Annotated in this window: 32 protein-coding genes (1 of these 32 running past the window's edge); 5 read left to right on the forward strand and 27 right to left on the reverse strand. The window is 37.7% G+C overall.

Features of this window, described 5'->3' with window-relative positions:
* Positions 1 to 37: 37 nt before the first annotated feature.
* The gene (locus LBD46_08700; protein ID MDR2427236.1) at positions 38 to 22,537 is read left to right on the forward strand and encodes a hypothetical protein; all 22,500 of its coding nucleotides are present in this window, start codon (positions 38 to 40) and stop codon (positions 22,535 to 22,537) included.
* A gap of 310 nt (positions 22,538 to 22,847) precedes the next feature.
* Here LBD46_08700 and LBD46_08705 read toward each other — a convergent pair whose 3' ends face one another.
* The 27 genes from LBD46_08705 to hydE all read right to left on the reverse strand — a co-directional run bounded on the left by LBD46_08705 (position 22,848) and on the right by hydE (position 53,189).
* A complete protein-coding gene (locus LBD46_08705; GenBank protein ID MDR2427237.1) occupies positions 22,848 to 24,035 on the reverse strand; it encodes a carbohydrate porin in 1,188 nt (395 codons plus the stop codon).
* A gap of 192 nt (positions 24,036 to 24,227) precedes the next feature.
* Positions 24,228 to 25,103, reverse strand: coding sequence for a nitrogenase iron protein (gene nifH / locus LBD46_08710; GenBank protein ID MDR2427238.1), 876 nt, complete (start codon positions 25,101 to 25,103; stop codon positions 24,228 to 24,230).
* 45 nt (positions 25,104 to 25,148) lie between these two features.
* Positions 25,149 to 25,502 (reverse strand): hypothetical protein, encoded by a 354-nt coding sequence (locus LBD46_08715; protein ID MDR2427239.1) that lies wholly within the window; start codon positions 25,500 to 25,502, stop codon positions 25,149 to 25,151.
* A 306-nt stretch (positions 25,503 to 25,808) separates the two neighbouring features.
* The gene (locus LBD46_08720; protein ID MDR2427240.1) at positions 25,809 to 26,255 is read right to left on the reverse strand and encodes a hypothetical protein; all 447 of its coding nucleotides are present in this window, start codon (positions 26,253 to 26,255) and stop codon (positions 25,809 to 25,811) included.
* A gap of 268 nt (positions 26,256 to 26,523) precedes the next feature.
* Positions 26,524 to 27,414 (reverse strand): radical SAM protein, encoded by an 891-nt coding sequence (locus LBD46_08725; GenBank protein ID MDR2427241.1) that lies wholly within the window; start codon positions 27,412 to 27,414, stop codon positions 26,524 to 26,526.
* 22 nt (positions 27,415 to 27,436) lie between these two features.
* Complete coding sequence (locus LBD46_08730) at positions 27,437 to 28,354, reverse strand: cysteine synthase family protein (GenBank protein ID MDR2427242.1); 918 nt, start codon at positions 28,352 to 28,354, stop codon at positions 27,437 to 27,439.
* A gap of 14 nt (positions 28,355 to 28,368) precedes the next feature.
* Positions 28,369 to 29,529, reverse strand: coding sequence for a PLP-dependent aspartate aminotransferase family protein (locus LBD46_08735; GenBank protein ID MDR2427243.1), 1,161 nt, complete (start codon positions 29,527 to 29,529; stop codon positions 28,369 to 28,371).
* On the reverse strand, positions 29,522 to 29,866 hold the full coding sequence (locus tag LBD46_08740; protein MDR2427244.1) for a hypothetical protein: 345 nt from the start codon (positions 29,864 to 29,866) through the stop codon (positions 29,522 to 29,524). Before LBD46_08740 ends, LBD46_08735 begins: the two co-directional genes overlap by 8 nt.
* Before the next feature lie 245 nt (positions 29,867 to 30,111).
* Complete coding sequence (locus LBD46_08745) at positions 30,112 to 31,302, reverse strand: PLP-dependent aspartate aminotransferase family protein (protein ID MDR2427245.1); 1,191 nt, start codon at positions 31,300 to 31,302, stop codon at positions 30,112 to 30,114.
* Between the two features lie 371 nt (positions 31,303 to 31,673).
* Positions 31,674 to 32,723: a hypothetical protein gene (locus LBD46_08750; GenBank protein ID MDR2427246.1), complete on the reverse strand. Its 1,050-nt coding sequence runs from the start codon at positions 32,721 to 32,723 to the stop codon at positions 31,674 to 31,676.
* Between the two features lie 1,160 nt (positions 32,724 to 33,883).
* Positions 33,884 to 35,218: a hypothetical protein gene (locus LBD46_08755; GenBank protein MDR2427247.1), complete on the reverse strand. Its 1,335-nt coding sequence runs from the start codon at positions 35,216 to 35,218 to the stop codon at positions 33,884 to 33,886.
* Positions 35,219 to 35,536: 318 nt separating this feature from the next.
* The gene (locus LBD46_08760; protein MDR2427248.1) at positions 35,537 to 37,012 is read right to left on the reverse strand and encodes a hypothetical protein; all 1,476 of its coding nucleotides are present in this window, start codon (positions 37,010 to 37,012) and stop codon (positions 35,537 to 35,539) included.
* A 66-nt stretch (positions 37,013 to 37,078) separates the two neighbouring features.
* Positions 37,079 to 38,125 carry an ABC transporter substrate-binding protein gene (locus tag LBD46_08765; GenBank protein MDR2427249.1) on the reverse strand — a complete coding sequence of 349 codons (1,047 nt, stop codon included), beginning with the start codon at positions 38,123 to 38,125 and terminating at the stop codon, positions 37,079 to 37,081.
* A gap of 142 nt (positions 38,126 to 38,267) precedes the next feature.
* Positions 38,268 to 39,758 carry a hypothetical protein gene (locus tag LBD46_08770; GenBank protein MDR2427250.1) on the reverse strand — a complete coding sequence of 497 codons (1,491 nt, stop codon included), beginning with the start codon at positions 39,756 to 39,758 and terminating at the stop codon, positions 38,268 to 38,270.
* A gap of 121 nt (positions 39,759 to 39,879) precedes the next feature.
* Complete coding sequence (locus LBD46_08775) at positions 39,880 to 40,797, reverse strand: alpha/beta hydrolase (GenBank protein MDR2427251.1); 918 nt, start codon at positions 40,795 to 40,797, stop codon at positions 39,880 to 39,882.
* A gap of 31 nt (positions 40,798 to 40,828) precedes the next feature.
* Positions 40,829 to 41,611 carry an ABC transporter ATP-binding protein gene (locus LBD46_08780; protein ID MDR2427252.1) on the reverse strand — a complete coding sequence of 261 codons (783 nt, stop codon included), beginning with the start codon at positions 41,609 to 41,611 and terminating at the stop codon, positions 40,829 to 40,831.
* On the reverse strand, positions 41,608 to 42,603 hold the full coding sequence (locus LBD46_08785) for an ABC transporter permease subunit (protein MDR2427253.1): 996 nt from the start codon (positions 42,601 to 42,603) through the stop codon (positions 41,608 to 41,610). The genes LBD46_08780 and LBD46_08785 overlap by 4 nt, the downstream gene beginning before the upstream one ends.
* Before the next feature lie 73 nt (positions 42,604 to 42,676).
* On the reverse strand, positions 42,677 to 43,711 hold the full coding sequence (locus tag LBD46_08790; GenBank protein ID MDR2427254.1) for an ABC transporter substrate-binding protein: 1,035 nt from the start codon (positions 43,709 to 43,711) through the stop codon (positions 42,677 to 42,679).
* A gap of 170 nt (positions 43,712 to 43,881) precedes the next feature.
* On the reverse strand, positions 43,882 to 44,703 hold the full coding sequence (locus LBD46_08795) for a cyclase family protein (protein ID MDR2427255.1): 822 nt from the start codon (positions 44,701 to 44,703) through the stop codon (positions 43,882 to 43,884).
* A gap of 154 nt (positions 44,704 to 44,857) precedes the next feature.
* Positions 44,858 to 46,165, reverse strand: coding sequence for an aminotransferase class I/II-fold pyridoxal phosphate-dependent enzyme (locus tag LBD46_08800; GenBank protein MDR2427256.1), 1,308 nt, complete (start codon positions 46,163 to 46,165; stop codon positions 44,858 to 44,860).
* A 44-nt stretch (positions 46,166 to 46,209) separates the two neighbouring features.
* A complete protein-coding gene (locus LBD46_08805; GenBank protein ID MDR2427257.1) occupies positions 46,210 to 46,389 on the reverse strand; it encodes a hypothetical protein in 180 nt (59 codons plus the stop codon).
* A gap of 528 nt (positions 46,390 to 46,917) precedes the next feature.
* On the reverse strand, positions 46,918 to 47,880 hold the full coding sequence (locus LBD46_08810; protein MDR2427258.1) for a glycosyltransferase: 963 nt from the start codon (positions 47,878 to 47,880) through the stop codon (positions 46,918 to 46,920).
* A gap of 10 nt (positions 47,881 to 47,890) precedes the next feature.
* The gene (locus LBD46_08815; GenBank protein MDR2427259.1) at positions 47,891 to 48,715 is read right to left on the reverse strand and encodes a glycosyltransferase family 2 protein; all 825 of its coding nucleotides are present in this window, start codon (positions 48,713 to 48,715) and stop codon (positions 47,891 to 47,893) included.
* A complete protein-coding gene (locus LBD46_08820) occupies positions 48,712 to 49,800 on the reverse strand; it encodes a glycosyltransferase family 9 protein (protein ID MDR2427260.1) in 1,089 nt (362 codons plus the stop codon). Before LBD46_08820 ends, LBD46_08815 begins: the two co-directional genes overlap by 4 nt.
* 189 nt (positions 49,801 to 49,989) lie before the next feature.
* On the reverse strand, positions 49,990 to 50,658 hold the full coding sequence (locus LBD46_08825; protein ID MDR2427261.1) for a class I SAM-dependent methyltransferase: 669 nt from the start codon (positions 50,656 to 50,658) through the stop codon (positions 49,990 to 49,992).
* Between the two features lie 321 nt (positions 50,659 to 50,979).
* Positions 50,980 to 52,080: a tRNA 2-thiouridine(34) synthase MnmA gene (mnmA, locus tag LBD46_08830; GenBank protein ID MDR2427262.1), complete on the reverse strand. Its 1,101-nt coding sequence runs from the start codon at positions 52,078 to 52,080 to the stop codon at positions 50,980 to 50,982.
* Positions 52,081 to 52,118: 38 nt separating this feature from the next.
* Positions 52,119 to 53,189 (reverse strand): [FeFe] hydrogenase H-cluster radical SAM maturase HydE, encoded by a 1,071-nt coding sequence (gene hydE / locus LBD46_08835; GenBank protein ID MDR2427263.1) that lies wholly within the window; start codon positions 53,187 to 53,189, stop codon positions 52,119 to 52,121.
* Positions 53,190 to 53,357: 168 nt separating this feature from the next.
* Here hydE and LBD46_08840 point away from each other — a divergent pair, with 168 nt between their 5' ends.
* From LBD46_08840 to LBD46_08855, 4 genes are all read left to right on the forward strand, one after another.
* A complete protein-coding gene (locus LBD46_08840) occupies positions 53,358 to 54,830 on the forward strand; it encodes a hypothetical protein (protein MDR2427264.1) in 1,473 nt (490 codons plus the stop codon).
* A gap of 442 nt (positions 54,831 to 55,272) precedes the next feature.
* Positions 55,273 to 56,112 carry a hypothetical protein gene (locus LBD46_08845; GenBank protein ID MDR2427265.1) on the forward strand — a complete coding sequence of 280 codons (840 nt, stop codon included), beginning with the start codon at positions 55,273 to 55,275 and terminating at the stop codon, positions 56,110 to 56,112.
* A gap of 138 nt (positions 56,113 to 56,250) precedes the next feature.
* Positions 56,251 to 56,955, forward strand: coding sequence for a hypothetical protein (locus LBD46_08850; protein ID MDR2427266.1), 705 nt, complete (start codon positions 56,251 to 56,253; stop codon positions 56,953 to 56,955).
* A gap of 422 nt (positions 56,956 to 57,377) precedes the next feature.
* Positions 57,378 to 57,671 carry part of the coding region annotated (locus LBD46_08855) for a hypothetical protein (protein MDR2427267.1) on the forward strand (this coding region is incomplete at its 3' end). 767 nt of the annotated region lie beyond the right edge of the window, so 294 of the 1,061 annotated nt are shown.

Genomic DNA, 57,671 nt, shown 5'->3' on the forward strand with positions numbered 1-57,671 from the left:
AAGGCAGGAAGAAACCGAAATCCTTCAGAAACAAAAAATGGAATCCAGCCAAAAAAAGACTTCATTTTTATCAAAATTTTTTGAGAACGCAAGTTTAACATTAAATAAGATAATTGCAAGCACCGCGTTTAGAATAGGAACAAAACATCTTGCTGCGGCTTCAGGATTGGCGGTTGTAATGACTGCCGCGGGCACAGTCACAACTGCTCAAGCAAACGACCTAACAGAAACAGAAGCTTCCTCAACAGCTTTCCAACTGCAATCGCTATTTGATACGGAGCAAGCAGTACAACTTGGCGAATACGAAAAAGCGTATCTGGAACTTGGAGACTATGAAGTGGATGAAGCAAATCTCATTTCCTCTCTTGAAGCCGCAATATTCCAATTTTCACAGATAAGAGACGCAATAGAGAGAAAAGAAGTCGCTGCAGATAAAGAAATAATACCTTCACTGCTTGAAATACGCCGCATTTTAGATGGTATAGAATGGTATATTGCAGGTTTAAATAATGACCAAAATGGCTTTGCAGATATAACATTTCAGCTCAATCTTTTGGATACAGATGATGAAAAAAATCGTTTTATAAGAGAAAGAATGGAAGTGGGAGCAAGCTTAGAGTATGCTCAGTCGGCTTTTGAAAAATATAGAAATGATCTAACCCGTAGAAAGGAAGATATTGAAGACCGCATAAGATTGGCAGAAAAAGTGAAGGATTTAATTCAGAAAAGGCTAGCCTTCTTGGAAGGCAAACTTAATGAAATGTCCCCTGTTGCTGTAGACACTGAAATTACAAGTGCCGACATTGCCGACAGTGAACCTGCATCCATTCTCAACTGTGCTGCGTTGTCGTTGGCCAGCATTTTAAGTACCCAGTCAAACCTTACTGAAAAGATACAGGACATAGCAGTCAGTTTAGTCAGAAAAATGATCGGCGAAGAAATTGACATTGTTGACGGACAGGTTATGTTTCCGATGAGCGTGCTTGCTCAGACCCTTTCCGAAGAAACTGGAGCCGACTGGAAAGGATATAATGTAACTGTAGAAGAACTGAAAGAAGCTTTATCAGATGAAAATGACAGCATTATTTTACATATATCCAGAGGGAACGGACATTATATATCAATAATAGCTAAAGGCGAAGGTCAGCTTGAAGTAAATGATAGCGGCTCTGTCACATCAGTAAGCGCAGATGAGCTTGGGAATTATTTAAGCGCAACTTATGGATGGACTTCAGGAGCAATTTTAACTCCAAAAGCCCTTCCATATGAAAGGGCTGATATTGAAAAGCTCAAAGGCGCACAAAGCGTGACAAGTGACAATTATTTCACTAAATATGCAGACGCTGTTTCCAGACTGCAGGAACGCATAAACAGAGATTATCCGCAGATTCAAAACGCAGCGGCAGTCGCAGAACTTTTAGTTCAGGTGTATGGACCGGAAAATGTGAATAATATACTTAATGGTACGGTGGCAATTGCACATAAAGTCAACACTGGCATCAGAATAGTAAGCGGAGTTGCAGTTGGATTGGAACAATTGGGAAACAGTGGTGCGCTTTCTGACGTCTCTCTGATATTTTCAGGACTAGCAATTGCCAATGATATTGTAGATTTAGGCAAAGCAAATGAAATGAGTAAGGCTATAACGGATTTCAATGCTTTGAAGGCAAACTACGGAATAAACCCCACAAGTCCGTTGTCAAAAGTTTTTCCGAAAAAAGGAGATATTATAAAGAATTTACTGATTAAGCATAATTATGACGCCGAGCAAGCTTTTGATAGTATAGTGTTTTCATTTATTTTTGAAGACAGCATTCTAGGACAGTATATACCGAGAAACTTTAAACTTTCGCCCGCTCTGCGCGCCGATATTCTTTCTCCCAGCAACCGCCTCTCGGGAGAAAGTTTAGATAACTGGAAGACCAGAATGATTACAAAATACAGCAAAGATATTATGCTTGATGCTCTTATACAATATAACAGCGGAAGACATAAAGCAACGTCTTATGATTATTGGGAAATGGCGGGAATAATTGTAGGTCTTCCGACTGAAATACTTCGCACTCGCACTGATGTGGGCATTACTTCTTCTGGAAGATTAGGAGGCTCATCAGATACTGACATTTATTATCCCGGAGATAACTTTACTGGAAAACAGGGAGTAATAAATCGGCTTACAGATAATATCAGTCGTATCAGCGGTTCATATTCCTCATCGGATCTGATGAAGATAGTCAGAGGTCTTAATGCTGATATGCTGCCGGCACAAAGTTTCAGCTTTTACGATGAAGGCAGGTGGAACTCTGAGAGAACTACGGTGCAAGGTCTTTTGCCTCAAGCTGCCATTGAAAATGCCGTTTTCAAATCATTCGGAACTTACAAGCTTTCCGGTGGACTGATGAAATACATAAACAAATACAGCGGCGAATTTGACAACGCAAGTCTTGCGTCATGGGCAAATAGTGTCGTGAATAAGTACAGAAATGATATATATTTGGATATTATAATACAAAGACTTGAAGTAGGAAAAAAGTTCTCAAATATAGGTTTTACGCAGAGTTTAAAAAATCTTGTCGAAAATTTTAACCCAAAGTCGAGAAACTTTCATTTTTATAAAGCAAATGACGCTACAAACGCTATCAAAGCTGCAGATAATTATATCGCTGACAGGGAAGGTCGGGTAAACGAGGATTCGTTAAGAGAACTGAAAGATTTGCTTAAGAAGAAAATCGGCGAAAATTATAAGAATTATGTAAGCGATGACGATATGAGAAACGAACTTTCGGCAAGCAAAAACGATGTTCAAAGGGCTTATTTGAGCATTATTCAGAAGAAGGTTTTTGTTGCTATTGCAATGTCGCCAGATGCGGCAATATCTGGCTGGGGTTACAATGCAAGAGTTGGCAGAGAAAAAACTGGAGATAGAGATATAGAATGGAAAGAGAAGCCTAGAGGCAGCAACTGGAGTCTCGACAGCTATGCAAAAATAAGAGATTTAGTGGTTTTTTCATACTCTTCAATCCCTTCAATTTTGCCTCAGGGATACAGTGTGTCTGATAGCGCTGATTATAAAATGCGCGCTTATTTGGTATCAGAAGAGTATAAGAACGCAGGAAATATTGATGCAAGGCTAGGAAAACTTGTTCAGAAATTTAAAGAGATTATCGTGCTGGACGCACAGATGTATTTAACCACCCAGCCGGGCGGAACTAAATCTCAGACGGCGCGTCAGCTTCAAATAGAATTCAATTCAATAAGTGGCAAAAGCAATACCGCTGCCAATTTGGAGCTTGTAAGACATATAAAATCATCCGTTTTTCCTGGCAGCACAGGGCAAAGCGATGCCTTATCGGTAGTTAACAGTGTTCGCGAATATATGATTATGCAGTTTGAACTTCCTGCTAATTATGATTTTTCAGACAAAATAAAAACCACGATGATGAATTACTATGATGAAAATAAAAGCAAGTATTCTGATTTTTCAAATATTCAATGGGTAACGAAGTTATTTGAAGTTGCAATAAGCGATATAGCATATGAGGATTTAAACAGATATAAGGAGTCTATAAGCTTGGGGGGATCGGATTATATTCCTATTATCTCCCATATTATTCTTTCAGGTGCTACTTTATATACGAGAGAGCTGCGTGATATGTCTCTTACAATTACTGCAGGTCCTAACTCTGCTCCCGGAATGATTGTTGATAAAATACGCGCCGCTGCCGCTGCACAATCTCAGCCGCATATAACGATTTTTGCTTTGCTACTAAACGCTTCTCCGGAAGAGAGTCTTGATGTTTATAGCCAGAGAGATAAGGATGATTTGTTTAAGTGGATAAAGGACACAGAAAAACCTGCGCTTGAAAAAGCTGTTCTTGCAAGAATTCCTGCAAAGTATGCGATTAAAACTTTGGATATTTTTATTTTGGAAAAAATGTTTACAGACTATCTAAACTCTTCTTTTGGAGAGGACAAAAGGCAGTGGGTTAATAAACATTGGGCTGAATATGAAACGGAAATAAACGAATATATTGTATCCACAAACAAGACTGCCGCAGATGAACTCATAGGTACCGCTGGTTCAAAAACCGATAGTGAAAAATATAGAACAAATATGCTTGCTGCCGCGGAAAGATTGTATGAGACGGCAATGGTTCAAAAACAGCCGCTTTTTACAGAACAGGCAGCTGATAAAAAAATGTACGAATTCATCATAGTCGTAATGGCCAGAAAGCAGCTTAATATATTCTTACCTGAAGAAGGTTATAAAATCAGCGATAAAGTTATAGAAAAAATGATTGAAGAGATTAAAGCAAGTTCTGGACTCGGACTTTCGGAAGCCGATATGGTAGAAAGAGTGCTTAACAAGTTCCAAAAAGATATTTTTCTTGACGTTCTAATACAATATAAGGACAATACTACCATGAAGTTCGGGGAAAAGATACTTCTTTTTTTCTGGACGTTTACAAACGATCTACCGTTTGGCATAGGAACCATAAGCAGAGCTATAAATGAATCAACGGCATTGGCGTCTGCAGATAATGAAACTGTTCTTGACCATCTTAAACAAAAGTATTCCAACCGCGGATATAACGCAGACAGCGCTCAAAAAAACGACTTGCTAAGAGGGCTGAGTGTTAAGAATACTCCGCTTGTTGTTTTCAGTTCGAGAGAAGAGGAAAAGATTATTGGTTGGGTAAACAAAAACGAAGGAAAAATCGCAGTGCAGTTCCTCATCAGCATATTGTTTGAACAATACGGAATCAAAATATCAAATAAATATATCAAAGCACTTGAAGGAAATTATAAACATATTGTTGACAGCAGCAGGCGCAACTGGATTCATGAGATGATGAAGGATCCAACTATTCGTGTGATATATGTATATATATTGGAAAAACTTGCAGACAAAGGAAGTACCGGCAAGAGAGACAGCGATTTTTTCACGAATGCAGATACCGCGAAAAAAGCTCTTGCAGAGAACAATCTTCTTGTAAACATCGATGAAGTTGTGGAGATAGTTGAATCTTTTGAGTCCAAACCAGAAGGCACGGATAATGCGCTGACCGAAGCGGATACAATCAGAAGTGCTATGCTTAACGAGAGAATTAAAGCATTGAGATTAATGGCTGAAAGTGCTCCGAACGACGAGGTCTTGAGGCAGGCTTTAATAAGCAACAGATATGATGTAATACAGGCTTTACAGTATCTGCGTTCTCCCGCCGCCAGTGCTGTAACTCCCATCAGCTCTGTAACAACGGCCGCAACCAGAAGAACAAGCCAGTCTGCAAAAGAGGAAATGACTTTTGAACAGTTTTGTGCAGGGCTTAATAAAGACCTTGTGGATTACAACAACATATCCGATGGCAATACGCAGGCTTTGATAAAAAAGTATTATGGTACCGACCAAACCGCTGATAAGAGTTTTGCAAAATCAATGGCCGAACTTACCATTGCCACATATATGCTTAACATGGAGTTTCGCAAAACAACTCCCGATGCAGTGGTTATAAGCGTTCTTCAGAAAGCAGTAGGCTCATCATTAAAATCGTTAAGTGTAAGCCCAGTATTTGACGATAATAATAAAGTCGTAATGCCCTCTGCCACTCCAATAGAGTCTCCTGCAATACCTAAGGAAAAAGTAAAAGCAAACATCAATATGATAACGAATAGTTTTTTTGATTCACTGCGCAGTAGAGGCCTTCTTGAGAAAAGTGGAATGTCTGAAGAAGAATTAAGGACTGATGTTTCGAAATACATTACAAATCTGTATGCAAGCAATATTTCAAATAAAGCTTTCACCGCGCTTGCGACTGCAGATGCAATACTCGGTGAAATGGCAGGACTCGGGTTGGCCAACTATGCTGCGATTACTTCATATGCGATTGAGCTTGAGTCTGCCATACGTGGCATTGAACGCGGTGCTCCAACACTCAAGCACACCGACCGCGCCAAAATCGCAAGATCACAGTTTGCCATAAACACTGCAAGCGAAGTGCTTATGCGTGATAAAAGAAGAATACTAAGGGACCTAGCCGATATACGTATAGTATTTTCACATGCAATGCAGGAACAGAATTATATGGACAGGCTCGGCGAAAATATCAGTGCATTAGGAAATCTTATACTTGCGGCAAATGCTATTGTTTCAGCTGAAAAAGCCCTTGCCAATGCCAATTCGGAACTCGAGAAGGTGCTTAAAAACTTCGGCATTGCCAAAACGGAAACGGGTTCATCTGTGATTGCCGAAGAATACCCTCAAATTGCGGCTTTTATGGACAGCTTTGAGAAGCCGATGCAGATTACATCTTTTGATTTGCTTGTTCAAGATGCCGTCAATTCATCACTAAGACCCACGACGTCAACTAAAACTTCGGATCCCACTGATTACGAAAAAACGGCTGCAGTAGACAGCATTATAACACAGCTCAAAAAAGACTTTTTTCCTGATAAAAAGTCTTTACCAGGAGAAAAGTCTTTGCCTGGTTATGTCCCCAGTCCTCATATAGTAAAGATGATTGTCGGCGATTACAGGGGTAATAGAAGCTCTGCAGTAATGCAGAAGTGGGCGACGGATGCCGTTAAGCGTTTGGAGTTAAAGATATTTACGGACGTCGTATGGCAGCAGATATTGAGAGTTAACAGTGGAGAGAAGTTCGACGCTATAGAAATGATTAGACCTTTAGGCGCGCTGCAGAGTATATATGATTCGCTCAGCGACAGCGAAAAGGCAGGCGCTTCAAAAACTGCCAATATAATCCTCTCCGCCGAAGCAAACCTCTCTTATTATGAAGGTTTTTCATGGGATGAGGTAGATAAGATTGAACGGGATCTTATGAACAATATAAAACCTTATAATAAATCGTTTACGCCTTCAAATGCCATAAGAGCATTTATATGCGCACAGTATTGGCAAGAATATAAATTACAATGGGACAGGAATAAAAATTTTGATAGAAAAACTTTTTATTCTTCGTGGACAAATAATGCAATGTCTTTTTACCGTGAGACTTTCAATATTGATGCAATTCAATCAGAGCTTGCCAAACCCAATCCAGATATGTCCATTTTAAAAGAAAGATACAATAATTTATTGGATTCCGGTGCGGTATCCCGATTTCATACAGAACAAGAAAGGGCTGCCGTGATGGCTAAAGCAGATTCTCTCATTTACGGACGACCTGTTGATCCGATGCTTGATACACAAATCCATCAAAATCTTACCGCACAGGACGCTGCTGACATGGTGTATGATATATTTGAACCGAAGTACGGAGAATCTCAGGCAGGGAAAGTAAGAAGCGCTCTTCTTGACGCTCTTCCATCTCTCAACATAGAGGTTAGATACAATAAAGGTGTAGGAGCTATATCGCTTATGACTACTATAGATAACCGCGGAGCCGTATACTATGATTTATCTCTTTCCGCAAATGTGGATGAGTTGATTAGTGGTATAAGAACCTCTGAAAGCTTAAGCAAGCTTGAAAAAGACATAGATGCTTTCAATTATCCTGGTCATACTCTTACAAAAGTTTTAAGTTCAAGGGGAGTTTACTATTATGTTGATGGTGATCCTGATGCAAGAATTTATCTTTACACAGTGGGGGGCAAACCTGTTATAAGAAATGCCGCCGGTATGATTCCTAAGATAGAAACGGCGGTAGCCCTGTCTAACCTCAAAAGGGAAGTTTCGAGATATTTTGCCGAAATCGGTATCGGCAGCAATTTGATATATGCCGTTACAAGTGGTGGCATCAAAATAATATCTTACAATGTTGGAGACACTTTAAAGTGGATTTTACCTGACGGAACAGTAATAAGTCCTGTGAAAGCAGATGGCAAGACTGTTATGAGTCTAAGAGAGGTCATGGACGCCGTTAATGCCAATTCAGCAGGGAGAGCGGCGCAAAGAAGCGGTGTAGTAGATACTCCTTTAAACCGCAACTTCACTTTTTACTATGACAGCAAAGGCAATTTTGTAGGAACCAGTCCGGGAGCAGGGTTAAAAGGCTATGTAGTAGAGCCTTTCAAAAGAGACAGCAGCCCGATGGATGACCACGAATTTGGAAGCGCCATTCAAACTAGAGGAAAGCTTGAGCTGCTAAGGGAAACGTATGAAAAAAGGCTTAACATAACGCTTATTGACAAATATACGACAATTAACGGCGTTGAAGTATTGTATTGGCAGGTAAACGGACGTCCAATATACCCTTTCAAAGAGACAAATGGGGTTCTTACCGTTATGACGCCAGCCGATTTTAGTGAAACTGTAAGTTTTTCACAGCAGCTTTTTGATTTGAAAGCGCTTACTAAAGAGACAAGGCTAGCAAGAGAACTTAAGGATAAAAAGGGAAATATATACTGGGAAGTTACCATCAACGGCGCAAAATATAATATCCATCCCATAATAGAAATAACAAAAGAAGATGGCACCAAAACCCGCAGGGTTCTTACAAAACAAGAACTGCTCAATACCATAGCAATTGCTCCTGTGTTGAGATCCCTTAAAGCCGGAAATAGCAATGTAAAGGATCTAAAAGACATGTATGATGAATACGGAAGTTTATACTGGCTTGTTAACGGCAATAAGATATATCCCATAAAGATAATTCCGGGAAAACAGGCTGCGGTTCTTAGTAATGTAGAGTTGAAAGAGGCTATAAGGCTTGCTCCAGCGCTTGGAAGGCTTAAGAGTGGGAATACCCTCACAAGAAATGCAAGAGTCGAATTTGATGAAGATGGGAATCTGGTGTGGAAAGTAAAAATCGGAGAAAAATTTTACAATATATATCCGATTAAAGTGGTAAGAGGGGTTAATACTGTGCTCACGGCACAGGAGCTTGAAGAGGCTATAAGGCTTGCTCCTGATCTCGCAAGACTGAGGGAATATGCTGCCAGCAAAGGATACGTTATAAAAGTTGCCAATGATGAAGATGGGAATCTGGTGTGGAAAGTAAAAATTGGAGAAAAATTTTACAATATATATCCTGTTAAAGTGGTAAGAGGCGAGAATAAGGTGCTCACGCTGCCTGAGTTTGAAGAGACAATAAGGCTTGCTCCGGAGCTTGGAAGTCTGAGAGCAAGTGTCATCCTCGAAATCAAAGTCAAACGTGATGCAAATGGGAATCCGATCCGTGATGCAAATGGGAATCTGATATTGGGAGTTGAAATAGATGGTAAATTTCATGAAGTAAAAGATATAGATGGTAAATTTTACGAAGTAAAAGATATTAAAGAACTCCATTCGCTCGGAAAACTAGTTGAAATAAATGGTAAATTTTACAAAGTAGAAGAGGGACTTGACCCAGATGGGAATCTGATATGGAGAGTAACAATAGACGGTAAAGTATATGAGATATATCCAGTTAAAGTGGTAAGAGGCATTAATACTGTGATCAGAGAAGAGCAGCTTAAAGCCGCCATAAGAAACGCACCGCTATTGTACGAACTGAAGACATCGTTAATAAAGGCTGGAATAAAATTTGTAACAAATAAAGACGGCGGTATAGATTTTATAGATGATGAAGGATATCTGTATTGGAAATATGAAGTAGACGGAAAATCTTACAAAATATATCCTGTTGACAGAAAGGGTAATGTTTTAACATTAGAACAAGTGCAAAGGATGATTAGAAACTTTCCCATATTGTCAAAGCTTCAGGATGATGCGCAAGCACTGGGAATAAAATTTGCAACAAATAAAGATGGGGGTATAGATTTTTATGATGATGTCGGCGGACTGTATTGGATGATAGAAGGGTATGAAAGACCTGAACTGAGAATTTATCCTGTAAACGAGTACGGCGAAGTAATGACTATTGAAGAAATAAAAATTGAGGCTCTTACAGATATTAAAATAAAACAAGCTGCACTCGACGCTGGAGAAAAAGGAGCTTACCTTATAGTTGAAGATCCTTTAATTATAACAACACAGAAAGAGAAAGATAGGTCTTTGTTAGATTTTATAATGAAAACTAAATTGGTTGACTACAGGACATGGTTGAGAAGACTTTGGGATAATATTTGCTCATTATTTGGTTATGAAACCGAGTCATATGAAAGATATGATACTGCGTTTAAGGAAACACTTATTGCTGATGATGTGAAAGACCTTAGCGAAATCCAGATAATGCAGGCTCTGAGTGCTTTGAAACCAACGGAAGAGACCTGGGAAATAAATGGCAAGGTTATAGGAAAAATAGTGGTTACCATTACAGATGTAAGGAAACTCGAAGATGGAACGTTTATCTATATTTATATGAAAGAATATATGGAGGAGGTTGAAGAAGACGGCAAAAAAATATACATATCCAAAGGTGAAGAGTATTTTGCTGAGTATAATGGAAAAGTTTATGTAGCGTGGTATACTCCAACCGAACAGGCACGACAGAAAGCAGAAGCAGCCGTGACATTTAAAGGGATATCAGCACAGGTGGAGGGCATATTAAGCCGCAATAGATATGAAAAGATGGGAGAACTTCTTGCGGCGGTTAATGCCGGTCGCACATATGAATTGGTGCTTAACAAGAAAGGGGATAGTAGAATCGTGTTCAGCAAGGATGTGCAATCGGATAAAATGTCTGGCCTTGCCATTGAAGGAGAAATACCATCGGAGGCAGTCCACATATTAAGCCGTAATAGGGAAGAACTTCTTGCGGCAGTTAATGACGGCAAAACATATGAATTGCTGTTCGGTGAGAATAGCAAAATCGCATTCCGTAAGGATGAATCGGGTAAGATGATTGCCGCCGTGCAGCAAAATGGGGATATGTATGGAGAATGGAAGCCTATCAGTATAGGAAACCCTATGGAATTTTCTTTCAGTGGAGGAAGAGGAGGATTTCAGACTTCACTGTTATATTTGAACCAACTCGATGGTGGTGAAGTAGGCGTTGAAGGAGGCAGCCAGAGAGTATATTATGCCAGAGCATATTCCGTTAATGATATAAATAATGCACCTAATGTTGTATCTGGAATTTCCCAATCCACAGATGGGTCCATACAAAGAGTAGAACACATATTGGCAACAGATGGAGGGAAACAACAGCTTCAGCTGTCGCAGTCTTATGGCGATGCTTACGCAATTGAAGCTGCCACAAGAAAAGCAGTTATTAATGGCACAACTGAAGACATAAAGGCAGGCAGGGACGTAAGAGAATTTACTATTAAACACTCGGAAGTTTATTTGGGAGGACAGATAAGGCTTATAGATGGTACGCTGGTATCAATTAGCGATAAACAGATAAGGCTTATAGACGCGCTGGTACCAACTACCGATGGGCAGAAGGAACAGGTAAGGCTTATAGACGGCACGCTGATACCAATTATCAACGGAAATATAACCTTTAAAGATGGCAGGTCAATTAGCAGAGAAAAGGCTGAAAATTTTCTAAGGGCCAAAGATTTTCTAAAGAAAGAGATGCATATACTTATAGGAGCAGATAGTAAATATTATGACAATGACATGATAACCTTGAGCCATATGGATGGAATAGTAAGCATAAGAGATTCCAAAAGTGGGGAAGGATACTCATTTCTTGGAGGAATCAAGGTCAGAGAGGACGGTTTGCGAGAGTATTATGCCAAAACACTTATAGGGCATTACAAAACATATGAGTTTGGAGAAATTACTGAAAATGGAATGAGTGCTGGAGACAGTAAGAACATAGAGAATTTGTTTACAAGAGTAAGAAATGAAAATATAGGGTTCCCCTATAAACCGTCCGATTTGAGATGGGCGAAATCTCAGGTATTAGATCCCAGCGACCCTACTGGACAAAAAGTTTTATATGAAACATGGGCTGCATATAATAATTTCAGTAGCCAGCCTGTGGTGAAAATAACTGAAGAAGGATTTATAGATTTTAGTGGTAAATATAACGGTATGCCTCTCGGCTTAAGGTATGACTTGAAGTCGTCGGACGAAAGCCAGATGCCCGTCAACCTTACTATTCCCGTAGAAGGCGTTGGAACTATGATAATAGACTATCACTCAGGCTCTGTGTTTATAGAAGAAAGAGAAGGAGAAGGACAACTGTTGAGCAAATATCATGTTACCATACTTAATTCTTCCAAGCTGTTTCCCAACGTAATAAACGAGAAGCTTCAGCCTCTTAGCAGCGGGTGGGATTGGAAAGACAGCATAAACCAAAACGACTGGAGACTCATAACCGGCAGTGAAAATATGCAGGCTATGGTGCAAAACGTAAATAATTTCGGACTTACTGCCCAAAATACCCAGCAGATTTTAAAAGTTACCAGAAAGGAAGAATATTCCTATCAAGATGTTGCGGCTGAAAACACGCTTACAGGAGAAGACTATACGGCAGTACAGCTTGCATTTTTAGGGATACCTTCGCATACGATTTCATATCACATAAACGATAATGGAGAGAAAGACATCTATATCAATGAGCGAGGAGAGGAAGTTGGTTTAAGCAAAAGCTCATTCCAAGGGATAGACTGGACTAACGGCAGAATATATGTTAAAGACAACGTAAACAGTATCGTGGAATCGGATCAACAACAATCCGCGGGTAACGCTATAAGGGCCAGAACTATAGTCAAGCAGATGGACCTTAGAGGCAATGTAAAGCAGCAGTTTGACATAGAAAATGGACAATATGTTTCTGGCATCATCGTTCCGGAGCATGACAGATATGGTACGGGACTGCGATCTTATACTCTTACCATAGAGAAGAATGGCAACGTCTATGTGACAAGCTCGTCAAAATTTAACTCTATCGTGGTGGCAAACGCTCTGGTGTACGAGCAGAACGTAAGAACCGTTTTGTTCGCCCATGAAAGGACTCAGATAGAAGACAGGACTCCTAAGGGCTTACCCGATAATATTAAAACAGATGATTTGACCATATTTTCGCTTCAAGGCGAACTATTAGACAAAGATGGCAACTTGCTGGAAACGAAAACTGAAAACGGCGATCAGGGAAGGCTTTTTACAGAAAAAGCATATCTATTAAATAATGCCGAAGGAAGAAATCTCATAACGCTTTCAAATTTTTTAGTTGATAAAAATGGAGAAATTGTCAAAGTTGAGAATGACAAGGGCACGAACAGTATAGAAACGCTGTTTGGAAATCCGGCGATAATTTCTTTTGGCGAATATGCGGCAGATGCAATTTCAGAAGAACAAAGACAGCTTATGCTCGGACATCCAAGAACCATAGTAAGCTATGGCTATGACGGCTCATTGGACTTTGACGTTTATGGCGCAAAAAATGCTGATGGGAGTTTAAAACCCATCAAAGAAGCCGTAAATGAAAGCGATTTTATCACAAAAATGAATGATCTTAAGGTAATAGACACCGACAAAGGCGTTTCCTTAATATATACTTCTTACGGCAATCCTAATTTCAACGTAAATAATTTTATAAAAGGTTATATTAACAGAGCGCAGCTGTACCGCAAATATTTCGGTAAATATTCTGACGACCATGCGGAGACAGTAGCTCAATATATTGTTCAAATGTCCGGATTAAAAGCCGTAGGTTTTAACAGCGACGGATTGAAGTTTTTTGAAGTTTATGATTATGATTTGCTCCATAACATAGCAGGAAACATCAATATCGGTACATATGAAATAAATGTTTTAAACAGAATGGGCAGAGCTGAATATGGCTATCTTATAGATAATAGAGATGACAACAAATGGCATGAGTTTATGCAGTCCCTGCGCTCGACTGATGCAGCTTCAAGCAGCAGCGAGGAGTTGGTTCAAAAATGCAAAACATTTCTGGAAAATTTATACAAAGTAGACACAGCCATTAAGAATATTCCACTAGGTGAAGGTGAAAATCTGTCCGATTTAGCCGAAGATCCTGAAAGAAGGGGTTTGATACCGTTTGAGGTAGAAGGCATAAGAATAAGCAGAATCTGGTCTGATATGGATGCCGGAGTTGAGAGAAAAAAATTATTTGGACTTATACCTATAGGGACTGCAAGTCGCGTAGTCTTCCATAATTATTATGAAGTAAATCATCTAAATACTGGCGAAGAACCAATAATGCAGAGATACCAGTATAAGTACAATGACAGAGGCGTTCTGGTAGCAAAATATCAAAGCGATATAGTCCATGACTGGCGTGGAGAATTTAAAAAAATATATGACGACTATAAAATGATGTTGAAAGAACATCCCGTTAAAGCCTTAGCTTTGACGGTAAGCATAGTCGGTCTCATAGTATATTTTGCCGCAAAAGTAATAAGGGCAAAAAGAGTGGATAATAAGAGGCGCAGGGAAATAATGGGCAGAACTATCGACGGCGGACAGCCGCTGCCTCCTTCGGGAACTTTAGAAGACAAGGCTTTGCGTCCGGCCGTCAGGGATTCTATGAATAACCCAATAACGAAAGGATTAAACGACAAGGTAATAAAAGTTATCAGAGAGCGCTATGCGGATTTAGGATTTAACAAAACTGAAAGCTACAGAGCCATAGAGCGTCAGTTTATTTCGGATTTTCTTAAATATAATCCGCAGTTAACCGAAAGATCAAGCGCAGCCGATATTTCCGCGTTTTTAGAAAAACAGGCAGCGGACCAGAAAATGTTTGACGATTACAAATGGTGGGTGCGCAATGTAATGGCGGAAGCTCAAGTGTTGAACGAATTTACCAACGAAGACCGCCTGCTGTTTGACTATATTTATATAGCTACAAACAATATGCGCCAAGACGATATGGCTTTCAGAAATATGCTGTTTTACAAAGCCAAGCAGCTTATAGCCGACGGCAAAGCCAAAATGGTCGGAATTATGATAGACACAGAAGCCAACAGAATGTTAAACGTGGTTGAAAACGGTTTGACGATAAAACAACAAGTCGAGCAAATGAAAGCTGTACTCGAACTCGATAGAGCAAGAGCAGCGGACGCAAGATTGCTGACGAAAAGGCAGATAAAAAAACTTAATAAAGCAATAGCATATTATGAAAAAAATGATGAAGAACTTGACGCTCTTGAAAAAACTTACAGAGCCTCCGGTGCGGACGCTCCTAATTTTGCAATGATAGAAGCCAAAATGGACGAGTTGTATGCCAAGTACGGATTCAGAGTATTATTTGGCGTCAAAGGAGCCAGCGGCAGAGGAAAAATGAGACCTGACGAAACTATAACGTATTATGATTTTGACGCTATGTTTAGAAAGCCCGGCTATGTCGCCAAATACAGTGCTATGGTGGATGATTTTGTAAGAGAAGGCTATACGACAAATATCAACAATACTCCTACGGGCAAATTGGGTTTTTCGCCTATAATGATGCCTTTTAGGGTGTATATACCTCATTCAGGAGTCGGCGGAAGCATACCTGCTAAAGTCGCTCATATATTGTTTAGCAGTCCTTTAGGTTTGCTGCAGGCTTTGACAAACCTTAAAGGAATAATAACGGTTTGGCTTGCAAATCTGGGCGTTACTTTGGGCATTATAGCGGGCATTAACGGAATTTTTACAGGATTTTTTGGCGCGGTGGGACTTACTATACTGGGGTTTCAAGTATTGCCGTTTCTTTTAGTTGCAGGCGTGGGGGTGGGAATTGCTTTAATTGTCAACCGACTGCTTAACTGGGCAGGCAACAAGCTGCAAAAATATAATACGGTTAATGAATATTGGGGAAAAACAATAGACAATTCCCAAGACAGAGGACTTGAAGACAAAAACAGGCAAGACATTAAAAGCGCTAAAAAAGCTATGACAAAAAGATGGGTTTTAGTTCTTATTTTCAAAACTGTGTGGGAATCTTTTCTGCTTAATACTGTGGTCAAATCGATAATAGCGACTATGGGAGGCTCGATAAGCTCTGCGTCGTTGGTTGGCAGCGGCTTAGTGTCTTTTGCAAATCCAATAATGACGGCAATAATAATAGCTCTTCTTGTATTATCTCTTTTTGTAATATATCACAAAGCGATAAAAAAATTCGTTGAAGCCAAAGCTACGGACATCAATACTGGGGAACAAAGAAACAATATATGGGATAAATGGAGATATTCTTTAACAAATGCCATAACTGTTTCAGTTTCTATATTAACTCTTGTGCTTGGCGCGTTGCTGTTATATGCCGTTCCGGGATATATGACGGTGGCTCTTTTAATTCTTCCTTTTCTATTATTTACATTCTTGGATTTCTTCGGGTTCTGGGAAATATTTAAAGGACTGCATATGTGGTCGCAAAAGAAAAAAGAAGGATATTTTGCCGGCAAGAGCTGGGATGTCTGGCAGAAAGCTTTCTACGGAAACGATTCATATGCGTCGGTTGAAGGGCGTATAACAAATGCTAAAGCACTGAGTCAGCTGAGTCATCCAAGTCAAGCTGATTTTGACGCTTTGCGCGACATGCGCGACAGTCAGTTTTTTAAAGAATGGGATATGACTTTTCTTTCTAAAAAGGTCTCAAGGAAACTTACGCCCAAACAAAAAACAACGGCTTTCGCTTTGTATTTCAATAAAATAATAATGTCTTATTACAGAACGGGAAAAATTTCCGCGCAGGAATATGAAAAATACAAATTTGAAATATCCGATTATGCGGGAGGGAATAATTTAGACAGAACAATAACAAAAATGCCTATATTAGATATTCCAAAAAGTTTGGGCGGCAGAGAAATGTTCTACAGGCTTTTTCAGGAGACAAACATAAGGGCGCGACAGGGTTTAAGAACTCCGGACGTAAAAGACATCAGCGTTTCTGCGGTTATTCCCACTTACGGGGAATCTGTTACGCATTTGTTAGATAATAATACCGGCGGCGCAACGGAAAAATTAAACAGCGATAAGCTAAATCCGGACGGGCACATTTTGCTTACGCATTTGATAGAAGCATACGATGGTGAATGGGCAAATATGCTTTCAAGGCTTGACGAAGGCGTTGATTTCCGCGGGCTCAAAAAAACTCTTAATGAAGACGATAAGGAAGTATTGGCGCATATGAAAGATATGCTTTATGAAAACGGGAAAGTAAAAAAAGGACAGGAATTAAGAAGAGCTGGCGGCCATGAACTTCCCGACTGTTGGATAAAGCAGGAAATAAGCAGATGGGCAGACGAAAAACTACAGCCTCTAAGTCCTACGCAGCTTGGCGTTTTAAATCTCAGAGAGGCGCTTGATTTTATAATAGAGATAGAATACGCCGACCAAAGAAACGGCCTTTCGGAAACGGACTGGCAGGAAAAAGTGCATTCTGCGGGCGCTCAGCATTTTGAGATAGTGTCGGGTTATCAGTCTTTCGGAGACGTTTATAAAGACGGGGCGGGAATAAACGACCCCAGATACATAGGGCTTGCTGAAAATTTGAAATTATACAGAGAAATGATAGTTCCCGTGATGCACAGAATGAAGCATAATAATTCGCAGTATAAACTTCTAAAAGAAAAGGAAATCGGGAAGTTGGCGTCGGATTATGAAAAAGAACTTATAAATCAAATAGAAAACGAATACGAAAGAAGAAAAGCAATAAAGAAAATGCAGGAAGAATATAATGAATTAATAAAGAAAGCGCCCGCCGGCAGAACGGAAAAAGACAGAGAACGCATAGAAGAAATTGAAAACGGCGATTTTCCCGATAGTTTAAAAGAATACTTTTTCTATCAAAGATTTCTTAGAGCTGTCGGCGCTCAATCAGACCGTTTCTATCAAAGATTTCTTAGAGCTGTCGGCGCTCGTGCTTTCGACGGTTATATGAGCAGTCGTATCTCCGAAATTGAAAAGATACGCAAAGAACATACCAGCTTAATGGCAAAACCCGAAGCGGACAGAACTGAAGAAGACAATAAACAAATAAAAGAACTTCAAGCAAAGGATATTATATTTCAATGGGAAAAATTCGACGTTTATCAGCCTGTCGAACTTACGTCGTTCAGGCATCTTAAAGCGCAGGACGTTTCTTTGGCGGCGTATAATAAACTGCTTGAAAAAAAGAATAACAATACGGCCCCTACCGAAGAACTTGCTTTGCTTGATGCCGTTGAAGCCGAAATTAAAAAAGAGAAAGCAAAATATGAAAGATGGAAAAAAGAAGGAAAGGAAACGTCTTTGGTAGAGAAGTATAACGACGACCAGATAAAAACTATATTTAACAACGCTGAAAATAAAAAAATTACGGTAGTTGTCTTTGACGATACAGGCACGACGGTTTCGCCTGTTCACGGGGTTATCGGCATGGGCAAGGTTGACCATCACACTCATTTGGAAGGCGATGTTTCAAAAGAGTTTATACTGCAGCTTGATATGAACCAGAATATTTTTGTGCAGTCTGCGCTTTCCCTGTTTGGAGCTTTGACACCGATGGTTGAAGACGAGGAAGTTTATAATGTCAGCCTGCAGGAACAAATACCTACAAAGAGGCTTACAAACGTCGGAGCAAAAGGCGCGTCGGCAGAAGAAGGCTTTAACGCTTCGCATGCCGATATGAACGAATTGTGGCAGCTGCATATGTACGGGCATCCCAATTTCTTAAGAACAAGATTTATAAAATCGATGTCGGGACAAAGCAAAGGCTTAGTCAGCGAAGACGCTACGGCGGGGCAGGCTGCTAAAACAAAAGGCGGAAAAACTGTCGCTTTAGGCGGTTATGTAGTTGAGAAAACAAGAGAAGCAAGAAATACGGAATTTACCGCAATGTTTATAAAGTTTGCAAGCGGCGCCGTAGAAATGACGCAGTCTTCTTATGTCTATGAATACAATAAAGCTCAAAGAAGAGCTTTCGGTCGTTTCGGAAGCATTTTTGGAGAAGCTACAAATTTTGTAGGCGGATACGGTTTTTATATTAAAGAATGGCTTACCACTTTGACCATAACAACTTTCCTGTTTGCAATTTTATTCTTGGGGATTAGCGGATTTTCAGGTTTTGGCTTTGCGTTTATACTTGCGTTAATAGGGCTTGTTATGTCTCAGTCGGGCGCGGTAATCGGCTTTGTAAAAGATATGTACGCTTTCAATGAAAGTTTAGGCGGAGCTTTTAAGAAACTTGTTATCAACTTTATATATTTTGTCGATAAAATCAGAACGCACAGCACCGGCGCCAGTTTTGGTTTGCTGGGGAAAGCCGCTCACGCAAACACTGGAAGAGGAAGCGGAACGGCTTTGATTTCTATTCTTGCCGAAAGGCATAATGGAGAAACTAGCGACGATGCTATTGCAAACGCTAAAAAAAGCGAAAACGCCGTTATGGCTACGATGAACAGCCATTTTATTCCGGAAGCTTCAAACATACTTATTATAGCCGCTTCATTTTTATTTTCAGCCAGCATGACTTTCTTCTTGTCAGTCGTGTATATAATTATACCTTTCGGAGTAATGCTGGGGCAAAGCGCTTTGCTTCCCGGATTTAATATTTTTCAATATCCCGCGAAAGAAGTTTTTAAAAATATCAAAAACGAGAGTAAAAAATGGATGGATATAGTTTTCGGCAAAGAAGTGAAAGAGATAAAAGACGCTGAAGGAAATATAACGGGATACTCCGCAAGACCAAGTATGCCCAGATTCCTTACTTTTCTCGTAGGAGGCATAATGCTGCTGACGCTTTCGGCCGCAAGCCTTCTTGGATTTGCAATTAAACTTATCGTCAGTGGCATTGATGGTATTGTTAAGTTTGGAAATATGCTTGGCGCTTCTTTAGCCATATGGAGAAACGGCTGGGGAGGTGGTACTCCCATCCTTGTCATAAGTCCCGCTTTGTTTATTTTTGTACCAATCGTTCTACTATTTTCTTTCTCAATATATTGGGGTTATAGAAGCCAGAAAAAAATAATTGAACAAAACAAAGATAAAATTTCCAAACTCAAAGGTGAAGTAATAGCTGCTGAGATAGAATCGGATAATAATAAAGATAATGATGAGTTAAAAAAACAAGCCGAGGCGAAGAGAAAAGAATATGAAGAATTACTTGGAACTTCTTATACTGAATCAAAAATAAAATCATTGTTGAACTCTCTTGATAAAGATAAAGAAAATATAAACGCAAAAATGGAAATAGAAAAGTTTTCGAATCTGTATTTTATGCAGGGACAGTCAATAGCTTCAGTAAATGACAAACTTACGGCTGAAAGGCTTGATGTTTCTGCGTTTAAAAATATGGCGGAAGTATCAGAGATTATGAAAACTTATGCGGCGCTTCAGAGAATTTTTGGAACAAAAATAGAGGACGGACTGAGAACAGAGATAGAATTAGGCAGACAACAACCTTCACAAACGGCAGTCGGTGATATCGAAGCCGAAGCCGAAGCCGAAATTAAAACAGCACAAGTAGTTCAAGAACCATTGGCACCTGCAGAAGAAACGGCAGGGCAGTCTACACCGGGAGATTCCGCTGCAGAATCAATATCGGAACCAGTGGAACCTGCGAAGACGAAAATAAAAGCAATCAAAGACTACTTAAGGAAATTGATAGGATTAGTAGCCGGCAGGATACATCCGGGAGTGCTTATACGGAGATTGACAGATAAAAATATTGTCGAAGTCCAAGACGGACAAAAATTGGACTTGCCGACGACAGTGCAGCTATTTGTTGAAAATTATGACATATCGGAGGAAACGAGAAAACAAGTTTCGTCAATAAATGAAATAGGCATAAAAGCGGCGATAATACAAAGAGTTGGTAAAAGAAAGGATATTCCAGAAAATGAATACAAAAGGATCAAGCCGCATACAATCGTTCAGATAAAGTATGGGGAAAGTACGTATGACATAAAAGTAGAACATTATATTCCTAATAATCTCACGGATAATATAGAATCTTTCAGGGCAAATTCGGTTATACAAACCGTCGTTTCGCATAATAAACATCTTGAGGAAGAAATATCTGACAAAACATTAAAAGAGAAGCTATATAATCGGGCATATATTTTGTCAACAAGATATTTTGCTGCTGACCTAAACGACAATAAGAAGATTGAGAATACTAACAAAGATGTGAATGCATTGAATTCTAGTGGAATAGGGATGATAGTTTATAAAGGCGTTTCGCTTGATAATGAAGATGATGAAAAAAGAATTGATACAGGCATTTTGGAGTTGAATGGCGAGGAGATAGCGACATATTATGTGGAAAATAGCTTCAACAAAGGAAAAACGGAAGAATTGAAGGCGGCTATATCCGCAAGTGAAGATAGAGGAAAAGAATGGCAGATGCCGGGTTATGAGTACGGTCTGATGATAGATACGCAGAAGTCGAAGATATTTGATGATAAAGTAAAGACGGAAAATAATATGAAAAAAGAAATATCTAGAAACGTAACGCTTGTAAGAATATCACATGGTGATATGAAAAGGGCGATAGAGAGGATATGGAAAGAAAGCGAGGGAATACCTCTGACAGAAGATGAATTGAAGGATGTTGTGAGAATAAAGAATATTCTTGACGCAAGCAAAGAAATGAAAAAGATAGCGGATTTAAATGCTTCTGATTTGATAAATGAAGATAAAACGGTAAATGAGGAACTTATAAAAAGAGTATATCAGTTGAAATTTAATGGAATATATGCGGATGTGACAGGACTGGATGAGGCAAAGGCAGAATATGTAATAAAAGCGATAGCAGAAGCCGCGAAAAAGTATGGTATAGACACGCAGAATTATATAATATTTGATGGAAATAATGCGGAGAGAAATAATGAAATGTTATCTGCAAATAAGAAGTTGTTAGAAGCCGAGGGGATAACGGGAGTGATTAGATTTGAGAAGAAATACGGAGAAGAAGAAAGAAAAGAGATGATAGATAAAAGTGTAAACGAGACAATAGCGATAGAAATGCCAGAGATGACGAAAGGCAAAAGAGAGGGAAAAACTGTGTCTGTTGCATTTGCTGCGAAGATTAAGAGTGATAAGACAATAGGAAGAAGGGAAAGAGGAGAAAGCAAGAGCGCGGTCGAGAGATATAATGTTGCGCATAAGAGTGGATTGAAATCGAATTATATACTGAACATAGAAGCAAAAAACATAGAGAAGTTAAAAGAATATATGACTTCAAAAGAAGAGAAAAATTTTGAAGGAATGCTTGAAGCGTTGAAAAAAGCAGGGATAGGAGGAGAAAACGTGATGTGTCAATACATATTGCAGAGGGCGAAAGAAAATACAGCTGAGAGTTATGCGGAAGCAAAGGGGTATTTGAGGGGGAGTGTGGAGAATTATTTGGAGAGAGAATATATAAAGTATATAAAGGTAAAAGGCGAAACATATAAAAAAGTAGGAGTGGGAGATAGAAAAGCTATAAGATCTCTGCTGCTGTATCTGTCGATTAATGGAGAAGAGATAAATGAAAGTACGATAAAAGCGATATTTGAGCAACAGAGGGCGTCGATGGAAGGAGAAGACAGCAGTATTAGGGAGCTGATGGAAGAAGTAAACGGACTGATAAACGAAATAGTAAAAGATCCATTTAGTGTGTCAGCGGAGAAGAAAGGAGAAGCAAAGAGAGCGGTTACACTGATAGGTGATTCGATAGCTGGGTTGGTAACAGACACAATGATAGAGAACGCCAAAACCGGTGCAAAAATATCTGCGTCAGCAGTAAGGCAAATTTTGCAGGCAGCATAGTGCTGGCAGCTGTAAATAAATAACAAATAAGCCCGCCGATTTATAGTTTATAAAATCGGCGGGTTCATTTATTTAAAAATGCACAATGTTGCTGCACAGGTTTTTATATCATGCATCTGAATCAAAATGATGAATTAGTTGCAATGAGGAAGTTTTATTATACAGGTTGTTGAAAAGGAATTATATAGCGCATAAAATTAGAGAGGAGAATGACAGGGGTTAAGTCACTCTCCTCTCTTTTTCCGATATATCGTACTGCAGTACTGCTTTTAGTTATCACAGATTGGATTTATATTTTTTATGAAACCGATTAGAAACCGATTTGTGTTCTGATACCGTAAACAAAAACGTTATCTTCGGCAGTGTTGCCGCCATAAGTATTGCTTAAATACTGCAATGAAGGCGTTATTATGACATGTTCATTTATTGCAAAAGCATAATAAACTTCCGTATTTATCTCGCTGCCGTCTTTCTCAAGAAAGCCTGCATCGTAAATGTCTCTTGACGTATTGGCATAACCACATGCAATGCCTAAAAGATCATTGTCTCTTGACCATGATACGCCCGAAAACTGTACTCCTATGCTTGCGGCAATTGAAGAAGGTGCATAAAAGAAATCATAATCATCGTTAACTCCATCTCCATCGGTATCTATTTCATATAACACACTAATTGATGGATCTCTGTAACCGAATCTTGCAAAAATGCCTATGGTTTCGGTTATTTTCTGGTCTGCGCTTATTCCAAAACCTGAAACACCCTCTTGAAATTCATTTTTGTTAACATTTGAATATGCTAAATTAGCGTCATTATTATTCCAATAAAATATTCTGTAATTTCCAGTTTCATTCGGCTTAAACGCCAGCTGTACTGCGTTAAAACCTTTGGTATCAAAATGAGATAAATCGCTGTTTGTTTCAAGGTAAGAATAAGAAAACTCTATCTGTTCTATCGGAGAGTAAGTTACATTTATCCCGAATTTAAAATAATCTACAGGATATACTACCAAAGGATTTAGAACAAAAGCATAATTTAAAAACTGTGACGTTTCGTCATTGGCATATGCATTTTGGTCAAAATAAAGAGCTGGATTTAATCTTCCTATAGTTATAGAGAGTTTTTCGTCAAAAAGTGATTGTTTATACCACAATTCAGCCACGGTCAAAGTATTTTGGGTGTTCCATACATCGCCGTTAATGCCGTTGGTATATGACCACACTCCAAGACCGTCTCCCTGACCCGCTATAAGATGGGAGAAAATATGTGCGCCGTTTCCTAAATCTTTTCCTATGGTCAAGTCAAACGAATATGCTAAATCGTTTTGGACTTTACCATCTTCACGTGAATTGACTTTCGGAGTTCCCTGTAAAATTATTGTTCCGTAAGCGCTTATTTCAAGTCCTAACTTGTCTGCTACGCTGTCTTCCTGAGCTATGGCTATGTTTCCGCCTGCAATAACCAAAGCGGCTGTCAATGCTGCTAAAAGTTTTATATTCATTTTTTTATCCTCTTGAATTAGCGTCAAAAAACGCCATTTGATTTTTTCTTCAAGAGGTTGTATACTCTAATCTTACCGGAGAAAGAGCACAACCTCTTTTTCTGTGAGCCGCTAAATGCTGTAACATTTAGCGGTTTTTCTTTTTTAACTATATTGTCTGCAAGCCGTGCGGCTTTTTAATATTGGCGTTTTTTATATTCCGGCTCTTGCACCTTCTATAGTTCCAGTTTCAAGAGCCAGCAGATGGTCAGCCCATTTTGCTGCCCAATCTCTGAGTTGTGAAACCGTAAGCGGCTGCGGAGCTTTTGACACTTCATGAGCCGCTATTTTTTTTGCAAGACTCAAATATACTTGCGACTGAGCGGAATCGGGAGCTGCTTCTATGGTTGTTTTGCCCTGAAGTTCGCTTTGCGTAACCGTTACCGAACGCGGAACGTATTCTACAACCTGCGTTTCTGTCTGCTTTACGAAATCGTCTATAATATCTTTTGCATAAGGCTTATTGATTGAATTTGCTATAACTCCTCCAAGCAAAGCGCCGCCTGCATTTGAATACTTTTTTATTCCGTTAAACAAATTGTTTGCCGCGTATATCGCCATAAAATCCGATGATGAAACCGTAAAAACGTGTTCCGCTATTCCTTCTCTTATAGGAACGGCAAAACCGCCGCATACAACGTCTCCCAAAACGTCAAATATCACATAATCCAAATCAAGTTCTTCAAAAACATGCTGCTGTTTAAAAAGTGAAACTGCGGTAGTTATTCCTCTTCCGGCACAGCCAACGCCTGGCGCTGGCCCGCCAGCTTCAACGCAAAATATTCCATTATATCCTTTAAATATTACATCCTGTGCTTTGACATTGGGTTTTTCCCTTAACGTGTCAAGAACAGTAGGTATATATTTGCCTTCGCGAAGAGTATTTGTAGAATCGCTTTTTGGATCGCAGCCAAACTGCATTACCTTATATCCAAGCGTTGATAATGCCGCGCTTATATTGGATGTGGTAGTTGATTTCCCTATACCCCCTTTTCCGTAAATCGCAATCTGTTTAATCTTTTTAGACATTTTACAAAACCCCTTTTTTGAAAGTCATTTGTTCTTTGTTTAGCATTATATTTGACGCATTCGCGAACTGCAAAAATGTGTTTTTCCCAACGCTTCTTTAATCGTTCCAAAAAATTCTATCGGAATTATTCCTTCTTCTTCCAACTCCGCTTTTATCCAAATGCCTATTCTTGCGACTATCACATAACTGCAATCGTATAAAAGTTTTATGATATTTTCCAAATTTTCCGCCGTATGCCCGTTTTGGCCGCACATTCGGTCGGACTTTCTTATTTCCACTTGTTCATATTTTTTTGTCTGATTATCCATATCTATTATCCTGAACGCTTTACATTTTCCAAAATGCGTATCGATAAATTCTCCATCGCTCGACGCTAAAGCTATTCTTATTTTTTCCATTTTACGACTTTTCCTATTAAACATATATGAAATATTTAGAAAAGTATAATAAATTTTTTTTACAATGTCAATAAAACATATATGGTTTGAAATTACATATTTTTTTAAATTCTTTTATTGAGTTTTTTTACCGCTATTCTTCCGGCAGTTTGAACCAACTGCACGATTATTACAATCAATATTACTGTAAATAACATCACCGAAAGTTTGTAGCGGTAATAGCCTATTCTTATGGCAAAATTATCTATTCCGCCGTTGCAGCCGTCGAAAAAGACAGGAAGCTTATTGTAAGTATAACGGCGCTTCTTACAAGTCCCGAGCGCGCCTCGCGGTATAAAACTTTCCGAATAATTTGAAAACGGTATCAGTGAGGATTACAATTTTTGCGCCTTCAGGCAAATCTTTAATATTTTTATAATTTAAAGAAAATAACCCCGACCTGTCGGTAAAAACCGAAAAAGCCGGCACAATATGTCCTTTATGCGTTCTGTTAAATTCCGTAAGTGCGGTCGTATGCTGATGATAATTTGCAAACACTTCGCTGCGTTCTAAACTCTCGTTTAACTGCACACCGCTGATAATTCTGTAATCCAGTTTATAGCCCAGTTTTTCTACCTCTTTTGCCCAAGCTTTTGCTGTATCTTCATAGACTTTCAAATTCGTTACGGCAAGTTTTATAATTTTGTCATAGTTCTTATCTTTTGCGTAAGACGGCTCAAAAAACGCTGTTCCTGAAATCAGAATGGCTGACAAGACGCAAAGCGGGTGCAATTAAATATAAACGATTCTATTTTATTCATTTTGTTTTCTCTGTTATTTTTTAAGCGGTAAAACTATGATAAGGCAAACATTTTATCCATCTAATGTTTTATAAATTCGTAAGTTAAAATGTTTGCCTGCTGCATTCGATTTTGATTGGATTTGTTAATGTGCGATAAGAAGATATGCACAAACGTGTATGCGTCTGCGATAGTTTTGAAAATATTGTTGCTGAGATTTTTCAGATATTTTTTTGCATATTTTATCCATGCGAAAAAGTTTCCATCTGTCTGTCATAAAGTTTTGATGACAAATCGGTTTTGCCAGGAATTCCACAGGCATCTGCGCGGCAGTGTTTGCAATGATAAAAAACTTCCATAAAATCGTGCGCGGCTTTTCTGGCTTTTGCCAAATCGCCGCAGTCCGGCGCTTTAAAATCTTTAAATTCGCCCTGCGGTATGAGTGGAATAATATTGTAAATATTTGCGCCGGCTGCTTTTACGGTTTTTGAAATTTCCGCTATGTGTTCGCCGTTTATTTCAGGTATTAACACGGTGTTTACTTTTACCGCTGCACCTAGTGCGCTTATTTTTTCTATCCCTTCAAGCTGGCTGCCTATTAAAATTTCCGCTGCGGTAATACCCGTAAGTTTTACGCCGTTATAAAATATATGAGAAACTATTTTATCGAGTATTATGGGGTTTACCGCATTAACCGTGACAGTAACGCTTCTCACTCCCGCATCGTGCAGATCCTGTGCTTTTTGCGCAAGAAGCAGTCCATTTGTACTTATACATTTTATAAGTTCCGGGTGTTCTTTGTTTACCAACTCAAAAGCTTTTAACGCATTTTCTGTGGCAAGAGTATCTCCGGGTCCGGCTATTCCTACAACCGTGATATCTGGACACAACTCAAGAGCTTTATTTACTATGCCGAGCGCTTCTTCGGGTTTTAAAATTTCTCCCGTAACGCCCGGTCTTTCTTCAGTTTTATTCAAAGTACGGCTGCAAAACCTGCACTGTATATTGCATGAAGGACTTACCGGAAGATGAAGCCTTCCATACTTATTATGTGCCGCCGCGCCAAAACACGGATGCAGCCGGCTTATTTTTAAGTCCTGAGTATTATTTTTAATTTCTTTACCTAGCGGCATATTTTTTTTCCTTTAATAATCGTTAAGTGATTTCATAAATGTTTTTTGACAAATATCTGTCGCCGCGGTCAAAAAAAATTACAACTATATTTCCGCTTTTTATTTTTTCCGCGGTTTTTCTTGCGGCCGTTAAGGCGGCACCTGTTGACGTTCCCGCCAAAACTCCCTCTTTTGCCGCCAACTTTCTTATTTCGGCAAAAGCTTCAGTGTCGGCCACTTTTATAACCTCATCGATAAGCGATATGTCGAAAGCTTTCGGCATAAAAGTGTTTCCTATGCCTTCAATCGCGTAGCAGCCTGCTTCGCCGCCGCCCATTGTCGAGCCGTATGGATCGGCAAGCACGCCTTTTACGTTTTTATTTTTTGATTTTAAATATCTTAAAACTCCGCTTATGGTTCCACCGCTTCCGGCGCCGGAAACCAGATAATCTATTTTTCCGTCTAAATCTTCGTAAATTTCTTTTCCGGTGGTTTCATAATGCACTTGCGGATTTGCCGGATTTTTAAACTGGTCGAGGCATACCGCATTTTTATTGTTTTTTACTATTTCTTCCGCTTTGTCAAAAGCGCCCTGCATTCCTCTTTCATACGGGGTATTTACTATTTCAGCTCCGAGTGCGCGCATTATAGCCTGTTTTTCAAGTGAAAATTTCATCGGGACAGTAAAAATAACTCTGTATCCTTTTCCTATAGCGGCCAAAGCTATTCCTATCCCCGCGTTTCCGGCAGTCGTTTCGACTATAATGCTTCCCGGTTTTAAAAAACCGTTTCTTTCGGCAGCCGAAATGACTGCCGTTCCCATTCGGTCTTTTACGCTTCCTCCGGGATTTAAAAGCTCAAGCTTGGCAAAAACGTTTACACTTTTTGGAAAATCCATATTGTTTAATTTTAATACCGGCGTATTGCCGATTAATTCTCTTATATCATTATAATATTTCATATTTCGTTCCCGCGTTAAATTCTGCTTTTCAAAAATGCCTGTTTCAAATCTTCAACTACATCCTTTTTATCTTCTATTCCTACTGACAGTCGTATAAGATTGTCGGTTATGCCTATTTCCTCTCTTATTTCTTTAGGGATGCTTGCATGCGTCATGCTTGCCGGGTGGCATATAAGAGATTCTACTCCGCCGAGACTTTCGGCAAAAGCTATAGTTTTAAGATTTTTTACAAAATCGTTTAGGTTGTGTTCTTTTGACAGAAGAAAAGAAACCATGCCGCCTGCACCCGCCGCCTGTCTGTTATGAATTTCGTATCCTTGAAAATCTTTGAAACCCGGGAAAAACACTTTTTCAGCACTTCCAGAACTTTTTAAAAAATCCGCGGCGTATTGTGCGTTTTCAATATGTCTGTCAATTCTCACGCCAAGCGTCTTTATGCCGCGCATTAAAAGCCACGAATCAAAAGGCTCAAGTATAGAACCTGCGGCATTTTGGAAAAATTTAAGCCTTTCTGACAACTCTTTGTCTTTTACTACGGCAAGCCCTGAAATAACGTCGCTGTGGCCTCCGAGATATTTCGTTGCACTGTGTATGATAATGTCAGCTCCCAAAAGAAGCGGTTTTTGAAGATATGGCGTCATAAAAGTATTATCGACTATCGTGAGTACGCCGTACTTTTTTGCTATTTCGGCAGCCGCTTTAATATCGGTTATGGTTAGAAGCGGATTTGCCGGCGTTTCGATTACCGCACCTTTGACATTTTTGTCTTCTTTAAGTTTTTCTTCGAAAATTTTTAAATCGGTAGTGTCCACTATTTCGTATGAAACGCCAAAATTTTTAAATATTTTGTCCAAAATTCTAAACGTCCCGCCGTACACGTTTTGCGAAATAAGAAATTTATCGCCGCTTTTAAAAAGCATGATTACTGTAGTCAATGCGGCAAGACCTGAGGCAAAAGCAAAACCTTCGACGCCTTCTTCAAGTTCTGCTATAAGCGCTTCGAGAGCTTTTCTCGTCGGGTTTCCTGAACGCCCGTACTCGTAGCCCGCTTTGGTTTTTCCGAGTTCCGTCTGCCTGAAAGTAGTCGTCTGATAAATCGGTATGCTTACAGCTCCTGTAGTTTCATCTTCGCTTATTCCGCCGTGAATCAATAACGTATTTATGTTTTTAGCCATTTGTTTTTTCCTTTTTGTTTTCTTCTATTATTGAATCTAGAACTTCAATTATTTTTGCATTTATTTCAAATACTCTTAAATTCTTTTTTATCATGTATTCCGCTGCGCTTTGTCCTATTTTTGCCGAGAAAACTGCATCGCAGTCTTTCAGCAGTTCATATACTTTTGCAAAATTTTCATCATTGTGACATCGTTCGGCATTTCGTTCGAACCTTCTTTTTTCAGATAAAACGACGTTGTCTCCATTGATTTCATAAATATAAAACATGTCCGCCATTCCAAAATGCTGGTCAACTTCTGTTCCATATAAAGACGCAAATGCAACTTTCTTAAACATAAAACCCCTTTTTATTCTTTTGTTTTTTTGCTTTGAGCATCCTATTTCAATTATTAACCCTATACACCGCAGCTTGCTGCGGGGAACATAGTTGTCATTACCGCGAAAATGGGAATACAAGTTTAAAAATGGATTCTGGCTTGGAGGCCGCAATGACAACTGATACTGCACAGCAAACTGCGCGGATGTTCGTTACGGTTTTGTTTTGGCAAAACCACTCTTTTGCCTTTTTTCGTAATAGTGGTTTAAATTCCGCTTTTGACGATGGCTTGTTCTATGTCTTTGATAATATCTTCTGCGTCTTCTATTCCCGCGCTGAAACGAAAAAAACCATTATGGAATTCAGGAGGATAAAGATACTGCCTTTCGTCATTTTTTCCCAGATAAACTATAAGGCTTGTGTCATGCCCTAAAGATACCGCAGAGGTTATGACATGCAGGTTGCTTACGAATTTATTATGCACATCGTGGTCCGCTTTTAAAGCAAAAGACAAAAGGCCGCCAAATCCCGGACTCATTTGTGCCGCGGCGATTTTGTTTCCTCTGTGGCTTTTTAATCCCGGATAAGAAACGAAGCTTACTGATGGATGATTTTCAATAAACTGTGCGATTTTTAAAGCATTTTCGTTGTGTTGTTTCATTCTCAAAGGAAAAGTTGACGCTCCTCTCATGATAAGCCAAGCGTTAAAAGGGCTTATCGTTGCGCCAAGATTTACCTGCGACTGCTTGCGTATAATATCCAAATATTCTTTTCTGCCGCTGATGCTTCCGCCCATAGCGTCGCCGTGTCCGTTGATATATTTTGTAAGGCTTTCTATGGAAAAATCTGCGCCCAATTCCAGCGGTCTTTGATTATATGGGGAAGCTAAAGTATTGTCCACGGAAAGCAAAGAGTTGTTTTTATGAGCTATTTTTGCAATGGCTTTTATATCGGAAATGGAAAGCGTCGGATTTCCGGGCGTTTCGATGTGTATAAGTTTGGTATTAGGTTTTACTGCAGCGTGTACGGCCTCCAAATCTGATGTGTCTATGATGGAAGTTTCAATTTTAAATTTATTGTTGAATAATTCATTTAACAGTCTGTAAACCGCTATATATGTTATGCTTGAAAAAATGACATGATCGCCGCTTGTTAAAAGGGAAAAAAACAATCCTGACAAAGCCCCTGCGCCGCTTGCAAAAACTATGGTGTCTTCGGCATTTTCAAAAGCCGAAATTTTTTCCTGCAGATACTGCTGATTTGCGCCGCCGTTTCGGGTATATAAATTTTGTCCCGCATCGCTCCAGTTTATATCTGTCGGGTCATACGGAAGTTCATAACTGTTTGCCATAGTAATGGGACGCTTCACAGCTTTTGTATCTTTGTCAACATCATTGCCCGCATGTACCGCTCTTGTATGAATCCCGAATTCTTTACCATAATTTTTTATAGTCATATAAATACCTTAGTAAACATATATGTAATATTTAAATAATATGATATTATTAATTTATTGTCAAGTAAATGAATATCCCAAATTCAACTTGCTAATGCAACACTTACTGTTGTTTGTGAAAGCAAACCTCTATTGCTTGTTGTTAAGTTTTTAAAGACAAAGGAAGTCGTTGCCGCAGGCAGTGTCGTTTTTTATTGAAAAGAAAGCCGTCTGTGTGGATAATAAAAATTCAAGGAAGCAGAACATAACAAAATAGCAGTAGTGCTAAACAAAGGAATAGCGATTAATGGAATTGCGTGGTGAAGGGGCAATAAGCCGTGAAAACAAAAACAGATCCCAAGAGTTGTATAATGCAGTTAAAAAAAACTAAATTAATAAGGCAATAGAATAGGTAAAGAAAAAATAAATGAATGGTGTAAGAAGTGAAATAAGACACGTTTTTCCCAGCCTATATGCCATGTCATCAAAGCGCTCCAAACAGTATGTCTAAATGCATCATTCTCACTATCTTCACTATTCTTGCCAAATCTATCAGTTTTTACTTTCCAAGCTCTTGCACCATCCAAGAAAAAATAAAATATCGTTTCCTTATTATCTTTAAGGTTATCATAAAATGACTTAAAGTCACCTGTATTATCTTTTCCTGATACTAAAACACCAATGTTGTATAAAGTAAAAAACAATTTATCCAATTCGCTCAGAATCTCATCTTCATACTTTTCATGTTCTTCAAAAAACTTTGGGAAATCAAATTCTATAGGCAGTATCGGATGGAAAGGGTCTAAAAACGCCGTACAGTCTATTGCTATCGGATATTGATTAATATTAATAAATATTATTTTTGTACTGGAATAATCTGAACTTAAAGTTTGGGTAAAAACATCATAGCCGTCAGCTTTGATAGGAGCGGTATTGTCTATAAGTTTTGCTTTTACGGCAATGTTTTCGATATTTTTTACATACTCTTCATAGGTATGGGCGTTGCCCTTTACCAGAGCAACAGCATCTTTGACTTGATTGTACAAAGACACCTGCGTTTTTGCAAACTTCGTCAGCTGAGACTTTACTTCAGACTTAATTAAATTGTTCACTTTCATATAAGACATAGTGTCCATTTTCAAAAGAAAAGCCTGCTGATGTGTCGGAAGGTCTTCAAATTTAACATTATTTTGCAAATTCCATAACAGATGCTGTTTATTGACAGCTTCTATTTCTTTTCCAGAATTGGTATATGTCATAATTTCTTTATAAAGGGGTATATCAGGAGATTTTTTCCTAAGCACAAACTGTTCTTTTCCCGCAGGAGCGCCTCTGCCATGATTTAAACAATACGAGTTGAAGTTTAATGTAGTTTTACTTTCGGCAGGGACTGTAAAAGAAATTTCTTTTCTATTAAACTTAATGCTTTCAAAGATTTTCATTTGTTTGCCTAAAAGTTCAAGGCGGTTTAAAATATCTTCATATTTGCTTTCGGGAATATCTTTATCCGATAAGATTTTATTGAGCGTTTTAATTTCTTCAAGAAATTGTTTATGACTACTCCTGCAATGCCGGCGTTTTCTCCGGTGCGAGCCTGTTAGGTAAAAAAACCAATTTTGTCGAACATGAATTTAAAAATAAACAGACACAAAGAAGTAAAGAAAATATTTTACCGATTTTTTTCATTTTAACCTCTTATTATTAACCCTATAGCCGCGGGCTTGCCACAGGTCACCTCTTAGCTGTCATTCCCGCAGGTCTTTAGCGGGAATCCAAGTGATGCACAGCGTCATCACTGAGAGTTGTAATCTTGGATCCAAGCTGAAAGGTAAAACAGATTACGACTAGGGATAGTAATGACAACTGATACCGCACGCTGAGGTTCATTTTTAGTTTATACCCTCCCATAAAAATTTTAAAATTCCCTTTTTATAAGATTGCCCTTTGCACAAAATGCTTTGTCCTTAATAAGGTTTGACGTTATCAAGTATTCGTTTATCTCATAAAAATAAGATTTATAGAGACATCATATTATAAATTATTCAAATTATCAAACGTCTGTATGCCTGTTCATCAGGCAAAACACATGAAAGGAAAAGATAACTAATAAAAAGTTGGAATATTTTTACAAAATTGATATTTGCATAGAAAAAGGAAATATAAAAACGCTTTTATAATTATCGCAATTTTATTGATATAAATAAAATTTTTGGGAAGCAAATCGATATAGTTACCACTAAAGGAATTGACAATAGCTTTAAAAAATCAATAAAAAAGGATTTGATTGAAATTTATGGTTGATTTTTCAAAGGATATAGCCATAATAAAAAATATAATAAAACATTGCAAAAATATAGCTTTTTCGCAAAAGCGTTTCGGCAATGATATAAAATATTTTTCAAAAGATGCAGAACAAAAGATTTAGCCGATATTGAAATGTTGACAGAAAAATAAATTTATGAAAAACATGGACAGGTTTTAAAAAAGGGAATAAATATATTTTTTTCTGTGCAAGAAGCTAATCGCTTAAGTCAGAGAACAGAACCTCCATGCGGTTTGATTTGCGGAGGTTCCGTTTTGTTTTGTTATTTGAACTTTGTCATTATGCGTATGCTGCAAGAGCGGCATTATAGATGTCTTCGATTAATCTCAAGCCGCCTTTGTAGCCTATATAAGGCGTCGTAAGGATAAGTCTGTATGTCGAAGGGTGTCCTATGGATATAAAATCAAACTGTTTTTCTTTAGCCAGCTCTTTGTCCCAAGCGCCGCCTAAAAGCGCGCCGCGTCCGTTATGATTTGCTTTGCGTATAATTTCCTGTGCTGTTCCACCGTCAGGCTCAAAATATATTTCTATTTTCTTTTTATTGGAAATCGTCGAAGCTATATCCAAGATTTTTTGATGTTGTTCTTCGGGAGTTTGTTCCATAATAAAAAGTTCTTTTGGGACAAGTCCTACTTCGTGAAGCAGAAATTTTGCAGCTCCCAAAACGTATCCGCTATCGCTTAAAATATGGAAATAGTTTGGCAGTCCGTATCTGAATTCGAGTAAAAAAGTTGCCAGATTGTCTATTTCTTCGTAAAATGCTTTTTCTTCGCGTAGAATGAAATCATTTGCTTTTTGTTCGTCAAGTTCTGTGCCTGCCTGCAAAGAGTAGGCAAGCAGTTCTTTTAAAAATTTTGTCGTTTCATTTGAACCTATCGGGAAGTATGGAAATTGAAAATAAGGCTGATTGTATTTAGATTTTAAATTTTCGGTTATTTCCGCGCCGTACCAAGGCGAAATCAAAATGTTAAACAATGCATGCGGAATTGTTTTCCATTCGGCTATGCCTTTAGAATAAGGTCCGAACAAAATATTTGCTTTTAAGCCTATGCCTTCAATCAGCCGTTTTATTTCTTCGAGATTTCCTTTCCAAAACGGGTCTTGGTACGGAAGTGAAGCAAAAACATTGACAAGTTTTTTTTGTTTCTGCACAGTTTTATCATAGACTTTGTCTATATATTGGTCTACTATGGCGTTTACTACAAGGCTGTGCGATTGATAGTTCGTATATTTAAAACCTGCGGTGTCAACATAAACGACAGGCTTTCCATCGTCGGCAAATTCTTTTACTACGGAGTTCACATCATCGCCGACTATTGCAGAAGTGCAGCCTGTAAGCACCACCTGCAGCTGCGTATCAAGAACTTTATATGTATTGTTAATAATCTTTTTAAGTTTTTCCTCGCCGCCAAAAACGACCTCACTTTCGGTAAAATTAGAGCAGGGCGAAGTGCTTCCCCCTGCATAACCTGTTGACCTTTCAAAAAATCCCTGAACCATAGTTCCACAACCCGGCCCGGAATGAAGTATTGGCACGGCTTTAGGTATTGCCACTACAGTCTGCATTCCTCCTATAGCACACATAAATCTTTGCTGTTCAATAAGTTTTGACATTTTTTGTTACCCCTTTTTATGTTTCAATGATAAGAACCGCATCAATAGTCCTTATGCTTTATTTTTGCTTAGATACATGCCCAGCAATCCTGCAGACAGCAGTCCTTGCAGAGAGACGGAAAATTAGAATGGCAGCAACAGATTCTGCGATTTTGCACAGAATGGCAAACGAGGCTGTTGTCAACTTTCTTTCCTGCATGCCATCTCAACCCTGCTAGGACAAAACCTTAGCAGACGGAAATTCTTAGTATCATCTATAGCAGTTATCTATGTGTCCAATTTTTACTTTGGTATTACCTAATTTCTCAGCTTATGTCTTTACTCTTGCCCCAAAAAATAATATGGATTTGTCTGTTCGAACCACCATTTCGAGTATGGATTAATTGTATGTTTTTCCAGATTTTTTACAAACTCGTCGTTTTCTATGGTTTCGAAAATCCTTTTTCCGTAATTGACTATTCCTTCATATCCCATGGCAAAATGTTCGTCTTCTATTAACAGCGAAGGTATTCCGAGTTTTGCTCCCCACAGAGTAAGTCCTCCGTGTCTTGCAAGCAGTATGTCCGGACGAACTCTGTTTAAAATGTTTACCAGCTCAAACTCCTGTTTATTGCAGACATTGTAATTGGGAATATCGCCGTGATTGTTTACTGTATTTTGCAGCACATCGCAGGCAACACTTTCATTGTCATAAATCGGGTCATGATGAAACATTGCCGCTCCTATAGGTTCTATGCCGAGCTCTTTTAAAATCGCAAGCAGCGAATGCCCGTGAGCCGCTCCCGTAGTGACGTAGGCAGTTTTACCTTTAAGTTTTTCTTTTATTTTTTCAAGTTCTGGTACCCATCTTTCTTTTTCCTCTTTTATAAATTGTTCGGACTCTTTTTCTTTTCCAGTTATTTTGCCTAAAGCGCGAAACCAGTTGTCCGTCTGTTTTATGCCGTAAGGCGGAGCCACTCTGATTTCAGGAACTCCGTACTCCTGTTCCAGAGCTGCGGCAAAATAAGAACCAAGCGTCGGACATATTTGAACCGTAGCTATTGCCTGTGACGAGGTTCCGATACTTTTTACTGTAGAGTACGGCGTAAGATAATTCGGCCGCAATCCCAGCCGCTTAAACCATTGAGTAAAAACGTCCGAACCCCAGAAGTTTATAATGTTTACCAAATCGTTTTGCTTTGTATCTGTTTTTTTGATAAGTTTTCTGGCTATCGCGTGATAACCAGCATCAAAGCCCGAAGTCCATATTTTAGAACGGAACCCTTCGCAAAAAATCGGCACTACTGGTATGCCTATTTTTCGTTCGGTTTCGTCGGCTATTCCTGCTACGTCATCTCCGATAATGCCCGAAGCACAAGTGGTAATTATAAAAATTACGTTTGGTTTTATTCTTTCGTACACTTCTTTTATTGAAGCGGCCAGTTTGACATTACCTCCGTAAACCGTGTCCGATTCTTCCATATTAGTAGTAAAAATACGCCTGTTGCCATGACTTTCAATATTGTTTCTTACGTCTGAGTTAACTTTATAAGTAAAAGAAAACATAGTAAGACAGCCCGTACAGCCTACAGGACCATGACTGATAACTACGCCGTCCTGAATTAAAGAAACCGTACAAGCTGCAATCATCGTGGAACAGCCGTTGCATTGGCTGAAACTTCTTTTTTTATCTTCAAGCGTCCCATTTCTTGCCTGCGTTACAAGCTCTTCTGCTGTCCCGCCAAAACCTGTAATAGATCCCAGACGGTTTTCTCTTACCTGCACTTCCGCAGCGTTTAAATTTATTTTGCTCATAAAACACCTCTTGTATGCCGTCGGTTATTTTATTTAATATTCCTTGTCATGTTTACCAACCTTACATCAATGAATATCATCATAATAGATTTTATTTACAAACTCTTCGACATCCAAATCTGCCGGCAAGTATCCGAGGGCTTTTATTTCGGTTACGTAAAATCTTATGTCGTCTTTCGTAGAATGCTGTTTTTTACCGTTATGATGATGAGCATCATAAGTGTATGAAACCAACAAATCTTTTATAATTTCATTTTGGTCTGTGGAAATATATTTTTTGTCTATATCTATTTTGGCTGCTTCTTCAGGATTTGCAGCTATATAGTCCGCGCCCTTTCTGTAAGCTTTTACGAGACCTCTTATCAATTCCGGCTTTTCATTAATCAGCTTTGTCGGAGCGTAGAGGAAACAGCAGTATGCATCGTTTAAAACTGGGTCGGTAGCCTGATCCGACAAAAGTTTATATCCCTCTTTTTTTACCGCCAAAATTGCAAAAGGATCCCATGAGACAAAAGCATCAAGCTTATTTTTTTCATATACAAGATTATACGTGTCCGGCGGGAAAACAAGCCATTCCACGTCTTTCACCGGATCGATTCCATATTTTTTGAAAATAATGCTGGCGTATATATGGTCCGCGCTTCCGACGGCTTCGGAAAGTCCGATGTTTAACTTTCTTCCCTTAACTTTTTTTAAGTCGCTTACGGTATTGTACGGAGAGTTAGGTGCAGTAAGAAGTTTAACACAGCCTTTATGCGTCCCTGCCACTACTTTAATATCCAGTCCCTGATATATGCTTATAAAATATCCAAAAGCTTCTGTAGCTACTGGAAATTCGTTTTTTTGCAGTCCGGCTTTTGTAACTTCAGCGTCGCCAGCCACAAGTTCCACATCTATACCTTCATCGGCAAAAAACCCTTTTTCATATGCGATAAAAATCGGGGAATCACATGCAGCACTCGAAATTTCAGCTATCGCCCTTATTTTTGCTTTCCCTAGAGGAAATTTTTTTTTGTATGCTTCTGCTTCAGTCTTACTCTGACATGATGACAACGCGCTTATGCTTAAACACAGAACAAATGCCAAAAATGTTCTTATTATTTTATTATTCATTATTATTATCCTTTGTTTTTATTATTGAAAATATGTGCTGCGCAATTACACAAAAATGCAAAGCTTCGCATTCGGATATTTTCAATATTAAAGAATTTAATAATTTTTGACATGTTTTCCTTTTTTACGTTCTTCATTATCCTCATTTGGTATTATCGGTATCTTTGTTATTTCCCAAAAACAAGTATGGATTCTGTTGAAACCACCATTTTGAGTACGGATTGTGAACGTGTTTTTCCAGATTTTTTACAAACTCGTCATTTTCGATTGTTTCTAAAATTCTTGTGCCGTATTTCACTATTCCTTCATATCCCATTCCATAATGTTCATCGCCTATCAAAAGCGATGGTATGCCGAGTTTTGCACCCCATAAAGTCATTCCGCCGTGACGCGCCAAAAGAATGTCGGGCTTTATTCTATTTAATATATTTACAAGCTCAAATTCCTGCTTATTGCATACGTTATAATTTTCTATGTCGCCGTAATCGTTTACGATATTCTGCAAAGTGTCGGACGATTCGGCTTCATTGTCGTATAACGGGTCGTGATGAAAGATAGCCGCACCTTTAGTCTGCATGCCTAACTCTTTTAACAGTGCAAGCAGCGAATGTCCATGCGAAGCTCCTGCAGTAACATATGCTGTTTTACCTTTGAGGCTGACTCTTATTTTTTCGATTTCCGGAATCCATTTTTCTTTTTGCTCTTTAAGAAAAATTTCTGCTTCTTTTTCTTTTTCGGTCATTTTTCCGAGTTCCCTAAACCATCTGTCCGTCTGTTCAATCCCATATGGAGGGGAAATTCTTATCTCCGGAATTCCGTACTCCTGTTCAAGCGCAGCCGCAAGATAAGAACCGAGCGTCGAACATATTTGTATGGTAGCTCTTGCTTGCGAAGATTCTCCGATTTGCGCTACCGTCGAGTACGGTGTAAGATAATGTGCGCGCAGCCCGAGTTTTTCAAACCATTTTGCAAAAATATCCGAACCCCAGAAATTTACTATATTTATCAAGTCAGGCTGTTTTCTATCTGTTTTTTTAATCAGTTTTCTTGCTATGCCGTGATAGCCTGCGTCAAAGCCAGAAGTCCATATTTTGGAACGGAACCCTTCGCAAAAAATAGCGATTACGGGAATGCCGAGTTCTGCTTCAGCTTCGTCCGCTATTCCACCGACATCGTCGCCGATTATCCCTGCCGCACATGTAGTGATTATAAAAATGGCGTTCGGTTTTACGCGGCTGTAAACTTCCCTGATTGCCGAAGCGAGTTTTTGATTTCCGCCGTAAACCGTGTCGGACTCTTCCATATTGGTGCTGAAAATTCTTCTCTGCATAGGATTTTTAATGCCTCTTAAATATCCGTTTACCCTGTAGGTAAATGCATATTCCTGAAGACATCCGGCGCAGCCGACGGGTCCATGACTTATGGTTACTGCATCCTGAATCAAAATTGTCGTACATGCTGCATTTGACGTTGAACAGCCGAGGCACTGGCTAAAAGATCTATTTTTATCCTCTAAAATTCCTTTTCTGGCACTGTTTACAAGCTCTTTTGCCGTTCCTTCAAACCCCGTGATGGACCCAAGCCTATTTTCGCGCACTTGTACTTCCGCAGCTTTTAAATTAACTTTTGACATCTTAATCCCCTTTTAATTGTAGATTTTCTTTTGTAATTTACAATTAAAAGCTGTTAGTTAATATCCATTTCCTAAAACCCCTTTTGTTAAATATGACCCAATACCAGCGCGTCTTAAATTTTTATTTGGCCGTCTTAATAAAATTTGCAATATCGCCGGCGACTTCTTCACCGAGTCTGTTTTCCCAATGCGTGTTGTGGCTTGCACCTTCTTTTTTTATAAATACTATATAATCCGAACCAAGATTTTCTATGAGATTAAGCTGGTCTTTAATCGTAAAGAAAGTATCCTGTGTTCCCCAGATAATTGCCGTTGGAACTTTTATTTTGGAAAGATTTTCTCTATTTACGACAATTCCGTTAAAAGCGTTTACCCATGCGTAAAGCGGAAGCTTTTTTGCGTTTTCAAAAGTTTTTTTGATAAAAACAGGATCATAATTCGAAGATGCAGTCCAATCCACAAGAAAATCGTCGGAAAACGATTTTAGTTTGTTTATTCCCGGAAATTTTTCATCGCCTTCAAGCAGCCAAGCCAGAGTTTCATTTCCTTCCAAAGATGCTGTGGAACCTATTAAAATAAGTGAAGAAACTTTATCGGGATTTGCAGCCGCAAGGCTCTGCGCTACGAAACTTCCCAAAGAATGTCCTGCTATATGCGCTTTTTTTATTTCAAGTTTGTCCAGCAAAGCGTTTATGTCTGCTGCATGCTGCTGCGTTGTATAAAAACCTTTTTTTGGTTTATCGCTTTTGCCATGTCCGCGCAGTTCGGGAACTATTACGTAAAATCCGGATTTTTCCAAAATCGGTGCAGCCTGTGAAAAAGAAAGATAAGTGTCTGTCACACCGTGAATTAAAACTACGGGCGTATTTTTTTTATCTCCCAAAGTTACGTATGCTATATTTATTCCGGTGTTTAATTTCGCAAAATTGTACTGCGGTTCATAAATTGCAGCGTTGTCCTGCGCATACGCATTGGTAAATACGGTAAAAAAAAGTATTGCCGAAAAAATGGCTGATGTTAATAATTTTAATATTTTCATTGTTTTATCCTTTTTATTTTTTTTATCTGTATCAAATGCTGTATTCCGGTTCAGGAATAATGGAAGCCAGATGCAGCTCTTCGAGAATAATTTTTCTCAAAGATATAAACGCGTCGTTGTTTCTATCCCTGTGGTCGCCCAATTTTACGTCTATGATTTTTCTTATTTTTCCGGGCCTTGATGTCATGATGACTATTCTTTGGCTGAGTGCTATGGCTTCATCAACGTCATGCGTTACGAAAGCCATAGTAGTTTTCATGGTCTTCCATATTTTTATAAGAAGCGTCTGCATTTCTATGCGTTTAAAGGCATCTAAAGCAGCAAGCGGCTCATCAAGAAGAAGAATTTTCGGCTCGTTTATCAGCGCTCTTATAATCGCAACGCGCTGCGCCATCCCTCCTGAAATTTCATGTGGGTATGACTTTTCAAAACCGTCCAGCCCTATCATTTTTATATATTCGCCGATTTTATCTTTGTTTTCTTTGTACACTCCGCGCGCTTTCAGCCCTATGGCGGCGTTTTCTTCTACAGTTTTCCAAGGAAAAAGCGTGGGCTGCTGAAAAATGTATCCGCGTTCATGGTCGGGTTTTTCGATTACGTTTCCCTGAATGCTCAACCTTCCGGACTGAGGTCCGTCAAGTCCGGCAATGAGACGCAATAAGGTAGTTTTTCCGCAGCCGGATGGTCCTATGAAAGAGATAAACTCGCCTGAATAAAGTTCAAGACTTACGTTTCTGAGAGCATATACTTTATGCCCGAAAGAATCTCTGTATATGCGGTTTACGTCTTTAATCGTTATTATGGATTCGCTCATTTTAAAATACCTTTCTGCCAGCGCAGCAAATAATTTCTAACTATTCCTATGGCAGCTAAAATTATGGAAAAGGAAACGGCCATAATTATTATCGCGGCGTACACTTTGGAATAAACTGACCATCCTTTAGCCCAATTTATATACCAGCCGAGTCCCGCTTTTGCGCCTATCATCTCCGAAACGACCAATGTTGCAAAACATAAACTCGTAGCCGTAAGAATTCCCATAAAAATATTTGGTACGGCGTTCGGAATAGCTATGTGAAACAATAAATATTTTTCACTAGCGCCTAAAGTTTTTGCAACTTCGAAATAACTTTTCGGCGTTGACGATATTCCACCCGCCGTCATGAAAGAAACCATAAACCACGAAGCTATGAAAATAAGAAATACCCCGCTTGAAAAACTGTTTGGAAAAACCGCAATCGCAATCGGTATCCACGCTACTGCCGGAATCACTCCGCTGATTTTTATTACCGGAGAAAGCCAGTAATCCCACTGGCAAAACCATCCGATTAAAATTCCGGTAAATATTCCCGAAATGCTGCCGACTATAAGACCCACAAAAAACAGACGCGTGGAAAACAATGCGCTTATCAAAAGCATTTTATAATCTTTCACCATAACGTCCGTTATCTGAAGCGGTCCCGGAAAAAAAGGGAGTGGAAAAATTCCGCTCTTTGCCGTCAAAAAATCCCATACGGCAAGCGCTATTCCGGTCGCAAATATGAACTGCGCATTATGCAGCAATTTTCTTCTTAAAGTAATAAACTTTGAGGAAACGATGTATAAAATCGTAAGCGACACGATCATAATTGTCAAAAATATTCTGTAAGGCGCAGGATTTACAGTTTGTTTGAAAGGCATGAAATAATCAAACGCCAAAGCCGCGGCAAACGATAAAACCGCAAACAAAAACCAAAACTTGGATTGAGGTTTCCAAAATATGCTGTTGTCAAAATAAGGTATGTCTTTTTTAAATTTTTTCTTCAAAATAAACCACCGACGGCAAATAATGATTTGTTTGCCACCAGCCTAATTAAATTTAAGCCGGCATTTCTGTTTTTTAATGCGAACTGCCGTGTTTTTTAATGCCCGCAAGCTCAAAAACGTCTACATAAGTGTCATCTATGAATTTTTTGGTATTGAGATCTTTGGGCAGATACCCCGTTTTCTTTAATTCGTCTGTAAAATAATACGCATCTTGTTTTGTAGTATCCTCATTGTTTATGACATTATGTTTATGTCCGTACTTGTAACTTATAAGCAGTTCGGCTACAAGTGCAGGATCGTCGCCCGGCAGATAATCTTTTTCGACAGCGATTTTTGCAGCTTCTTCGGGATTGTCAGCTACCCAATCGGAGGCTTTTTGTAAAGCGGTAAGAATTGCGGCTATACGTTTTGGCTGTTCCCTGATTTGTTTTCCAGAAGCGTAGAGGAAACAGCAGTATTTGCCTGCAAAAAGCGGATCGGTTGATATATCCGTTATTACGCGGTATCCGGCCTTTTCGGCAAGCGTCGCATACGGATCCCACAATGCTACCACATCAAGATCACCTTTATCAGCTACAGAAATAATTTGGTCCAAAGGATACGGAAGCCATTGCACGCCTGTAGTTGGATCTATATTTGCATTTGCCAAAACAACGCTTGTTACCGCCATGGGCGTTCCGCCGATCTCATCGACTCCTATTCTTTTACCTTTAAAATCTTTTGCGCTTTTAATCGGAGAATTCTTCGGTACCAATACTTTTATACAGCCTTGATGCAGTCCTCCTATAATCTTTATGTCCAGACCTTCGTTTACTGATGGGAAAAACTGGAAATCTCCATTTGCTATCGGGTATTTTCCGCTTGCAAGACCGGCTTTATTGGTTTCAAAAGTTCCGCTTACAAGTACCGCATTTATCCCTTCATCGGCAAAAAAGCCTTTTTCATAAGCTATATAGAAAGGCGTTCCGCAGGCACCGCCGCCCAAAGCTTCAATTTCTATGGTCCCGTGAGGGAACCTTGAATCCGCTTTTTTTGCGCATGCCGTAAAAACTCCGAAAAATACCGCGATACAAACACTAAGTATTGCCGCAAATTTAAACATTTTCATTCTTTCTCTCCTTTATGTTTATGATTTAATCCGGCATATAACGGAAATTTCCGTTATATGTCGTTTATCTTTGTAAAAAATCTAGACCAACTTCCTGCCTTTCACTAAGTTTCTAAACTTCTGATTTTATAATCATTCATGAAGTCTGCCTGCTGCAAGGCTGGAAATGTTTACTTTTTCGGCGTTATGGCAAAAACTCTGCTTGTAAAACCCGTACCGTTTTTAATATTTGGAAAAGTGACAAAAACGATTGAACCCGTAGGCGGAACTTTATCTAAATTTCTTAAAAGTTCGACGTTAAGTCTGTCATTTTGTAAAACGTATCTCTCTTTTACAAAACCCAGTTTTTCTCCTGCGACCGCCGAATCAGTGTCAGGCGTTTCATGGCCTATTACCGCCACATTTCTATCTTTTATAAGGTACTGCAAAGCTTCCAGCGACCAACCCGGATAATGCGAAACACCTTTTTTATCTTTATTTTCATATTCCGCTGCACTGCGTTTTGACCAATCGCTTCTGAAAGCCACAAAAGAACCTTCGGGAATTAATCCATAGCGTTTTTCAAAATCCAAAATGTCTTGTTTTGAAAGTTCGTAATCCGGATTTTTTGATGCTTCTTTTGATTTGTCTATTATGATAAGTTTATAAGCAAGTTCTTTCACATCGGTATAATCGCTTGCCAGCTTATGCCCTTTGGCAAAATGGCCGGGAAAATCAGTATGAGTGCCATATTGACCCGGCAGTGTGTAAAGTGAGGACTCAAACCAATCATCCGTATTTTCAAAAGTGTATTTTGCTGTCACAAGCAAAGGATCAAATCCGTGCCAGTGTGGAGTCTCAGGACTTACTTCAAAACTTAAATCCACCCAGTTATAATCGGATTTAAGCGAATCGAGTTCCTGCCATAAATTTTTGTTTGTTTGAGCGTACGACTGCGTCAAAACTATTGCCGCTATTGCCGCAGCGGCAGCTAATGATTTTAATATTTTCATTTTTTATTCTCCTGCAGGTCCGCAAACTATTTTGCGTTTTTTTGATTGTTAAAATTATCCATTATTTATTTTTGCGCTATTTAAAATGAGCGTCGCATTCGAAAAATACCTGTTTTATTAAATTCTATTTTGTGCATTTTATTTGTCCTTTACTTTAATATTGTGCCGTTTTTTGAAAAGCCTGTTCCAAATCCGCAATTAAATCGTCAGGATCTTCAAGACCGATAGAAAGTCGTATAAGATTTAGCGGAATTTTTGCAAGAGCCAAATCGTCATCGGTAAGTTCTCCATGTGTAACTTTAAACGGATCTATGATAAGCGATTTTGCATCTCCCAGATTTGCCAGATAAGTAAATATTTTTAAAGTGTCTATAAATTTCTGGCCGCGTTCCTGTCCGCCTTTTATTTCAAAAGACAAAATGGAACCCGCTCCTTTAGGAAAATATTTTTTTGCAAGTGCGTTATATGGGCTTGATTGAAGCGTTGGATGGTTAAGTTTTTCAACATATGGGCTTTTTTCAAGATATTTAAGTATCTTTTTTGTGTTTGCTATGTGTTTTTCTATTCTTTCCGAAAGGGTTTCTATGCCTATTAAAACAAGATAAGCATCAAAAGGGCTTAAGGCTGAACCGAAATAATTCAAATAGTCCATTCTTGCTTTTCCGACAAAAGCTATATCACCGAAAACTTCGAGATATGAGCGGCTGCTGCCTCCGGCATCTCTGAGCGTATAATGCTTCTTATGAAACTGGGGGAATTTTTCTTTACTCCATTTAAATTTTCCGCCATCTACTATAAGCCCTGCTATAACATTTCCATGTCCGCTTAAAGCTTTTGTCGCGGAATAGATGACAATGTCTGCTCCATGCTCGAAAGGATTAAATAAATAAGGGGTAGCTACAGTATTATCTACTATTAAAGGGATGTTGTGTTTATGCGCAAGTTCCGCCAAAGCGGAAATATCGACAAGTGTACTGTTGGGATTACTTATGGATTCCACAAAAACAGCTTTTGTATTAGGTTTTATTTCTTTTTCCAATTCTTGAATGTTTTCTATATTTTTTGAAAAATCGAATTCAATTCCAAAACGCGGAAGAATCGATTTATAACTGTCGAAAGTACCGCCGTAAAGATATGGGCTTGTAAGTATTCTTCCGCCGTTTTCCGCAAGAGTAAATAATGTATAAGTTATGGCCGCCATTCCAGAAGATAAAGCAAGAGCGGCGGGCGCACCGTCTAAAGCTGCTGCTCTTTTTTCAAGAACGTCAACAGTCGGATTATTGATTCTCGTGTAAAGCCAGGCATCTTGCTGATATGTTACTATTCTGTTTGCTCTTTCTGTACCGCCTAAATCATAAGAAGTCGTCTGATAAATAGGCACGGAAACGGCATAATTGTGATCTTTCGGATTATAGCCGGCCCTTATTTTTAAAGTATCAAATTTCTGTTTATTTTCTGACATTTTATATTCCCCTATTTTTTATTTAATGTGCCTTTGATATGCTTTTATTTAAACAATTCAAGCGAAGCGAAAACTCTCAGACAATCATCTATTAAGATTCCTATATCGCCAGAATAAATTGAACTTATATCATAATTTCTTTCGATTTTTTTATAATTTTCTTTTTTAATGCTTATTGCATAGTTTCTTAAAACTTCATAATATGTCGTTTTTATATTTTCCATTTTATACCTCTTTCGCGGACTGAATCCGGCGGTTCTTTACCTCTGTGATTACAAAAATAAACTAATGTTAAAAAAAGAAAGTACTATCCGCGCATTCGTCTACATGAATGCATGAGGTTTTGTGAGAAGTGTATAGAGATGGAGTTTAATGTGTTAAAATTATTCATATTAATTATATATGTTTTATTTTAAATAATTTTAAAAAATATTTATTATTCTGTCAAGTATTATTTTTTTAATATATATATGTTTTATAAAAAATATATGTAAAAAAATAGATATAAAATTATTTGTCGTGGTATTTAGATTTTAAACAATTGCTTTTTTGCTATATAATAGATGTATAGATTTATCAATAATTATTGATAATAGCTGTTTTTGAGGATATAAAATTGACATATAAGCTTGTGGTATATAAATCCGACAGATGATGGGATTGATTATTGAGGCAGGGATAAATCATAAAGCTGCAAAATTGAAAGATTACATGATATTTTGAACTTTCAGAACAATTTCAAGAAGACTCCTTTAATTTTCCATTTTATTAAACAAGGCGTCTTTAATACCAAGTAAAATATATTTATATTTTTTTATTTTATCTTTTTCAAAAAGAGCAATTTTTATTGCACCGCCCATGGTCGCCCCGAACATTACTCTAAGCGCCCTATAAGGATAAGTAAACATAAATTTTTTAAAAAAATATATGCCATTTCTTGCTATATAATACCTTCTGAATGGAGGCTGGTTTGTTATGTGAAATCCAAATTTTTTTTGAGAGCTGCCAAATTCATGAATAATGTAAACATTTTGCGCTTCATAATTTTTAAAACCCGCTTTTAAAACTCTATAATAAAATTCTATGTCAACGTAATCAATAAAAAGTTTTTCGCAAAATCCGCCCGCTTTTTCAAATACGGACATTTTAATAAAATTCCCAGAATTTATCATTAAATTGTTTTCTTTAAATATTTTATCTCTATGGTAAAAGCGAGGTTTTTGCACAGTCTTTGAATTGTCTTTTTCCATGGACTGAGCGCTGTTAAATTTCTTTAAGCCGCAATCTGCTTCCACAAGTATTTTTTCATTGTCGGTTTCTAGTTTTGTAAATTGTCTCTCAACGTATTTGCATCCCAAAACGCCGGCTTTGTCTTTTTCTCCGTCTGGGAGTTTTCCATAATTTCTCTTCATATTCTTTACGGTTTCGGGCGGAAGCTGGCTGTCTTGGTCTAATGTCAAAAGCCAATAGTAATTTTTTTCTTTGGCGTATTTAACGCCTTGATTTAGTGCCCATGCAATGCCTAAATTTTTATGACTTAAAACAAGCTGCACTTTGTCGTTGCCGTCTGAAAGAATTTTTAATTTTGCAATTATGTCTGCATCGGAAGTCGCATTATCTACAATGATAACAAAATCGACTTGTTCTTTGACGGATTCGTAGCACCTAAAAACTTTATCTGAATTAAAAGAAACTATTACCGCACAGGTTTTCATTTTTCAATCCTTATCTTTTACGCATTATTTTTGGGAAAAAGAGTCCTATTTTAATAAGAATTCTAATAAATATAAAAAAGTACAATGCGTAGAGCTTTAGAAGAATAAATTCTTTTAAAGAAAGAGAGCTTTTAAACCTATTAAAAATTTCGGAATAAAATTTTCTTGATTGTTTTATAAAGTCCAGTTTATTTTTGTAAAAAGTAAAAGAGGCATTAGAAGAGTGCATTCTATATTTGAATAAGGGTATATCTAAATATTTTATTTTTCCAACTTTAGCAGCACATATTGCAAGCCACCAGTCGTGATATTGGGTATGTTGTGGAAAAGGCAGGGCATATCGCAAGAGTTCTTTCTTTAACATTACAGAGCAGCCTGTAACGGAATTTGTTCTTAAATAATCGGCAAAAGTTGTGTTTTGAAGAAATTTTTTTACTTTTGATGTTGATGTATTTGACATAATATTATCATTGTCGTCAATCAAATAAGCGTCCGAATGAATTAAAACGGTATCGCCGATTTCTTTTACAAGAGTTTCTATTTTTTCGGGAAGCCATATGTCGTCCTGGTCGCATAAAGCTATGTAATCGCCTTTTGCTTCGGATATAACTTTCTCAAAAGTTTTTACGAAACCTATATTTTGCTCATTTTGTAATATTATCACGGATGGATATGATTTTAATATTGAAAGAGTTGAATCTATGGAACAATCGTCACAGGCTATAATTTCAATATTCTCATAAGTCTGTGACAATAGGGAATCAAGCTGCTTTCTCAAAAAAATTTGTCCGTTATATGCTGCAATAACTATTGAGACTAAAGGCAGAGCGGTCACTTTTCCTCCAATAGTTCTATGGCTTTATTTGCAATATCATAAGGATTAATATTTATAAGACATATCGGATTGTCAGGACAAGGACATTTAAAGCCTTCTGCCTCACGCTTAAAATTGCATGGTGAACATATTTCTTTACTATAAAAAGAGTAAGCTTTTGACGATACAGGTCCAGAATTATCAGGAAGACCTCGTCCATATAGAGATATAATTTTTATATTTTCAACTGCAGCAAGATGGACAATGCCGGTATCTACAGATATAAGCAAATCTGAATTTCCTAATATCTCTTTAAGTTCATATAAATTAGTTTTTCCGCATAAATTTACTATATGATAATTAACAGAACCTGCAATTTTTATTGCATATTCATTATTTTTATCGGTTCCTACAAAATAAATTGAAGGTTTAATATGTTTTAAAATGGCATTAATTGTATTTACAGCATTATCGAAAGGAAATTTGTTATAGCCGCCCTCTCCTTCAAAACAAAAAATTATTTTTTTATTTTTATCTTTTTTTACTGTTTCAACGGTATTTGATTTTATATGGCTTGTATTTGGCAGCATGGGAAGTTCAATATTATTTGTATTTATTATGCTTCTTATAATTGTCTGGTATCTTTCTGACATATGAATTCTATCGGAATCTTTGTTCATTTTTACAGTATGAGTTAAATATTTTAGTATTGGGAAAGGATTGTCGTATCCGCACCATCTTGTTGCAGGACCTGCAATAGTTTTTATTCTTAAAATATTTGCAGCGAGGGCTAAAAAAGGCGAACTGTCAAGAAATATGCATATATCAAAAGAAAGAAGTTTTAATTTTATGAAATTTTTAATAAACCAAATGGCTTCGTATATCCTTCTTGTCAACCATTTACTGTCTACAGAAAATAAATTATTGTTGTAAATAATATTATCTATCGCGGGATTGTTTTCAATATATGGTTTAAATCTTTTTTGTGCTATAACATAAACGATTAAATTTTCTGCATTCTTTTTTAGAAGATTTAACGCTGAAGTTGCGAGAATGAAATCTCCAAGATTTGCATTTAATATGACTAATATTTTTCTTTCTTTCATTGTTATTTTTTGGAATTATCCCTTGATGTCTTGCTCTGTCATATCAAGGCAACAATTATATTCTGTAAATGATTAAACGGCAATAGAGTGTCCCTAAAAATCACTAATTGTTATGTCATCAACATTTTAAGCAGGTTGATGGCTGGCAGATGGTACTAATGCTCAATAATATCTCAAGTGATAATTCTGTTATTTTTTAATTACTATGGTAAAACCATTTCCTATTTTATCGTCTTTATCTTGGAAATCGATTACGTTTAAATTTAAATATCTGCATAACTCCAAAACATCTTCTGTAATCCACACATTGTAATGTGTTCTTGTAAGGGGATCTTTACATTCATGTCTTTTAATAAGTTCATTAAGCGAGGTTCTTTGTCTTGGTTTGTCAAAAGTTCTTTCTTTATGAGGAATTATCATAAAAACATAGCCATTTGGTTTTATTACTCTAATCCATTCATTAAGAGTTTTTATTGGATCCCACATATGTTCCAAAACATGTGAAGTTAAAACGAAATCAAATATATTGTCTTTAAACGGAAGATTATCGCCTTCTGCGATAATATCTACCTTCACAATTTCTCCGTATTTATGTTGGATAGGGTTTACGTCGCAATCAATATTTATTGTATTTAGAAAAAAATCATTGTAAGAAGACCCGCCTATTTCAATACCTCTGAGTCCTTTTAAATATTTATTTGCCAGTGCGGAACTTCTACTGCAACCTTCAGGTAGAAATAAAATACTTTTTATGTTTTTTACTTTAATTAAATATTTTACCGTTTCTTTACAGAAACAGCTTAAACAACGTTTGATTTTTGTAAATAATCTGTTGAGTTTTTCTTTTTGTAAAACCATTTTCAGTTTCATAGGCAATAATATATAAAAAAATAATTTCTTAATTTGGGGTTCTTACTGCAAATATATATCGGAATATTTTTTATATCTTTAAATAATTTTATTAATAATGACATAACATGCCCTTTAAAATATTTTTCTCTGTTATATATGGGATGCATATAGAAAAGCTCAAATTGTTGCATTATATTGTTATTACGAATTTTTAATACTTCAGAAAGGCATATAAATAATATTCTACAAAATAAAAAATATATAACAAAATAAAAAACATACGCCAAAAAATCAATTTGTATTTTTTTATCTTTTAAAAATTATTTGTCAAGTTATACCGTTGTCTATAATTCCGCCGCCGAGAACTATGTCATCTTGATAAAAAACGACGCTCTGTCCAGAAGTTACGGACATCTGAGGTTCTTTAAAATCTATGCGTACGTTAGATAATATTTTACCATCGGCGCTTTTGATAGGAATTGCCGCTGCTTTTGCCGCATTGTGCTGCTGGCGGATTTTGGCAAAAACTGTTATAGGCTTTTGCAGTGTGGGAATGGATCCCCATGAAACTTTCCGTGCTATAAGCGTCGATGAATACAAATCTTTTTTTGCACCTACTATTATAATATTTTGTTTTGCCAGTATCTTTATGACATATAAAGGTTCTTTAGTTCCTCCGGAAAGCCCAAGTCCTTTTCTTTTACCTATAGTATAATTCCATATTCCATTGTGTTTGCCTAAAACTTTTCCATTTTTATCGACAATATCGCCCTGATTTGTTTTAAACTGCAATATATCATTGTAATCGCCGCAGTAAAAATCCTGACTATCAGGCTTTTCGGCTGCCGGCAGATTTATATCTTTTGCTATTTTTCTGACATCTTCTTTCATATAAGAGCTGAGCGGAAAAAGCGTTTGTGATAATATTTTTTGCGGCAGACGGTAAAGAAAATATGTCTGATCTTTATTTTTATCTTTTGGCTTTTTAAGCTGATACATTTTTAAATCTTTGTTAAAAATTATATCGGCGTAATGTCCCGTTGCGAATTTGTCAAAAGACATTCCAGCCCTTTTTGCGGCTGCAGGAAGAACGCCGAACTTGATATGTGCATTGCACCACACGCAAGGGTTAGGCGTACGGCCTTCTTTATATTCATTTTTAAAATTGTCAAGCACTATGCGTTTGTATTCATTACGGCAGTCTATTATTTCTACGGGTATTTTAAGAAAGTCGGCTATTTTTTTTACCGTTTCGATATCTTCTTCTTCTGGACCAAAGCACGCATCAGCGACTTTTATTTTTGGCGGCGGTACGGAATTATCCCATATTGACATCATCGCGCCGGTAATTTCATGTCCCTGCTTTTTTAATAAATAAGCAGCCACCGCAGAATCTACTCCGCCGCTTAATCCAACTAAAATTTTCATTTTGTTCCTTTCAGCAAAAGTTTATTAAAAAAAATGATTTATGCCATATATTTATGAAATCCTTCATGTTCGGAAATCGTTCTTCCTATGGACCTAATTTTGTTTGTTATGCAAAATCTGCAATAAGCAGGAGATTCCGAGATGCATACTTTTCCGGGATATATTTCATAAAATTTTCTATAATCGCCTTCCGTTGCATTTGGCATCACAACATTTGCTCCGCTTTGCAAAGCTATTATGCGGCCGTTACAGTTTATGGTTTCCATCGCGGTAGTCGCTGGAATGTTTATATCCGGCATTAAAAGTCGCAAAATCGCCATTACTTTGAGCGATAATTTAAAATTATTTTTTTTATTTACTTCGATTTTTTGTTTTTCTTCTCTGTAATTTTCATATACTGGCGTGTATGGATTATAGATAAAAGGACCTATTCCTGCCATATCCACGGGTATAGATTTAAGATATAAAATATCTTTTGCAATGCTTTCAACTGTTTGGCCGGGAAGCCCGACTATAATTCCTGAACCCGTTTCATAGCCGAGAGATTTAATATTTTCAAGGCATTTCATTCTGTTTTTCAAGCTCATTCCTGGATCATATTTTACATACAATTCTTCGTCGGTAGTTTCTATTCTCAAAAGGTATCTGTCGGCACCAGCTCTGCGAAACGCTTTATATTCTTCATAAGTTTTTTCGCCTATGCTTAAGGTAAGTGCAATACCAAGCTTTTTTATCGCGGAAATAATTTTGACCATTTTTTCAGCGGTGTAATATGGGTCTTCTCCCGACTGTAATACTACGGTTTTATATCCATAGCCTTTCGCTTTTTGTGCAAGTTTTATTATATCGGATGGTTCTATGCGGTATCTGTTCAAACGAGCATTATCCCTTCGAAGCCCGCAATAGACGCAGTTTTCTTTACAATAATTTGAAAATTCTATTAAAGCGCGCAGATGTACTTCTCCACCGAGGTATTTTTCACGTATCCTATCTGCAGTCTCAAAAAGCAAAGAAGCGTCTGCAGCATTTAGCAGTTTTACTATTTCTTTTTCATTTAGCGCATGACTTTCTTCGGCTCTGTTTATAATTTTTATGCATTCTTCTTTCATAATTTAAATATTTTATCATATTTATGGATAACTAAAGAGGTTTATTTTTTTGTCATTAGGGTTGCAGTCGAAATATAAAAATTGTATTATACGAGAGTTATTTTATTTAAATAAAGGTTTAATTAATGCTGTTGACAAAAACATCACGAGAGGCTATTAAGATACAGTATGAAAATTAATTTCAAGATAATTTTACAAATATTTTTCTTATTTTTTACAATCACTGAAACTTACGCAGGAGATATCGTAAACAATAAATACAGAGAACAATTTCTTTCTGAAGGCGCAAAAAAGGCCTATTACAAAATCCAAGCCAATGTTACGAAATTCTTTGACAGACAGACCTCAAGCCTAAATGGTCTTGTGGAAAGTTTCAGAGGAACCTCTATTTATAGTTATGACATTTTTACAAATGTTTTTGCTTATGGAAAAAAAGGCACTTTAGATGCACAGGCTTTTACATACGACGGCGCAATTGCCGCATTGGCTTATCTTGTTTGTGACCAGCCTCAAAAAGCCGCCAATATTCTCAAAGTCTATCAGACTGAATTTTATTGTGTTAAAAATGAAAGATACGGGCTTTTCAATAGTTATAGGATGGACAAAGAAAGCACAAAATGGGGACTTCCCATTGGGATAGACGGAGACAGAATGCATGTGGGACCAACTGTATGGGTAGCTATTGCTGCCATACAGTATACGGCTGTTACTGGAAAACCTGATTTTCTTCCTTTCATAATCGATATCTGCAAATGGACGGAGCATGTTGAACATTATAGGCTCAAAAGCGGCCACCGCGGCGCCGTTTCCATGGGATACGGCTGGGGACCGAATTGGGCAAAAGTTTATTCTACGGAAAATGTAGTCGATCATTACGCTCTTTTAAAAATGATAAAAGAATTATATGAATTAAAAAATGACGATATAAGAGAAATTTTTTACAAAAAGAAATATTTTCTGCAAAATATAAATAGAGAAATTTTTGCTATCGAAAGATGGCTTATGGAAGTAGTTTATGATGGCAGCAAGAAAAAAACTTTCAACATGGGAGCAAATGAAGATGGCGTTGATACTACAGATGCTTTGGATACAGTTTCATGGTCGATTCCTGCCATTACCCCTCAGCGACTTTTTGAAATGGGTGTAAATCCATACCATTTGATGCAGTTTGCCGATAAGGAATATCTTGTGGAAGACGTTCTTATGCCGGATGGTGTGAAAATAAAAGGTTATGATTTTACGAATTACGCCGGTAGAAAGAAAGATTATAAGATGGTGTGGTTTGAAGGAACTGGTTTTCATATAGTGGCAATGCAGGTTATGTCAAAATTTTCAAGACAGCACAGAGATATTAAAAAAGCTGAATATTTTAGACAAAAAGCGATGTATTTTCTGAATGAAATGACAAAAGCGTCGGTTGTCTGTACACTTATAGACGGCTCCCTGCCTTATACTTCTAAGAGGCCTAAAGAAAAAGAAATTTTAACCACTTTTCATTGGGAATGGGAAATTCCAAGAGGAAAAAAAGGGCAATGGGTTCCATCTGTTTCTTCAACCGGCTGGTATATTATTGCCCTTTCAGCCTTTGACCCACTGAGTTTTGATAAAGAAAATGTGGATTATAAACTATTTAAAAAATAAATATTTTGTATTTACTTAATGCTTGCTGTGATGTCATGTGATGTCATTAGTTTTTATAAATAAAATTTCCCAGTTCATTTCCCGAATTTACTTTTATTTCACAATTAAATGATTGACATTTAATGCAGTTTTTAGTTTATTATATAAGCAAGATATTGTCGTTAGAGTAAATATTGACAAAAATAATACTATATGTATATGTATAATTACAAAATAGTTATATTTAAAGCAAATTTTTTTATACTATGGAATTCAATGTAAAGGCTTTTGGATATGCATCCGCAGCGAATGCGAAAAAAGTTATTGATTTTAGAATAAGGGAAAACGGCAGTTTAAATTTAGTAAAAAATTAAAAAAGGAGGAATAAGTAAAAAAATTGTCATTGTTGTATTTTATAGGTTGGTTCTGTTAAATGGCTATATGCCATAACAAGGAGGAGTAAATGCGTAAATTATTTAGTTTTTTAGCAGCGGCAGCAGTAGTATCAACATTAGCAGTGTCGGCTTTTGCAGCTTCAACGACGACCATATTTAGGGCTGAAATTTCATTTGCAAGCACTAATACGAATTTTGGTTTTACTCTTAAACAGATGGCAGGACTTGTCCCTGCTGTCGGAGATATTAGCACTACTACAGTCCATTGGGTAAATGCTTTTAAGGAGTTGAAGCCTGGAAATGGCGATGGAATAACTTATTCAGGGTCTGTTCCTCAGACATGGTTTTCAAACTCTAAAGTATATGCAGAAATTGATTTAGGCGACGGGCTTGCGCCTAATACTACCGTAATTTTTTACACCGACAATAAGAGTGGTACTGAGTCTGCGACGGGTTATAAGTATGTATCAGGCACTTCATCTAATACAGCATCTCCTCTTATTGCAATGAAATCCACCAGTGCTGTTAGCGCCCCCGGTCTTGAATTAGCATATAAAATTCTTCATTCATCAATGGCATCAGTTGCGATGAGCACTGCAGCGGCCGACACAAAGGCATATAGTGCTATCACATCTATTGATGAGTTGAAACTTTTAGATGCTTATGGAACTTATTGGGTGCAAGATACCTCTAAACCAGGTTATAGTAAAGCTGCAAAAGAATTAGAAATAGCCAATGATAAGGGTATAAGAGTTGGCGAAGAAAACGGTGTTCTTCATAATGTAGATGTAGGTAATGCATTTCCAGGAGCAAAAATTTACATGTTTTTTTCACTTTCAGCTTTCAATGCACAAACGGCTCACAGATATGGTACTGAAACTTTAACAGTTGAAACTATTACTGAATAATTAGTTCATTTTAGCCCCTGTGCTTATATTGCTTTAAACATTGATATAGGCGCAGGGGTGTTTTAAAGGTTAGATAAGGCTTTGCTAAAAAAAATAGCAGTTTTTTTATTTATTTTATCAGTATTTCATGTGACTTCTATGGCATCTTTATCGGTTTCTCCATCGAGGGTTGACATTCGCGCAGGAATAAACGAATCTATTAAAGCTTCGTTTATGGTTACAAACAATTATGAAGGAAATGTTAATATTGAAGTTTTAACGAATGACTGGAACAGTTATAAAGGAAATAATATAAATGTAAATTCATGGCTTAATATAGAGACAAAAAAATTTGTCTTGGCTAAAGGTGAAAGTAAAGAGGTCTTCTATACGATTATCACAAACCAAGACATGCAGGGGTCTGTTTCAGGGCAAGTTACTTTTTCACTGAAACCACCAGGAAATGATGGGATTACCATAAAAATGAGTTTTCCTATTTATATTATTATTAAAGGGACCGAACAAGTTGATTTTAATGTTGAAAAAATAATAAATGTGGCTAAAAAAAATAATGGCATTACTGCATCTTTTTCTATGCAAAATAATGGAAACGTGCATGTGCGTCCTCAAGGAAAATTTAATATTTATAATAAAAAAGATAAACTTGTTGCAAGCTCAGTTATACCTGAAAGAGTTCCCGTGTATGCAAATACATCAAGATCCGGCTTTTATGCAGAGATTCCTGATATTACAAATTTGAAAGCTGGGAAATATATTGCAGAGATATTGGTTGAGACTCAAGGGCAGTCATCTTCTAAAAAAATTGAGTTTAGAATAAAAAAAGACAGAACAATTGTACAGTAAAGCTAGTGATATAAATAATTGTTCTTTGTTAATGCAGAGAGTTTGCCGTCAATATATCATGGTATTCGTTTGCTGTTTTTAGAAATGGCCGGGCTGCTTCGCAGCAGTACAGAGAATTGTATAGATTATGCTCTTTGCCGCACAGTAGAAATTGTTGCATGGATAAATAAGTCGTCAGCAGTCAAACCTGAGGACTGCTCAGGATACAGAATAAGTCATCTTTTTCTTCCGGCGGGACAGATTTCGACGGCGATTATTAACTATTATGGATTTTTTTATTATTATATTATGAAGGCAACAATGGCTATTTGCGGCATTTTAGATACTTAGGATAGAAAAATAAAGTTGTACAGTGCGGCGGATTTCAGCAATACTTTACAGAGACACATAGAAAACAAGTTCTATTATTATAGGATTATTTAATGAATAAAAAAATGTCCTTTATTATTTTAATATTATTTTTTATTTTTTGTTCTCTTGCTTTTTCTCAACAGACAATGCTTTTCAGAGCTGAAGTATCTTTTGAAGAGATAGCTCATAATACTCCTGTCGTTATAACCATTTTTCATTCAGATATAGATAGAGTTTCTGTAAATATGCGTACGCTCGTTGCTACTGGTACGGTTGTTTTGGCACAGGATTCCGTTGGACTTTCAAATAATCAAGGAGACGGCATCATCATACAGTATTATACGGATGACAACAGTATTGTTAAG

The organism is Candidatus Endomicrobium procryptotermitis, assembly GCA_031279415.1.
GTDB classification, from domain to species: Bacteria; Elusimicrobiota; Endomicrobiia; order Endomicrobiales; family Endomicrobiaceae; genus Endomicrobium_B; species Endomicrobium_B procryptotermitis.

Coding starts and splice junctions, on each gene's coding strand:
- LBD46_08765 (MDR2427249.1), bottom strand. CDS start 38,125: ATGAATAATAAAATAATAAGAACATTTTTGGCATTTGTTCTGTGTTTA.
- LBD46_08840 (MDR2427264.1), top strand. CDS start 53,358: ATGAAAATTAATTTCAAGATAATTTTACAAATATTTTTCTTATTTTTT.
- LBD46_08800 (MDR2427256.1), bottom strand. CDS start 46,165: ATGTCAGAAAATAAACAGAAATTTGATACTTTAAAAATAAGGGCCGGC.
- LBD46_08745 (MDR2427245.1), bottom strand. CDS start 31,302: ATGACTATAAAAAATTATGGTAAAGAATTCGGGATTCATACAAGAGCG.
- LBD46_08755 (MDR2427247.1), bottom strand. CDS start 35,218: ATGTCAAAACTTATTGAACAGCAAAGATTTATGTGTGCTATAGGAGGA.
- hydE (MDR2427263.1), bottom strand. CDS start 53,189: ATGAAAGAAGAATGCATAAAAATTATAAACAGAGCCGAAGAAAGTCAT.
- nifH (MDR2427238.1), bottom strand. CDS start 25,103: ATGTCTAAAAAGATTAAACAGATTGCGATTTACGGAAAAGGGGGTATA.
- LBD46_08820 (MDR2427260.1), bottom strand. CDS start 49,800: ATGAAAGAAAGAAAAATATTAGTCATATTAAATGCAAATCTTGGAGAT.
- LBD46_08700 (MDR2427236.1), top strand. CDS start 38: ATGGAATCCAGCCAAAAAAAGACTTCATTTTTATCAAAATTTTTTGAG.
- LBD46_08730 (MDR2427242.1), bottom strand. CDS start 28,354: ATGAAATATTATAATGATATAAGAGAATTAATCGGCAATACGCCGGTA.
- LBD46_08705 (MDR2427237.1), bottom strand. CDS start 24,035: ATGAATATAAAACTTTTAGCAGCATTGACAGCCGCTTTGGTTATTGCA.
- LBD46_08725 (MDR2427241.1), bottom strand. CDS start 27,414: ATGCCGCTAGGTAAAGAAATTAAAAATAATACTCAGGACTTAAAAATA.
- LBD46_08845 (MDR2427265.1), top strand. CDS start 55,273: ATGCGTAAATTATTTAGTTTTTTAGCAGCGGCAGCAGTAGTATCAACA.
- LBD46_08760 (MDR2427248.1), bottom strand. CDS start 37,012: ATGAGCAAAATAAATTTAAACGCTGCGGAAGTGCAGGTAAGAGAAAAC.
- LBD46_08810 (MDR2427258.1), bottom strand. CDS start 47,880: ATGAAAACCTGTGCGGTAATAGTTTCTTTTAATTCAGATAAAGTTTTT.
- LBD46_08715 (MDR2427239.1), bottom strand. CDS start 25,502: ATGGAAAAAATAAGAATAGCTTTAGCGTCGAGCGATGGAGAATTTATC.
- LBD46_08740 (MDR2427244.1), bottom strand. CDS start 29,866: ATGTTTAAGAAAGTTGCATTTGCGTCTTTATATGGAACAGAAGTTGAC.
- LBD46_08790 (MDR2427254.1), bottom strand. CDS start 43,711: ATGAAAATGTTTAAATTTGCGGCAATACTTAGTGTTTGTATCGCGGTA.
- LBD46_08750 (MDR2427246.1), bottom strand. CDS start 32,723: ATGAAAATCTTTGAAAGCATTAAGTTTAATAGAAAAGAAATTTCTTTT.
- LBD46_08735 (MDR2427243.1), bottom strand. CDS start 29,529: ATGGCTAAAAACATAAATACGTTATTGATTCACGGCGGAATAAGCGAA.
- LBD46_08770 (MDR2427250.1), bottom strand. CDS start 39,758: ATGTCAAAAGTTAATTTAAAAGCTGCGGAAGTACAAGTGCGCGAAAAT.
- LBD46_08850 (MDR2427266.1), top strand. CDS start 56,251: ATGGCATCTTTATCGGTTTCTCCATCGAGGGTTGACATTCGCGCAGGA.
- LBD46_08795 (MDR2427255.1), bottom strand. CDS start 44,703: ATGAAAATATTAAAATCATTAGCTGCCGCTGCGGCAATAGCGGCAATA.
- LBD46_08805 (MDR2427257.1), bottom strand. CDS start 46,389: ATGGAAAATATAAAAACGACATATTATGAAGTTTTAAGAAACTATGCA.
- LBD46_08780 (MDR2427252.1), bottom strand. CDS start 41,611: ATGAGCGAATCCATAATAACGATTAAAGACGTAAACCGCATATACAGA.
- mnmA (MDR2427262.1), bottom strand. CDS start 52,080: ATGAAAATTTTAGTTGGATTAAGCGGCGGAGTAGATTCTGCGGTGGCT.
- LBD46_08775 (MDR2427251.1), bottom strand. CDS start 40,797: ATGAAAATATTAAAATTATTAACATCAGCCATTTTTTCGGCAATACTT.
- LBD46_08825 (MDR2427261.1), bottom strand. CDS start 50,658: ATGGTTTTACAAAAAGAAAAACTCAACAGATTATTTACAAAAATCAAA.